46 protein-coding genes and 1 pseudogene (2 of these 47 cut by a window edge) are annotated in these 57,671 nt (G+C 44.6%); 26 read left to right on the top strand and 21 right to left on the bottom strand.

Annotated elements, in window-relative coordinates; translation table 11 throughout:
- Nucleotides 1-274 carry the 5' portion of an arginine decarboxylase gene (gene speA / locus A6D97_RS21100; RefSeq protein WP_065585203.1) on the bottom strand. It extends 1,634 nt beyond the left edge of the window, so only the first 274 of its 1,908 coding nucleotides appear in the window; the start codon lies at nt 272-274; its stop codon lies beyond the left edge, outside the window.
- A gap of 561 nt (nt 275-835) precedes the next feature.
- Between speA and A6D97_RS21095 the strand changes: the two genes are divergently transcribed.
- The 4 genes from A6D97_RS21095 to A6D97_RS21080 all read left to right on the top strand — a co-directional run bounded on the left by A6D97_RS21095 (nt 836) and on the right by A6D97_RS21080 (nt 6,299).
- Nucleotides 836-2,272, top strand: coding sequence for a coniferyl aldehyde dehydrogenase (locus A6D97_RS21095; RefSeq protein WP_017070227.1), 1,437 nt, complete (start codon nt 836-838; stop codon nt 2,270-2,272).
- Complete coding sequence (locus A6D97_RS21090) at nt 2,269-2,847, top strand: TetR/AcrR family transcriptional regulator (protein ID WP_017066051.1); 579 nt, start codon at nt 2,269-2,271, stop codon at nt 2,845-2,847. The genes A6D97_RS21095 and A6D97_RS21090 overlap by 4 nt, the downstream gene beginning before the upstream one ends.
- A gap of 523 nt (nt 2,848-3,370) precedes the next feature.
- Nucleotides 3,371-4,945, top strand: coding sequence for an ATP-binding cassette domain-containing protein (locus A6D97_RS21085; RefSeq protein WP_065585200.1), 1,575 nt, complete (start codon nt 3,371-3,373; stop codon nt 4,943-4,945).
- 115 nt (nt 4,946-5,060) lie between these two features.
- Nucleotides 5,061-6,299 carry a leucine-rich repeat-containing protein kinase family protein gene (locus A6D97_RS21080; RefSeq protein WP_065585199.1) on the top strand — a complete coding sequence of 413 codons (1,239 nt, stop codon included), beginning with the start codon at nt 5,061-5,063 and terminating at the stop codon, nt 6,297-6,299.
- Between the two features lie 81 nt (nt 6,300-6,380).
- Here A6D97_RS21080 and A6D97_RS21075 read toward each other — a convergent pair whose 3' ends face one another.
- The 7 genes from A6D97_RS21075 to A6D97_RS21045 form a co-directional block, all read right to left on the bottom strand.
- On the bottom strand, nt 6,381-6,830 hold the full coding sequence (locus tag A6D97_RS21075; protein WP_065585198.1) for a hypothetical protein: 450 nt from the start codon (nt 6,828-6,830) through the stop codon (nt 6,381-6,383).
- 68 nt (nt 6,831-6,898) lie between these two features.
- Entirely contained in the window at nt 6,899-7,213 is a 315-nt protein-coding gene (gene yqfB / locus A6D97_RS21070; protein WP_017063603.1) for a N(4)-acetylcytidine aminohydrolase, read from the bottom strand.
- Nucleotides 7,214-7,388: 175 nt separating this feature from the next.
- Nucleotides 7,389-7,742 (bottom strand): 50S ribosomal protein L20, encoded by a 354-nt coding sequence (gene rplT / locus A6D97_RS21065; protein ID WP_004733517.1) that lies wholly within the window; start codon nt 7,740-7,742, stop codon nt 7,389-7,391.
- Nucleotides 7,743-7,784: 42 nt separating this feature from the next.
- Nucleotides 7,785-7,979 carry a 50S ribosomal protein L35 gene (rpmI, locus tag A6D97_RS21060; RefSeq protein ID WP_004738430.1) on the bottom strand — a complete coding sequence of 65 codons (195 nt, stop codon included), beginning with the start codon at nt 7,977-7,979 and terminating at the stop codon, nt 7,785-7,787.
- Nucleotides 7,980-8,083: 104 nt separating this feature from the next.
- Nucleotides 8,084-8,635: a translation initiation factor IF-3 gene (gene infC, locus A6D97_RS21055; protein WP_076654893.1), complete on the bottom strand. Its 552-nt coding sequence runs from the start codon at nt 8,633-8,635 to the stop codon at nt 8,084-8,086.
- Between the two features lie 2 nt (nt 8,636-8,637).
- Nucleotides 8,638-10,566 carry a threonine--tRNA ligase gene (gene thrS / locus A6D97_RS21050; RefSeq protein ID WP_017059786.1) on the bottom strand — a complete coding sequence of 643 codons (1,929 nt, stop codon included), beginning with the start codon at nt 10,564-10,566 and terminating at the stop codon, nt 8,638-8,640.
- Between the two features lie 384 nt (nt 10,567-10,950).
- Nucleotides 10,951-11,694: a sporulation protein gene (locus A6D97_RS21045; RefSeq protein WP_065585197.1), complete on the bottom strand. Its 744-nt coding sequence runs from the start codon at nt 11,692-11,694 to the stop codon at nt 10,951-10,953.
- Nucleotides 11,695-11,875: 181 nt separating this feature from the next.
- Between A6D97_RS21045 and hutC the strand changes: the two genes are divergently transcribed.
- The 6 genes from hutC to A6D97_RS21015 all read left to right on the top strand — a co-directional run bounded on the left by hutC (nt 11,876) and on the right by A6D97_RS21015 (nt 19,255).
- Nucleotides 11,876-12,589 (top strand): histidine utilization repressor, encoded by a 714-nt coding sequence (hutC, locus tag A6D97_RS21040; RefSeq protein WP_065585196.1) that lies wholly within the window; start codon nt 11,876-11,878, stop codon nt 12,587-12,589.
- A 113-nt stretch (nt 12,590-12,702) separates the two neighbouring features.
- On the top strand, nt 12,703-13,953 hold the full coding sequence (hutI, locus tag A6D97_RS21035; RefSeq protein WP_065585195.1) for an imidazolonepropionase: 1,251 nt from the start codon (nt 12,703-12,705) through the stop codon (nt 13,951-13,953).
- Entirely contained in the window at nt 13,940-15,004 is a 1,065-nt protein-coding gene (gene hutG / locus A6D97_RS21030; protein ID WP_065585194.1) for a formimidoylglutamase, read from the top strand. The genes hutI and hutG overlap by 14 nt, the downstream gene beginning before the upstream one ends.
- A 72-nt stretch (nt 15,005-15,076) precedes the next feature.
- Entirely contained in the window at nt 15,077-16,771 is a 1,695-nt protein-coding gene (gene hutU / locus A6D97_RS21025) for a urocanate hydratase (protein WP_061021576.1), read from the top strand.
- Nucleotides 16,772-16,785: 14 nt separating this feature from the next.
- Nucleotides 16,786-18,318 carry a histidine ammonia-lyase gene (gene hutH / locus A6D97_RS21020; protein ID WP_065585193.1) on the top strand — a complete coding sequence of 511 codons (1,533 nt, stop codon included), beginning with the start codon at nt 16,786-16,788 and terminating at the stop codon, nt 18,316-18,318.
- A gap of 211 nt (nt 18,319-18,529) precedes the next feature.
- Nucleotides 18,530-19,255, top strand: a complete 726-nt coding sequence (locus A6D97_RS21015) for a DUF3581 domain-containing protein (protein ID WP_017067089.1) — start codon at nt 18,530-18,532, stop codon at nt 19,253-19,255.
- 91 nt (nt 19,256-19,346) lie between these two features.
- Here A6D97_RS21015 and A6D97_RS21010 read toward each other — a convergent pair whose 3' ends face one another.
- On the bottom strand, nt 19,347-19,808 hold the full coding sequence (locus A6D97_RS21010; protein WP_017066183.1) for an isoprenylcysteine carboxylmethyltransferase family protein: 462 nt from the start codon (nt 19,806-19,808) through the stop codon (nt 19,347-19,349).
- Nucleotides 19,809-19,874: 66 nt separating this feature from the next.
- Complete coding sequence (locus tag A6D97_RS21005; RefSeq protein ID WP_065585192.1) at nt 19,875-22,910, bottom strand: FAD-binding and (Fe-S)-binding domain-containing protein; 3,036 nt, start codon at nt 22,908-22,910, stop codon at nt 19,875-19,877.
- 222 nt (nt 22,911-23,132) lie between these two features.
- On the opposite strand from A6D97_RS21005, the gene A6D97_RS21000 reads away from it, so the two are divergent.
- From A6D97_RS21000 to A6D97_RS20970, 7 genes are all read left to right on the top strand, one after another.
- Complete coding sequence (locus A6D97_RS21000; RefSeq protein WP_017059770.1) at nt 23,133-23,816, top strand: DUF3334 family protein; 684 nt, start codon at nt 23,133-23,135, stop codon at nt 23,814-23,816.
- A 209-nt stretch (nt 23,817-24,025) separates the two neighbouring features.
- Nucleotides 24,026-24,715 (top strand): DUF2786 domain-containing protein, encoded by a 690-nt coding sequence (locus A6D97_RS20995; RefSeq protein ID WP_017059769.1) that lies wholly within the window; start codon nt 24,026-24,028, stop codon nt 24,713-24,715.
- Between the two features lie 99 nt (nt 24,716-24,814).
- Nucleotides 24,815-25,483, top strand: coding sequence for an OmpA family protein (locus A6D97_RS20990; protein WP_065585191.1), 669 nt, complete (start codon nt 24,815-24,817; stop codon nt 25,481-25,483).
- A gap of 157 nt (nt 25,484-25,640) precedes the next feature.
- Nucleotides 25,641-26,726 carry a tetratricopeptide repeat protein gene (locus tag A6D97_RS20985; RefSeq protein ID WP_065585190.1) on the top strand — a complete coding sequence of 362 codons (1,086 nt, stop codon included), beginning with the start codon at nt 25,641-25,643 and terminating at the stop codon, nt 26,724-26,726.
- Between the two features lie 165 nt (nt 26,727-26,891).
- On the top strand, nt 26,892-27,080 hold the full coding sequence (locus A6D97_RS20980; protein WP_017059767.1) for a hypothetical protein: 189 nt from the start codon (nt 26,892-26,894) through the stop codon (nt 27,078-27,080).
- A gap of 364 nt (nt 27,081-27,444) precedes the next feature.
- Nucleotides 27,445-27,852 (top strand): SulA-like leucine-rich domain-containing protein, encoded by a 408-nt coding sequence (locus tag A6D97_RS20975; RefSeq protein ID WP_017055178.1) that lies wholly within the window; start codon nt 27,445-27,447, stop codon nt 27,850-27,852.
- Nucleotides 27,853-28,163: 311 nt separating this feature from the next.
- Nucleotides 28,164-29,267 carry a phosphoribosylaminoimidazolesuccinocarboxamide synthase gene (locus A6D97_RS20970; protein ID WP_017055177.1) on the top strand — a complete coding sequence of 368 codons (1,104 nt, stop codon included), beginning with the start codon at nt 28,164-28,166 and terminating at the stop codon, nt 29,265-29,267.
- A gap of 166 nt (nt 29,268-29,433) precedes the next feature.
- Here the strand turns inward: A6D97_RS20970 and A6D97_RS20965 are convergent, their stop codons facing one another.
- Together A6D97_RS20965 and A6D97_RS20960 are read right to left on the bottom strand one after the other, a co-directional pair.
- A complete protein-coding gene (locus A6D97_RS20965; RefSeq protein ID WP_017059766.1) occupies nt 29,434-29,811 on the bottom strand; it encodes a hypothetical protein in 378 nt (125 codons plus the stop codon).
- 203 nt (nt 29,812-30,014) lie between these two features.
- Nucleotides 30,015-32,393, bottom strand: a complete 2,379-nt coding sequence (locus A6D97_RS20960) for a helicase-related protein (protein ID WP_065585189.1) — start codon at nt 32,391-32,393, stop codon at nt 30,015-30,017.
- 183 nt (nt 32,394-32,576) lie between these two features.
- On the opposite strand from A6D97_RS20960, the gene A6D97_RS20955 reads away from it, so the two are divergent.
- From A6D97_RS20955 to A6D97_RS20945, 3 genes are all read left to right on the top strand, one after another.
- The gene (locus A6D97_RS20955) at nt 32,577-34,265 is read left to right on the top strand and encodes an NAD-dependent malic enzyme (protein ID WP_017059764.1); all 1,689 of its coding nucleotides are present in this window, start codon (nt 32,577-32,579) and stop codon (nt 34,263-34,265) included.
- Nucleotides 34,266-34,437: 172 nt separating this feature from the next.
- Nucleotides 34,438-35,238, top strand: a complete 801-nt coding sequence (locus A6D97_RS20950; RefSeq protein WP_065585188.1) for an ElyC/SanA/YdcF family protein — start codon at nt 34,438-34,440, stop codon at nt 35,236-35,238.
- Between the two features lie 197 nt (nt 35,239-35,435).
- Nucleotides 35,436-36,806, top strand: coding sequence for a DASS family sodium-coupled anion symporter (locus tag A6D97_RS20945; RefSeq protein ID WP_065585187.1), 1,371 nt, complete (start codon nt 35,436-35,438; stop codon nt 36,804-36,806).
- A gap of 254 nt (nt 36,807-37,060) precedes the next feature.
- On the opposite strand, the gene A6D97_RS20940 is transcribed toward A6D97_RS20945, so the two are convergent.
- Nucleotides 37,061-38,356: a GGDEF domain-containing protein gene (locus A6D97_RS20940; RefSeq protein WP_065585186.1), complete on the bottom strand. Its 1,296-nt coding sequence runs from the start codon at nt 38,354-38,356 to the stop codon at nt 37,061-37,063.
- Nucleotides 38,357-38,659: 303 nt separating this feature from the next.
- On the opposite strand from A6D97_RS20940, the gene A6D97_RS20935 reads away from it, so the two are divergent.
- Nucleotides 38,660-39,484 (top strand): DUF2797 domain-containing protein, encoded by an 825-nt coding sequence (locus tag A6D97_RS20935; protein WP_017063586.1) that lies wholly within the window; start codon nt 38,660-38,662, stop codon nt 39,482-39,484.
- A gap of 151 nt (nt 39,485-39,635) precedes the next feature.
- Here the strand turns inward: A6D97_RS20935 and A6D97_RS20930 are convergent, their stop codons facing one another.
- Together A6D97_RS20930 and A6D97_RS20925 are read right to left on the bottom strand one after the other, a co-directional pair.
- Nucleotides 39,636-40,886, bottom strand: a complete 1,251-nt coding sequence (locus A6D97_RS20930; RefSeq protein WP_065585185.1) for a sensor domain-containing diguanylate cyclase — start codon at nt 40,884-40,886, stop codon at nt 39,636-39,638.
- Nucleotides 40,887-41,232: 346 nt separating this feature from the next.
- Nucleotides 41,233-42,117: a LysR family transcriptional regulator gene (locus A6D97_RS20925; protein ID WP_065585184.1), complete on the bottom strand. Its 885-nt coding sequence runs from the start codon at nt 42,115-42,117 to the stop codon at nt 41,233-41,235.
- A 213-nt stretch (nt 42,118-42,330) separates the two neighbouring features.
- Between A6D97_RS20925 and A6D97_RS20920 the strand changes: the two genes are divergently transcribed.
- A complete protein-coding gene (locus tag A6D97_RS20920) occupies nt 42,331-43,002 on the top strand; it encodes a type 1 glutamine amidotransferase domain-containing protein (RefSeq protein WP_017063583.1) in 672 nt (223 codons plus the stop codon).
- A gap of 175 nt (nt 43,003-43,177) precedes the next feature.
- Here A6D97_RS20920 and A6D97_RS20915 read toward each other — a convergent pair whose 3' ends face one another.
- From A6D97_RS20915 to A6D97_RS20905, 3 genes are all read right to left on the bottom strand, one after another.
- The gene (locus A6D97_RS20915) at nt 43,178-44,413 is read right to left on the bottom strand and encodes a cysteine desulfurase-like protein (protein ID WP_017063582.1); all 1,236 of its coding nucleotides are present in this window, start codon (nt 44,411-44,413) and stop codon (nt 43,178-43,180) included.
- Nucleotides 44,397-45,053 (bottom strand): 2OG-Fe dioxygenase family protein, encoded by a 657-nt coding sequence (locus tag A6D97_RS20910; protein ID WP_060982461.1) that lies wholly within the window; start codon nt 45,051-45,053, stop codon nt 44,397-44,399. Before A6D97_RS20910 ends, A6D97_RS20915 begins: the two co-directional genes overlap by 17 nt.
- Nucleotides 45,054-45,836: 783 nt before the next feature.
- Complete coding sequence (locus tag A6D97_RS20905; protein WP_017059753.1) at nt 45,837-47,504, bottom strand: diguanylate cyclase; 1,668 nt, start codon at nt 47,502-47,504, stop codon at nt 45,837-45,839.
- A gap of 529 nt (nt 47,505-48,033) precedes the next feature.
- Between A6D97_RS20905 and trxB the strand changes: the two genes are divergently transcribed.
- The 4 genes from trxB (at nt 48,034) to azu (ending at nt 53,382) form a co-directional block, all read left to right on the top strand.
- The gene (gene trxB / locus A6D97_RS20900; RefSeq protein ID WP_050052961.1) at nt 48,034-48,993 is read left to right on the top strand and encodes a thioredoxin-disulfide reductase; all 960 of its coding nucleotides are present in this window, start codon (nt 48,034-48,036) and stop codon (nt 48,991-48,993) included.
- A 161-nt stretch (nt 48,994-49,154) separates the two neighbouring features.
- Nucleotides 49,155-50,939: a cysteine/glutathione ABC transporter permease/ATP-binding protein CydD gene (gene cydD, locus A6D97_RS20895; RefSeq protein ID WP_065585183.1), complete on the top strand. Its 1,785-nt coding sequence runs from the start codon at nt 49,155-49,157 to the stop codon at nt 50,937-50,939.
- Nucleotides 50,932-52,653, top strand: a complete 1,722-nt coding sequence (cydC, locus tag A6D97_RS20890; protein ID WP_065585182.1) for a cysteine/glutathione ABC transporter ATP-binding protein/permease CydC — start codon at nt 50,932-50,934, stop codon at nt 52,651-52,653. Before cydD ends, cydC begins: the two co-directional genes overlap by 8 nt.
- Nucleotides 52,654-52,929: 276 nt before the next feature.
- Nucleotides 52,930-53,382, top strand: a complete 453-nt coding sequence (azu, locus tag A6D97_RS20885; protein ID WP_017063577.1) for an azurin — start codon at nt 52,930-52,932, stop codon at nt 53,380-53,382.
- Nucleotides 53,383-53,453: 71 nt separating this feature from the next.
- Here azu and A6D97_RS20880 read toward each other — a convergent pair whose 3' ends face one another.
- The 3 genes and pseudogenes from A6D97_RS20880 to A6D97_RS20870 all read right to left on the bottom strand — a co-directional run.
- Nucleotides 53,454-55,337, bottom strand: coding sequence for a methyl-accepting chemotaxis protein (locus A6D97_RS20880; protein WP_017066828.1), 1,884 nt, complete (start codon nt 55,335-55,337; stop codon nt 53,454-53,456).
- A gap of 323 nt (nt 55,338-55,660) precedes the next feature.
- Nucleotides 55,661-57,232: a BCCT family transporter gene (locus A6D97_RS20875; protein WP_017060963.1), complete on the bottom strand. Its 1,572-nt coding sequence runs from the start codon at nt 57,230-57,232 to the stop codon at nt 55,661-55,663.
- Nucleotides 57,233-57,503: 271 nt separating this feature from the next.
- Nucleotides 57,504-57,671 (bottom strand): annotated as a pseudogene (locus tag A6D97_RS20870) (BCCT family transporter); it runs 1,430 nt beyond the window's last position.

The following is a 57,671-nucleotide window of genomic DNA, read 5'->3' as shown; positions in this document are numbered from 1 at the left end:
GATTGTCGTACTGATATTCGTCGATCGCTTGGTTAAATGCGTTACAGATATTGTGCACACGTTGATGCACTATTTGAGGAAAACGCACAAGAGCAGGTAAACCAATATTTCTTTGCTCTAACTGTTTTACGATCTTACTTAGTGGGACTTGATGATCCGTCTCGCTCGGTGAAACATACACCTCACCGTTATCATCAATTCCATAAAAACCTTGGCTCCAGTGCTTTACATTATACTCAGCACGGATGCGTTCCAAATTAACCGAATTTTCCAATTCTAGAGACCTCACACTATAGGGCCATCGACAGAAGATACCTCTTTGGAATAGCGAGGTATAACCCAACAAAAAGCGTTCAAAAACGATTTGTTGGCTGCATTAACCGATATTATTAAGAGCGAGTCCAACCATTGATATTTGTGGTGACGATTACGTTTTTTTATCGACAGATCGACTTAAAATGACAGGTAAGGAATTACAAGGTTTTAGGGTAAAAAACAGGCTGAAGCGCATTAAATATAAAGCAATTTCTCACATTAAATTAGGGAGAAAAAATGTGCAGAAACCAAAAGATTTTTAGTAAATTGAGTGAGGTTAAGTCAGAGTTGTGACAAATATAAGCACTTCACAATCTGAACTCTCGCTATCACCAACACAGCTTGTGTCCCGCGATTCGATGCCGATAAACACTTCATTCTTCCTACTAGAACTCGCTCACTTCAATGTTGTAACCGCTCAATTTTTGAACTTTTCTCGCGCATATCTTGTATTCGGTTCAATCTTCTTGTAATTTTAACTGACCAACCAATCGGTCAGCCTTCGAATTTAGGGGATACTATGAGCCATAATCTAGACCTTGAACCAAACACGTCGAGCACCAACGACATGGATCAAATATTCAACCGACAACAAGATCACTACCGTAACAACGTTAATCCAACACTTGATCAGAGACGAAATGATCTCTCAGTCTTGAAAAAACTATTAATGCGCTACCAAGAGCAGTTAATTGAAGCGGTATCAGAAGATTATGGCCATCGAGCAGAGCACGACAGCTTAATTGCTGACATCACCCCTTCCCTACACCAGATCAATTACAGTGATAAAAACCTGAAGAAGTGGTTGAAGCCTTCACGTCGAAAAGCCGGCTTGATGCTAACACCAGCCAAGATTACTGTGCATTATCAGCCAGTAGGTGTGGTTGGTATCATCGTGCCTTGGAACTTCCCAGTCATGCTCTCTTTAGGCCCTCTGATCACAGCGTTAGCAGCGGGCAACACGGCGATGCTCAAGATGTCGGAGTTTACTCCAGCGACCAACCGAGTTTTAAAAGCGATGTTGGCCGAAGGCTTTAGTGAAGATCAGGTTGCGATTATCGAAGGCGAAGCTGACGTTTCCGCTAAATTTAGCCAACTGCCGTTTGACCATATCCTTTTCACAGGCTCAACCGCTGTGGGTAAACACGTTATGAGAGCAGCGGCTAACAACTTAACACCAGTTACCTTGGAATTAGGCGGCAAATCTCCAACCATCATTGCCCCTGACTTTGATGTAGCTGACGCTGTTGAACGTATCTTGTTTGCCAAGAGTCTAAACGCTGGCCAGATATGTGTAGCGCCTGATTACATCTTATTGCCGCGAGAAAAATCAGACGAGTTCATCACAGCCTATAAGCGTTATTTCAAGAAGCTTTATAAAGCCGGTATTGAGAGCAAAGACTTAACCTCAGTGATCAACATGCGCCAATACAATCGCTTGAAAGGTGTCATTGAAGACGCACAAGCCAAAGGCGCGGTTATTCACACGGTAACCGAACAAGCACAAGACGATGTAAACCACAGAATGACGCCGCACCTTCTCACCGAAGTGAACGATGAGATGCTCGCGATGCAAGAAGAGCTGTTTGGTCCTGTTTTGCCTATCGTGCCTTATGATTCCATCGAAGAAGCAATCAATTACATCACAGAGAGAGAACGCCCACTGGCTCTGTACCTAATGAGCCATAATAAAGAAACCCAAGACAAGCTTTTATCAGACACGCACTCTGGCGGCGTGTGTATTAATGATTCTTTGGTGCATGTGGCTGCAGAAGACGCACCATTCGGTGGCATCGGCCCTTCAGGCATGGGACACTATCACGGCATTGAGGGCTTCAAGACCCTTAGCCATGCCAAAACCGTTCTAAGTAGAGGAAAAATCAACTTCACCAAGTTAATGCATCCTCCTTACAACAACCCAATCAAGAAACTGATGTTCAAAGTACTCAATAGATGATCACCAAAAGACAAAAAATCCTAGATGCTGCACTCCTGCTCTTCTCTCAACAAGGGCTAGAGGGCACATCTACCGGACAAATAGCGAAAACAGCCGGCGTGGCAAAAGCGACGTTGTTCCACCACTTCGAGAATAAATCTCTATTGATTGATGAACTGTTTCGCGAGCTGAAGCTAGAGCTATTCTCGACCCTTCAACCGCACACTGATGTGGCTGTAGAAGATCGCTACCAAACCTTTAAGTTCATGTGGATCACAGGAATTGAGTGGGCATTAGAGAATCCGGTTGCGATGAAGTTCTTCACCAATGTTCATTTCGACCCAACGACTCAAACTCGAGAAGTGATTGTTTCACAGATGTTCGCATCGCTAGACGAGATCATTTTGAAAGGGCAACAAGATGGTGAATTGATGGTGTTGGACATTAACCTTGTTAGACACTTCATTCATAGCCACTTTCTGATTTGTGCAAACTGGCTGATTGAACAAAGCGAGTCTCCACCAGAGCAAACATCGAAGTACATCAACGATAGCTTTGATATGTGTTGGCGCGCCGTTGGTGGGCAAACCAAGTAGCTTTAGCTTTAAGCCCAAGGCTCTAAGCTCTAAGCTCTAAGCTCTAAACCCAAAGATATAAGTTCTAGACTCAACTGATTTCCAATAATGATCACTAAAGCGCCACAAAGGCGCTTTAATTATTTGAACACAATTTAATCACCTCAACATATTGACTCAGAGTACTTTCTTTCAGTACCATCCCACCATCATTTCAAAAGAGAATAACGCCATAATGAAGTACTAACATCCTGACATCCGATTTATTTTTATAAAAATCATTTGGACACTCGGGGTTAGTGGGCGTTACTTCATCATCTATTTTCGCGACAAATCAAGCTCTTAAAGATCCGTTTTTTGACAAACAAACATCTTTAAGATCATTACCTCAAAGACAGGAACCATCTCAATACCGCTTTCTCTCTTTCATTGGTCATCTATCTAAGTAACGCCTTTGGCGATCTGTTGTTAGCATCCAGCAGGAGCTTGCACAGAAAAGCGCCTCACCCCTTTTACTCGTTTACACGTAAAGGGAGGTATTTCTATGCCGACTATATTAGCCAATAATCTCTCATTCCAACTCGATACTGGTGAGTGGTTATTCAAAAACATCACCTTTAATTTGAGCACTCGCCTCACAGGCCTAGTCGGAAGAAATGGGGCTGGAAAGTCATTGTTACTTTCGTTGCTCGTTGGACAAAAACAGCCCACAACGGGCAGTGTTTCGCGCCAAGGTTCAATCGGCTTTTACTCTCAGTTACCATCAACGCTACTGGATACCAACATCACCATCGCTGACTTCTTAGGACTCACCGAAAAGTTAGAAGCGTTAAGCGCCATAGAACAAGGTAGCTGTGAACTGCAGCACTTCAATATCGTTGGCGATGATTGGGATTTAGAGGCGCGTACCCAGCAGTTGCTAGGTACATTAAAGATCACTCGTGATTTGAACACACTTTGTTGCTCTTTGAGTGGTGGGCAACTCGCCCTGTTACAGCTTCATCAGCTATTCGTATCAAATAACGACATACTGATCCTCGATGAGCCTTCGAACCATTTGGATAACGACGGACGCAATTGGCTACTAGAACAATGCCAGTTGTTTGAAGGTAAGGTACTTGTCGTCAGCCATGATCGAAGCTTATTGAGACAAATGGAAGGTATCTACCATCTCAACAGTTTGGGGTTACGTTTCTATAAAGGAAACTACGATGACTACTTCAAACAAATGTCGAATCAGGCCGATGCACTAGATAAACAGATTGCACATCACCAATCCGAAAAGAAACGACTGGAGCGCCAAGCTCAAGCTAATAAGGAAAAAGCACAGCAACGTGAGTCTCAAGGTAATCGACTCAGAAAGTCCGGTAGCCAACCCAAGATATTATTGGATGCGATGAAAGATAAAGCAGGACGAACGCAAGGAGCATCAGCCACTAGTCAAAAGAACTTAAAGGACCAAAACCAACATAAGCTTCAATCTCTTAAAGAACAAAAGGAACAACTAAAACCACAGGCCTTGTATCTACAGCAGAGTAATAGCAAGAAAAAGAACTCGCTATTAACCGTTGAAGATTGCCATCTGAGTTTTGGTTCTGACGCTCGTATCAACTTTTCTATGTCGCAAGGTGAACGGTGTTATCTCACTGGTGCAAACAGCTGCGGAAAGTCGACGCTGTTAAAGGCCATTCATGGGCAACACTCGAACTATACAGGTTCCATTAAACGCTTAGGGTCCACAGTATACTTGGATCAACACTTTGGACTATTAGACACCAACGACACAATGTTCGATAGCCTGGTGACACATAGCGGCAGCATGACAGAAAGTGACGCACGAACCTTGTTAGCTGGTATTGGATTCAGACGAGACTCCGTCTACCGCAAAATAGCTCACCTAAGCGGTGGAGAGAAAATGAAACTGGCGATGTTGATCGTCAGCCATAAACAGGATTCGCCATTACTGCTGCTAGATGAACCAGACAATCACCTAGACATCGACTCGAAGCAAATATTAGCTTCGGCTCTGCGTGAATACCAAGGCGCTATCATCTTGGTCAGTCATGATAGCGATTTTGTTGAGGAGGTCGGCGTTAGCCAAAACCATATCCAGCTTTAACCTTCGTAAATTCGTTCACTTAGTTTAGTTAAGCGAGTATTCTTCCGGATACTCGCCTTTCTTGATTGAGACAAGTAAACTACGCGCCTCGAACATCTATTCATAAGGCTAAGGTTTGCATACTCTAGAACAATTAAAATCAGGGCAACTTAAAGGTATTAAGCGCTTAAAACTGTCGGAAAGTCTCACCGAGTTTCCTCTAGAAATCATAGAGCTTGCAGATTCACTTGAGATCCTTGACCTTTCAGGTAATCAGCTGTCAGACCTACCAGCCGAGTTATCAAAGCTAACTAACCTGCGTATTATCTTCGCGTCGAATAACCTGTTTACGCACCTGCCTGATGTTCTAGGGTCACTTCCTAAGCTCAAAATGGTTGGCTTCAAAACCAACCAAATCAAAACCGTTAGCGAACAATCTCTGCCGACTCAACTACGTTGGTTAATCCTGACCGACAATGAGATTGAGGCCCTGCCTAGCTCACTAGGTGAAAGACCGCGACTACAGAAACTGGCATTGGCGGGTAACAAGATTCGCGTGTTACCAGAAAGCATGGAAAACCTATCCAACCTTGAGCTAGTTCGCCTGTCTGCAAACCAGTTGACTGAATTCCCAGAGTTCCTTATCAAGCTACCAAAACTGGCTTGGTTAGCGTTTGCGGGTAACCCGTTTTGCAAACACCCTAGCAGCTTAGATAGCGTGCCTGCGGTTAGCTCTCAAAGCTATTCACTGAATCAAGTACTTGGCCAAGGCGCATCTGGCGTGATCTCGCATGCAAGCTGGCTAAACAGCGACTTCGATTTTCCACAGGAAGTGGCGGTTAAAGTGTTTAAAGGCGAAGTCACCAGTGACGGCTACCCACATGATGAACTGGAAGCGTGCTTGCAGGCTGGACACCATAACAACTTGGTAAAATCTATCGCCCAAGTAGAGGAACAAGATTACCTAGCTTTGGTGATGGAACTCATTCCAAACAGCTACTACAACCTAGGGCTACCACCAACACTCGAGACTTGCACGCGTGATACTTTCCCAGAAGGTTTCGAACTTTCAATTGCTCAAATCAATAGCATTACAGAGCAGATGATTGATGTGTTTGAACACCTTCATGCCAATAAAGTCTCTCATGGTGATCTATACGCTCACAACACTTTAGTGAACGAACAAGGTCAGATGATCTTTGGTGACTTTGGCGCTGCGACTATCTACGGCTACCTAACTGAAGAACATCAACAAGGTATTCGCCGAATTGAAGCACGTGCATTGAAGTACTTTATTGAAGACCTACTGACGATTTGTGCAAAGCAAGATCAAGACAGCGAGCTTTATACTCGATTGGCGAACTTCGAAGCTTAATAGAAGTATTCAGTCAGATTGAAGACAACAAAGCCAACATCACTGTTGGCTTTTTTATATGCTAATTAAACGAACCAGCGTTTAGCTTTCAACTTGAACAAGCTTCAAGTACGAATGCAGCTCTCCGCTCTTATACTCAACCGCAGAGTGAATATTAAGGTCAGCACGAGCCACAACAGCAAACTGGTAGCAGTTCTCACCCTTCAGAATCTCGACGTGTAACAAACCGTCTTTTAGTTGCCACTGCCCTGTTGTTTCAAATCGGTCGAACAAACGATATTCAATCAAAGAACCGTCAGCATTGAAGTGCACTTCAGTGATGTAACCGCCGGGGCAGCTCTTCACCCAAACTCGATTCTCGATATCACTGACCGTAAAGTTACGCCTTGTGTCACGCCACGCTAGAAAGCCTTCGCTATCATAAAGAGCAATGTCGAGATCAGTTCTAGAAATTAACGGCTGCTCAGTTTGCTCACGACAATAAAGTTGGAGCAAAATTTTCTGAACTGTTTCATTCTGTAATTCATTCATTGTGACTTCTCTTTCTCATTGCTCTGCGTTAGACGCGGTATTGATCAACCAATTCTATTTAAAGCGGGCTACACAAGCTCGTAAGAAACCACATACAGCTGAGAGATACCTGGATAGATATCTTGAATCACGTCTTTCAGTACTTGCAGCGTCATGTTCTCTTGCTGAGCATGGAACTCACCTAAGTCATCAAACAAAATTGGCTCAACGCTGATGATCTTAAGATTACAGAACACACGGTCTTGCTCTAGCGTCGATACTTCCACAACACTGCCTGGCTGGTAGTCTCGCTCAGATTCATCACGAATAGTAATCGTCTTCTTGCCAGATAGGATGTCAGTTTCAAAACGTTCGAAGAACGTCATAGTGGTCGGTGCGGTCATTTATTTCGGTCGCTTTACATTTAAAGGTTAGGTAAATGTTTATATACCAGAATGCGTGTTCAAGCGAATAAAAATTAGGTGCGAGATGCGAGAGAGTATGGCAAAGCCAAATTACAGGCAATAAAAAAGGAGAACCGAAGTTCTCCTTTTCTTAAACCTTTAAGCTAACTCTAAATTATAGAGATGCTTTCGCTTTTTCAACTAGAACAGCAAATGCTGCTTTGTCGAATACTGCGATGTCAGCAAGAATCTTACGGTCGATCTCGATAGATGCTTTCTTTAGGCCATTGATGAAACGGCTGTAAGATAGACCATTTTGACGAGATGCCGCGTTGATACGTGCAATCCAAAGTTGACGGAATTGACGTTTCTTGTTGCGACGGTCACGGTAAGCGTATTGACCAGCTTTGGTAACTGCTTGGAAAGCTACGCGGTAAACACGTGAACGTGCTCCGTAGTAACCTTTAGCTTGTTTTAGAACTTTCTTATGACGTGCACGAGCTTGTACACCACGTTTTACGCGAGGCATTATGCTTCTCCTAAACTAAACGAATTTATAAACTAAAAAGAATTAAGCGTATGGCATCATACGTAGAACTTGAGCAACTTCACATTTAGGAAGGATCGAGTTCGGACGTAGCTGACGCTTGTTCTTAGTAGTACGCTTAGTCAGGATGTGACGTTTACCAGCGTGCTTAAACTTAATACCACCAGCAGTTTTCTGGAAACGCTTAGCAGCACCTTTGTTGGTTTTCATCTTAGGCATGATGAATAACTCCGCATTGTTGAGTTGTTAATAACATAGTAATTAGGGCGAATAAAACCCCGCAACCTGAGGCTGCAGGGTTCAATTACTTGCAAAGCCGTTAATTACTTCTTTTTAGGGGCCAACACCATGATCATCTGGCGACCTTCAATTCTCGTTGGGAAAGATTCGACTACTGCAAATTCTTCAGTATCCGCTTTCAAACGATTAAGAACGTCAACACCGATTTCTTGGTGAGCCATTTCGCGGCCACGGAAGCGAATTGTTACCTTCACTTTGTTGCCGTCTTCTAGGAAACCAGTCAGGTTGCGTAGTTTTACCTGATAGTCTCCAATATCAGTTCCAGGTCGGAATTTAATTTCCTTGATCTGAACCTGCTTTTGCTTCTTCTTCTGCTCTTTCGCAGCTTTGCTCTTCTCGAAGAGGAACTTACCGTAGTCCATCACACGACAAACTGGCGGCTCGGCGTTAGGGCTGATCTCTACAAGATCCATACCAGCTTCATTTGCAGCTTCCATCGCTTCAGCGATTGATACTACACCAACAGCTTCGCCGTCTGCGCCAGTTAGACGCACTTCACGAACGCCACGAATGTCACCGTTTAAACGGTGCTGGTTTTGTTTGGCCGGTTGTTGGCCACGTCTTCCGCCTTTAATAGCTATTCCTCCAGATTGAGCTTACGGCTTGAAACCTCGGCTTGGATGTATGAAATAAAGTCATCCACTTTAAATTTGCCAAGGTCCTTACCTTTACGTGTACGTACTGCAATTTCGCCGGCTTCCATTTCTTGGTCACCACACACAAGCATGAACGGTACACGTTTCAAAGTATGTTCGCGGATTTTAAAGCCAATCTTCTCATTTCTCAAGTCTGCTTTGACTCTAAATCCACTTTTTTGCAGTTTTTTCGTAATTTCTTGCACATATTCAGACTGTTTGTCTGTAATGCCCATTACAACTGCTTGTTCTGGCGCCAACCACGTTGGGAAGAAGCCAGCGTATTCTTCAATAAGAATACCAATGAAGCGTTCTAGTGAACCTAAAATCGCGCGGTGGATCATAACTGGCGTGTGACGCTCGTTATCTTCACCTACGTAAGTAGCACCTAAACGTTCTGGTAATGCAAAATCGAGCTGCACTGTACCACATTGCCAAGCGCGGTCCAAACAATCATGCAAAGTAAATTCAATCTTAGGTCCGTAGAACGCACCCTCGCCTTCTTGAATCTCGTATGCAATGTCCATTGCCTCTAGCGCTTGCTTAAGGTCAGCCTCTGCACGGTCCCACATTTCGTCTGAACCTACACGCTGTTCTGGACGAGTAGATAGCTTAACAACGATGCTTTCGAAGCCGAAAGTTGTGTAAGTATCGTAAACCATTTCAATACAAGCTTTAACTTCTTGTTGAACTTGGTCTTCAGTACAGAATACGTGAGCATCATCTTGAGTGAAGCCACGAACACGCATAATGCCGTGAAGTGCGCCAGACGGCTCGTTACGGTGACATGAGCCGAACTCAGCCATACGTAGCGGTAGATCACGGTAAGATTTCAAACCTTGGTTGAAGATTTGAACGTGACCAGGACAGTTCATTGGCTTGATAGCGTATTCACGGTTCTCTGAAGAAGTAGTGAACATCGCTTCAGCGTACTTATCCCAGTGACCAGAGCGTTCCCAAAGAACACGGTCCATCATTAATGGGCCTTTAACTTCTTGGTAATCGTACTCAGTCAGTTTTTGACGAATAAATACTTCTAGCTCACGGAAGATAGTCCAACCGTTGTGGTGCCAGAACACCATGCCTGGTGCTTCTTGCTGCATGTGGAATAGGTCAAGCGCTTTACCGATTTTACGGTGGTCACGTTTAGCCGCTTCTTCTAGGCGCACAAGGTGAGCTTTAAGTGCCTTCTTGTCGTGGAATGCAGTGCCGTAGATACGTTGAAGCATCTTGTTGTCACTGTTACCACGCCAGTATGCACCCGCTACGTTAAGTAGAGTGAAGTGCTGGCAGAAGCTCATGTTAGGCACGTGTGGACCACGACACATATCGATGTATTCTTCGTGATGGTACAGGCCTGGACGATCGTCTTTAGAAACGTTCTCGTCCAAGATTTCAATCTTGTAAGTCTCGCCGCGAGCTTCGAATGCGTCGCGCGCTTCCTGCCAGCTAACTTTCTTCTTAACAACCTGGTATTTGGTCTTCGCTAGCTCTTTCATGCGCTTTTCGATCTTTTCTAGATCGTCTTGCGTTAGAGAGTGCTCAAGATCGATATCGTAGTAGAAACCGTTATCGATAGTAGGACCGATCGCCATTTTCGCTTCTGGAAAAAGCTGCTTAACCGCGTGGCCTAAAAGGTGAGCACAAGAGTGACGAACGATTTCAAGGCCATCAACTTCATCTTTAGCTGTGATGATTTCTAGGCTTGCATCGTTTTCGATAAGATCACAAGCATCAACACGCTCGCCGTCTACACGACCAGCAATGGTAGCTTTCGCAAGACCAGGACCGATTGATAGGGCAACATCTAGAGTTGATACAGGGTTGTCAAATTGACGCTGACTACCGTCAGGAAGAGTAATAATTGGCATTATTTGTCCTTTACAGTGGTGTTGCACACCAAGCAACACATGAAAATGTTTAATATATGTCTTTCAATCAACGAGTACGCTGATTGGGGATATATGCATAATAAATATACCCACATAGAAGCAAATACAGATGCCACATCTGTGAGTAGCCGAACATTGTAACGAAATAATATGAAATGACAATGTTAGTCCCGCAGCACCACAAAACTATATGACTGAAATGTCTCTTCTATATAGGACCTTCTAACACCCTAAGCTAACGTTCAATGATTGGTTCTTTGTCTTTATTTACAAACAAAAAAACCGAACGGTTAAGTTCGGCTATAGAAATCGTACTGTCTTGTCTCTATTAATAGAAAAAGCGACTACTAACAGAAAGAGCAACTACGCACTTATGATTCTTGAGATGGCGTTGCGAATGTCTGAATCGGCAGCGTTCGCAGGCAAGCTGAATGAGATGTACTGGTCGCCACGGAAGCTCATTGAGCGATCGATTTCTGCGAGGCAGTGAACCATTGAGCCTTCAACGATGAATGACAGCTCGATCTCTTTATTATTCATGAAACCGCCACTACGAAATTCAATCTCTTGGTAACAACCAGAGCGAGAAGCAAAGCTATTGCCTTTTAAGAAGCCCTTCTCTACGTCTGCTTTCACCATTGTCATGCCCGATACTTCGACACCTTGGATAATTTTAGCAACTGTTGGCAATGGGTGTACGGAGATAAAGTCACGGTCTTTAGGGTCAATCGCGAAGCCTATATCTAGGTTGGTTTCAACCCACACATGGCATTGGTTCATTTGTGCGTTCAACGCGGTGACTGGCGTTTCATCATTTAACTTAAGACGGAATGGCACCAGTTTGGTTTCGCCCGGTTGGATAACAAAAGGTTCTACCGCTTGAATACGACCCAGTGAAAAGGTTTCGTAGCTGGTGCTGTCTTCCGTTTCTACTTTTACTTCTGTGTTGAGAACCAAGTTGATCAGGTCGATTTGTTGCTCAACGTCACCACCAACAATGTGAACATTGCCAGACAACTCTCCACCTTGGAAAACTTCAATATTATCTAAGACAGTATCAACCTTTGCTGCACCGATGCCCAACGAGGCCTTTAATTTCTTAAACATATTATTTCCCTTTCTAATTATCTGATTTACGAATAGTTATTGCGTGACAATTTGCGACACTTGCCTCACAGAATCAAGCAATTTGCCCCATCTATGTTGAATAAGGTCACATTGCCCGAGGAAATGTTGAAATCGTGAAAAATTCCGTTACTCTATTTGTATAGTCAAATAAGGTTTCATTATGTCGAAAGCGCCGCTCTACCTTCAGATAAAACAGTTCATAGACGATAATATCAACAGTGGTCACTGGCCAGTGGGTTACCAGATAACCACAGAACTCGAACTCACAGAGCAGTTCAATGTGAGTCGAATGACGGTCAATAAAGCCATTCGAGATCTTGTGTCTGAAGGCAAACTCATCAGGAAGCCAAGGCTAGGTACTTTTGTTTGTGAACCAGACGAAAAAGCGCAATCTCCGCTGCTTGATATCAACAACATAGCGCAAGAGATCAAAGACCGAGGCCAAACGTATACTAGCCAAGTTATCAAGCACGATAGTATCAAGGCTGATGAAAGCACCGCTACACGGTTAGGTGTGATGATTAACGCAGAAGTGTTCTATAGTGAAATCATACACTTTTCGGACAACGCACCGATACAACTGGAAGCACGCTGGGTGAATTCTCAAGCCGCTCCAAAATACCTAGAGCAAGATTTTTCAACCTCTACCCCCAATGAATACCTTTCAAAAAGCTGCCCGTTGAGTGCTATCGAGCATACGGTTGAAGCCATTATTCCTGACTCTCAAATCAGAACGTCACTAAAGCTATCTGAATCAGAGCCTTGCCTTCTTTTGAATAGAAGAACATGGAGCAAAGAGCGCCTCATCAGCTTTGCATTGCTCTACCATCCTGGCTCTAAGTACAAATTAAGCTCCAAGATACTTCTAGATTAAAGAACATCATCCTGATCGCCGATCACATTTTTGCAACATCAACTTGATTCGGGGCAGCGTTTAGCCTATTTATTTGTATATACATTTAATGTTTAGCAAAGATCTAGGTGATTATGAATTTGATCCTCAAAAGCGCACGAGTGGTCTCCATGAGTTCGGGAGTCGACGGTTATCAGCCCTCCTCTCCTCAAGATATCGTTATCGAAAGCGGTAAAATCGTGTCCATCTCTTGTTCAAACCAAGACGTACTTGCTTCTGAGTTAGAACAAGTAAGTATTGATGGTTCTTTGGATTACATCACCTATGATTGCAAAAACAAGTTAGTCACCCCTGGGCTGATTGATTGCCACACTCACCTCGTATTTGCGGGTAATCGTGCCAATGAATTTGAGCAGCGTTTGAATGGTGTGTCTTACACCGACATCGCCAAGCAAGGCGGTGGTATTTTAGCGACAGTAACCGCAACGCGCGCAGCACAAGAATCTGAACTGGTTGAAATGGCACTACCTAGGCTCGATGGCCTACTAAGAAGTGGCGTAACCAGCATCGAAGTAAAATCCGGCTATGGTTTAACTCTTGAAGATGAGCTCAAGATGTTACGTGCAGCCAAAGCGTTAGAGAATCATCGCCGAATTAAGATCACCACCACTCTCCTTGCAGCCCATGCTGTGCCACCCGAATATAAAGAACAACCGGACAGCTATATCGATCTGGTTTGCCAAGAGATCATTCCTAAAGCTGCAGAGCAAGGCCTAGCCGATGCGGTTGACGTGTTCTGTGAATCTATCGGCTTCAACCTTGAACAAACCGAACGTGTCTTTGCAGCAGCCAAAGCCCATGGGCTCGCGATTAAAGGCCATACAGAGCAGCTTTCTAATATGGGTGGCAGTGCGCTTGCAGCTAAATACGGCGCACTCTCTGTTGACCATGTTGAGTACCTTGATGAAACAGGAGTCAAAGCACTGGCTGAATCAGGCACAGTTGCCACCTTGCTACCCGGTGCTTTCTATTTCCTTAAAGAGACTCAACAACCGCCCGTTGCCCTACTTCTTGAACACAACGTTCCAATGGCGATCGCGACCGACCTAAACCCCGGCACTTCTCCCTTTGCTGATTTAACGCTGATGATGAACATGAGCTGCACCCTGTTTGGCACGACGCCTGAAGAAGCGCTGCGCGGTGTAACTTGTAACGCTGCTGCTGCCATTGGCGACTCACAAACCAAAGGCAAAATTGAAATTGGTTATGCCGCTGACTTAGCTATCTGGAATATCGATCACCCTGCTGACCTGAGCTATCAAGTCGGTGTTCCTCATCTGCATAAACGCATTGTTAATGGCGAGGTGTGTCATGACTCAATCTAATTCCAACGGCATTCAAGATAGCGCGGCAACCGTACATAACTTTGTGTGGACAGGGCGCAATGATCTTGAAGATGGCGCACTCGGCACACGCGTACATCACATTACCAAGCAAGTGCAACATAGTGACTTAAGTAACGAGCTTAATGACCGCGCCATCGCCTTGGTAGGCTTTGCCAGCGATGCTGGAGTTGCAAGGAATAAAGGACGCGTGGGCGCGAAACAAGCACCTAACCTGATTCGCCAAGCGTTAGCTAATATGGCTTGGCACAGTGACTCACACATTGCGGATCTTGGTGACATCGAGTGTAACGATGGTCAATTAGAAGTCAGCCAGAAACAGTGTGCTTCTGTGATTGCCAATGCGTTATCAACCAACAAAGTGATTACCCTTGGCGGTGGTCACGAGGTTGCTTGGGCATCGTTTCAAGGTCTTGCGGAACATTTACACCAAACGGAACACCGACATAAAACTAAACACCTTCATAAAGATCAGCCAGAACGCAAACCTAAGATCGGCATCGTTAACTTTGATGCTCACTTTGATCTTCGTGAATTTGAAAGCAACATCGCCGACGTTAAACCCAGTTCAGGTACGCCTTTTAATCAAATCAGCGATTACTGCCACAAGCATCAATGGCCGTTTCATTACGCTTGTCTTGGTGTGAGTGCGGCTAGTAATACCAAAGCGCTGTTTAATAAAGCTGACCAACTGGGCGTTTGGTATGAACACGACCGCAACATGACCCAAGTAAACCAAGTCGCTCAACTGGTTAAGTTGCAAAAATTCATCGCTGAATGTGATTACCTCTATCTCACCATTGATCTCGATGTATTCCCCGCAGCGACTGCGCCGGGCGTAAGTGCACCAGCGGCAAGAGGCGTGAGCTATGAAGCACTCGCTCCGTTTCTAGAACAGATTTTCAAACACAGTGAAAAACTCATTATCGCGGACATTGCGGAATACAACCCAGACTACGACATCGATGGCCAAACGGCTCGATTGGCGGCACGTTTGTGTTGGGATATAGCCAGTGCAATGGCCAGCGACTAATCCAGCTATACCGATAACTACAACTACAACTACAACTACAACGATATAACGTGAAACAGAAGGAATTCCAAAATGACGGAACACCACAACAGTGACCCTCGTCTCGACACGACTCGCGAAATTCGCGCACCTCATGGCACCACTTTGCGCGCTAAATCTTGGTTAACAGAAGCACCACTGCGTATGCTGATGAACAACCTAGACCCTGATGTGGCAGAACATCCACATGCACTGGTTGTGTATGGCGGTATCGGTCGCGCGGCACGTGATTGGAAATGTTATGACAAGATTGTTGAAGTATTAGAGCGTTTAGAAGACGACCAAACGTTGCTTGTTCAATCAGGTAAACCTGTGGGCGTGTTCCCGACACATAAAAACGCACCTCGCGTACTGATCGCTAACTCGAACCTTGTTCCACACTGGGCGAACTGGGAACACTTCAACGAGCTCGATAAAGAAGGCTTGATGATGTACGGCCAGATGACCGCAGGTAGCTGGATTTACATTGGCTCACAAGGCATCGTTCAAGGCACTTATGAAACGTTTGTCGCTATCGCGAAGAAGCACTTTCAAGGAGAAGCAAACGGCAAGTGGGTTCTAACGGGTGGTCTTGGCGGTATGGGCGGTGCTCAACCTCTCGCAGCGACTATGGCTGGCTTCTCGATGATTGCGGTTGAATGTGATGAATCACGAATCGATTACCGCTTGCGTACAGGCTATGTCGACAAAAAAGCCACCAGCATAGATGAAGCGATGGCAATGATTAAAGAATCAGACACACCAATCTCTGTTGGCCTACTCGGTAACGCAGCAGATGTATTCCCAGAGCTTGTTGAACGCAATATCACGCCTGACGTAGTGACTGACCAAACCTCTGCCCACGATCCGCTGAACGGCTACTTGCCGCAAGGTTGGACGATGGAGAAAGCAGCACAAGAACGTTTAATTGATGAAGCGAAAGTAGTGAAAGCCGCTAAGCAATCAATGGCGATTCAAGTTCAAGCTATGTTAGATCTTCAGTACCGTGGCGCTGCGACCGTAGATTACGGCAACAACATTCGCCAAATGGCACTTGAAGAAGGTGTGGAAAACGCGTTTGATTTCCCAGGTTTCGTTCCAGCCTATATACGACCTTTATTTTGTGAAGGCGTCGGTCCGTTCCGTTGGGCTGCCCTATCTGGCGACCCAGAAGACATCTACAAAACAGACCAAAAAGTAAAAGAACTGATTCCAGATAACCCGCATCTACACAACTGGCTAGATATGGCGCGTGAACGCATTCAGTTCCAAGGCTTACCGGCTCGTATTTGTTGGGTTGGCTTGAAAGATCGCGAACGTTTAGGCCAAGCATTCAATGAAATGGTTAAAAATGGCGAACTGAAAGCGCCGGTTGTTATCGGTCGTGACCACCTAGATTCAGGTTCAGTGGCAAGCCCGAACCGCGAAACAGAAGGCATGATGGACGGGTCAGATGCCGTATCAGATTGGCCTCTATTGAACGCTCTGCTAAATACTGCAGGCGGCGCGACATGGGTTTCTCTGCACCATGGTGGTGGCGTTGGTATGGGCTTCTCGCAACACTCAGGAATGGTGATTTGTTGTGACGGCAGTGAAGATGCATCACAGCGTATTGCTCGTGTACTTCACAACGACCCAGCAACAGGCGTTATGCGTCATGCTGATGCGGGTTACGATATTGCCAAGCAGTGTGCTAAAGAACAGAAGCTTGATTTGCCTATGCTAAACGAAGAACTTCGTCGCCTTTAATGTCTGGAGAAAACATGTTGAATTTATTACTTAAACCAGGACTTCTTGGCCTACCTGAACTGCGTGAGATTAGCCGTAGCCCTGTAAACTTATCACTTGACCCTGCAGCGATTCCTGATATTGAAGCGAGCATGCACGTTGTAGAACAAGTGATTGCTGAAGATCGCACTGTGTATGGCATCAATACGGGTTTTGGCTTATTGGCAAATACCAAAATTGCGCCTGAAGATTTAGAAGTATTACAGAAAAGTATCGTACTTTCTCACGCTGCGGGCATTGGCAAGTTCATGTCTGATGAAACCGTACGCTTGATGATGGTATTGAAGATTAACAGCTTGTCTCGCGGTTACTCGGGTATCCGACTCAAGGTCATCAACGCTCTTATCGATCTTGTGAACGCACAGGTTTACCCATGTGTTCCACAAAAAGGATCTGTGGGTGCTTCAGGAGATCTTGCTCCCCTCGCCCACATGAGTACGGTACTTCTAGGTGAAGGCCAAGCGCGCCACAACGGCAAAATCATCACTGGCTTAGAAGCAATGCAGATCGCTGGCTTGGAGCCAATCACACTTGCTCCGAAAGAAGGCTTAGCTCTGTTAAACGGCACACAAGCATCGACTGCCTTTGCATTAGAAGGTCTGTTCGCAGCGGAAGACTTGTTTGCGTCTGCAACCGTATGTGGTGCAATGTCTGTTGAAGCTGCACTGGGTAGTCGTCGTCCGTTTGACCCTCGAATTCATCGCGTTCGTGGTCATCGTGGTCAAATGGATGCCGCGCTTGCTTATCGCCATATGCTTGATCAAAAGAGTGAGATTGGTGAATCACACACTTGCTGTGAAAAGGTTCAAGACCCTTACTCGTTGCGCTGTCAGCCTCAAGTGATGGGTGCCTGTTTACAGCAAATTCGTAATTCAGCAGAAACGTTAAACGTTGAAGCGAACTCGGTATCGGATAACCCACTGGTATTTGCTGAAGACGGCGACATTATTTCAGGTGGTAACTTCCACGCAGAACCTGTGGCAATGGCAGCGGATAACCTAGCACTTGCGATTGCAGAAATTGGTAGCCTTTCTGAACGAAGAATGGCACTGCTGATTGATAGCGCACTAAGCAAACTTCCACCTTTCTTAGTCGATAACGGCGGCGTTAACTCAGGCTTTATGATTGCTCAAGTAACCTCTGCTGCTCTGGCAAGCGAGAATAAAACACTGGCACACCCAGCATCAGTAGACAGCCTTCCAACATCGGCAAACCAAGAAGATCATGTATCTATGGCAACCTTTGCGGGTCGTCGACTGCGTGACATGGCAGAAAACACCCGTGGCATCTTGGCTGTTGAATACTTAGCAGCAGCACAAGGCTTGGATTTTAGAGCACCAAATCTCTCTTCTCCTCGAGTAGAAGAAGCAAAACAGATACTGCGCGAGAAAGTCAGCTTCTACGACAAAGACCGTTACTTCTCACCTGATATCGAGCAAGCAAATCTACTGCTCAAATTATCAGTGCATAACCATCTAATGCCAGAAGGCCTACTGTGTAGCTTCTAAGGTTTGGCGAAATAGCACGTCATATAAACAGGGGCTATTGATTAGCCCTTGTTGCATTGAATCCAAGCCCCTATTCCCCTCAAAATCGTCACATACCATCCAACGTATTTATCTAATCGACTGATATATAAGCAAAGTTAACTGGATAGACCATTAGAACGAAGTTAGTTAGCTATAATCCACCCCAGATTTGATGACTAATAGCGATACTATGTTTCTGACACCTTACTTTTCTACTGAAGACAATCAATTTCAATTCACTCGTGAACAAGCAAGCCACTTTGCTAAAAAAGTAGCTGGCGATTTCAACCCGATTCACGATGAAGACAACAAGCGCTTCTGTGTACCTGGCGATCTTTTATTTGCAGTACTTCTGCAAAAAGAAGGCATCAGCCAAAAAATGCGTTTTGATTTTTCTGGTATGGTTGGTAACGGTATTGCGTTAAGCGTTGACAACAAGTGTGAAAAAGAGAGCTCACTTATCGATGCAAATGGTAAAGAGTACCTACACATGTCTTGTGAAGGTGAGAAGAGCCATGATCAAGCATTCATCGAGCACGTAGTAACAAACTACGTTAAGTTCTCTGGCATGAACTTCCCACACATCATGGTTCCTCTTATGGAAGAACAACAAATGATGATCAACTGCCAACGTCCTCTAGTGATTTACGAGAGCATGGAAGTTGAATTTACTCGCCTAGACCTGTCTCACCCAGAAGTTGAATTCTCTGGCGCGACTTTTGATGTTGAAGGAAAACGTGGCATCGTGACCCTGAACTTCGATTTCAAAGAAGACGGCGAAGTAGTAGGTAAAGGCGTGAAGCGTATGGTAGCAAGTGGCCTTAAGCCATACGACCAAGCTTCTGTAGACGACCTAGTAAACCGCTTCAACGAACGCAAAGAGATGTTTCTAGCTCAGTTCACAGCCGCTGCTTAATCAGCTCAAGAACAAGATCAATAAAGCCCAGCTTGATAATCTCAAGCTGGGCTTTTTTATTTCGATTACTAAGCCAGCACTCAAATCATCACTAAATCCAGCGTCTAACCTTTTGTTTGTAATCAACATATTCTGCGCCGAATAATTGTTCTAGTGCTCGCTCTTCGGGTTTGATTTGGAAGTAATTCATGTAGATTACGAAGCCAAAGCTAAGTAGTACACTGAAGATATTCTGGAAGAAGTAGCCAAAGCAAAATAGCAGGATGAACAACCCTAAGTACATTGGGTTTCGCGTGTAGCCAAAAATTCCACTGTCCACGACGGCTGAAGCGGTTTCTACTTTGATCGGGTTAACGGTGGTTTTCTGTTTTCGAAATTCCAATATGCCGGATATTCCGATCACACCACTCAATGTGACTCCGATTCCTAACACAATCATTCCATAAGGCAATGCCAGTGTCCCTTGGCTCAACTGTTGAGCGCAGAAGTATGATGCTACGAATACAATAATGAACAGTGCAACTGGTGGTACTTTTAATTCTAGAAATTTCATACTTTTCCTTATTAACATTCCTTTGTTAGTTTAGAAAAAAGCCCAGCAATTGCTGGGCTAAATGTATTAGAGAATTTTTGCTAGCGCCTGTAATGGGTGAGCAAGCTTCTCACCTTCAAAACGCTTCACTTGGCTGCGGCAAGAATAGCCCGTCACCAAGCAACGATCTTTTGGTAAGTCCTGCATTTGAGGCTTCCAGCTTAAACCATATATGTCTTTCGACATTTGTAGCTTATCGACTTCGTGGCCGAAAGTTCCCGCCATACCACAACAGCCGACAGGAACGCTGGTTAACGCCGCCCCAAAGTGTTTGAAGATAGTACCCCACTCTTTTTCAGCGTTCGGCATTTTGGTTTTCTCAGTACAGTGAGCAAACAAGTACCACATATCTTCACTTGCTGAGCGTGCTTCGAACTCACCTAGCGATGGCATTAACCATTCATGCACAGTAAGTACATCAAAGTCGCCGCGCTTGTCACCTAAGATCTCGACGTATTCATCGCGGTAACAAAGCACAAGAGCAGGATCAACACCGACCAAAGGAATTCCGATATCCGCCACCATCGACAAGAAATCCGAAGTCGATTTCGCCTCACGTGCAAAACGATTTAAGAAGCCCTTGATGTGCAACGCTTTACCATTAGGTTTGAACGGCAGCAGTACCGGAGTTTTGCCAAGTTTTTGAGCCAGAGTGACAAAGTCTTCAATCACCTCGGCATCATAGAAGCTGGTAAACGGGTCTTGAACGATCAGCACATGCTGTTTCTTCTGTTCAGAAGACAAGCCTTCTAAATACTGTAAATCGAAGAGTTGCAGCTCTTTACTCGCTAGACGATTTTTGAGCGTAGGCACCGACATCAATGGTGCATCAACATAACCGACCGTTTTAGCTGTTGCCGTTTGGATCCACTTTTGACCCAATGCAGCGTTGACTACTTTTGGCGCTTTCGCCATCAGCGGCAGCATGGTTTCAATGTTGGCAACTAGATAATCTTTTGCAGGGCGCTGGTAACGCGAGTAGTAGATGTTCAAGAATCGAGAACGGAAACTTGGTACATCGACTTTGATCGGACATTGACTCGCACACGCTTTACACGCCAAACAACCGTTCATCGCCTCATGAACTTCATGCGAGAAATCGTACTCATGGCGTTTGTTCATCGTATTGCGAACACGCTCAATCATAGTCTTAACGGGTGTGTTGTCTTTCAACGCTTCTTGCTCAAGGTCGAGAATATCAACGCCTTGTTCAGTCAGTTGACGCAACCACTCTCTTACCAAGCCTGCGCGGCCTTTGGGTGAGTGACGTCGGTCAGCCGTAACTTTCATTGAAGGACACATTGGCGAGCTAGTATCGTAGTTGAAACACAAGCCGTTACCGTTACATTCCATTGCTTGTTTGAAGCTGTCACGAACTTGTACGTCGATCTGACGGTCGTAGAAACCACGCTTGGTATCGGTGACTTTCACCAATTCAGCGTCACTTTCTAAAGGCGTACAGATCTTGCCTGGGTTCATCTTGTTGTGCGGGTCGAATGCTGCTTTAATACGTCTTAATTCGGTAAACAGCTCTTCACCAAAGAAGTCTGGGCCATACTCAGAACGGAAACCTTTACCGTGCTCGCCCCACATTAAACCGCCGTATTTCGCCACCAGCTTAACCACTTCATCAGAGACTTCATGCATCAATGCTTCTTGCATCGGGTCACACAGATCCAATGCTGGACGAACGTGTAATACGCCCGCGTCAACGTGACCAAACATGCCGTAATTCAACTCTTTTGAATCGAGTAACACTCTAAATTCAGAGATGAAATCCGCGAGGTTTTCTGGTGGTACACAAGTATCTTCAGCAAAAGCGACTGGCTTAGCTCGGCCTTTCGCCGCACCTAACAGACCCACTGCTTTCTTACGCATGTTGTAGATTCGGCCAATGCTCGCCAAATCGCTACAAACTTGAAAACCAATCACGCCGGCTTCTTCGCTTTCAACCATGGTTTCAAGGCGTGCAGTCAGCGCTTGAACTTGCTGTTCAACTTCCGCTTCATCTTGGCCTGCAAACTCAACCATGTTGATGCCAAGCATCTCTTTGTTCGGAACATCAGTCAGCAAATCGCTCACGGTGTGCCAAACGATGTCTTGCTTCGCTAGGTTCAATACTCTTGAATCTACCGTTTCAACAGACAGTGCTTTCGCTTCCACCATGAACGGCGCATTACGCAGCGCAGAATCAAACGTGTTGTATTTCACGTTAACCAGTGTGCGCGCTTTTGGAATCTTGGTTAGGTTTAACTTTGCTTCCGTGATGAATGCTAAAGAACCTTCAGCGCCACATAGAACGCGAGTTAGGTCAAAGCTGTCATCTTGTTCGTTGATTGCATTCTTTAGGTCATAGCCTGTTAAGAAGCGATTCAGCGGAGGGAATTTATCTAAGATTTGAGCGCGTTTGTCTCGACAAACCGCCTCTGTCACCACAAGTGCATGGTGAGCGAATTCACCCTCTACAGGTAAGCCGTGTGATAAATCAGATTCTAGACATGAACCATCTGCGAACACCGCTTGCAGCGACAATACATGGTCAGACGTTTTGCCGTACTTCAATGACCCTTGGCCCGAAGCATCGGTATTGATCATGCCACCCAAGGTTGCTCGGTTACTGGTAGAAAGGTCTGGAGAGAAAAAGTAACCATAAGGGCGAACAGCGTCGTTCAATTGATCTTTAACGACACCAGACTGAACTCTTACCCAGCCCTCTTTCTCGTTAATCTCAAGAACCTTATTCATGTATCGCGACAGGTCAACCACGACACCTTTTGTTAAAGATTGTCCGTTGGTTCCGGTACCGCCGCCACGAGGGGAAAAAGTCACGCGTTCGTAAGCGGATTTAGAAACCACTTTACCGATAAGCACAACGTCTTGCGTTGTTTTAGGAAGGATGACCGCCTGCGGCAATTGCTGATAGACACTATTATCAGTCGCCACAGCCAAACGGCTAGAATATTGAGATTCAATGTCGCCAGTAAAGCCCGCTGTTTTTAGTTCATCTAAAAAGCGTACGACAACTGGATCGACATCAGCATTGAGTTGAAGTCTTGGTAACATTTGCTTCCTGCCCCTACTTCGCTGATCCTATCAGCATTGGGTTATCTGAGATTTATAATAATTTTCTTTGAATTTCGTCACTTTACTACTATTAAGATCATATAAAAAGGTGATCAAATCAGAATCTCAGTGCAAGAATGGAGAAATAGTCACTTTCGTCTTAATTCAGTAACAATATACTGAATAACATTTTGTTTAAGACATCTCCACGAGCACATCACAATGAAAAAAAACAAAACAGTCACAACTGAAGATATCCTTCTTAAACTATGCCAATCAGTCTCAAGCGTACTGACTTCAGCGACGGCTTCTCAGGTGTCCTATTCAGCCATGGTTCAAAAGATCAACAAGACAAGCCTAAAGCCAGATTTTGGTTGCTTCGTTCTGTTTGACGGCGGCTTTTCTGGTCTCGTTGTTATTAATTTTACGTCCAAAGCAGCGCTAGAGATCTACACCAATTACATGCGCAATATGGGCATGCCTGAAAACGAGCTTGCTGTGCTTCATACTTCAGACGAAGTGGGTGATGTATTGGGTGAGTTGATGAACCAATTAGTTGGCGATTTCACCAATAAAATCCGCAAAGAGCTGCAAACCAACATCACACAAAACCAACCGAAAATGCTGGCTCTGAACAAGCAAGTTAACCTTTCTGTTGATACCAATCTCGACCGTCCACAAGCTCGTCGTGTGACCTTCTCTACCGCTAATAACAACATCTTCTACCTTGAGCTTGCGATGGATAAGACTGAGTTCATTCAATTAGAAGAATTTGAAATCGCAGAAGACGAATGTCCAGATAGCATTCTTGAGGCGACTCAGAAAAAAATGCAAGAAGCGAACAAGCCAGCTCAAAGCTCTGGCAATGATTCTGCGGCAGATCTACTCGATGAACTGGGTATCTAGTTTACGAATGCTCTAGACATATTGAAAAAACGTGTCACTAACGCCATCAATACGCTTGATGGCGTTTTTGTTTTTACCGCCAACTGGGCTCATGCAGTTCAATGTTCACCGCCTTCCTTGTTCATCAAACCAGTTTTGCCTTTCTGTTACCCGCGAAAACATGTAAAATGTTGGACTTTTAAAAATTTGCGGTACTGATTAAATTGTCGATGGATAAGAAAAAAGCCCTAAAGAAAATTGCCAAGTGTCTTGAGCTTGGAAATTCTGCGAACGTCAATGAAGCTGCCAATGCGATAAAAATGGCGCATAACTTGATGCTGAAATATGGTCTCGAAAAAGACGATATTGAATTTATCAAGATGGGGAAAACTCAGTCCAGTCACCTGTTACCTGCAAATATCAGTTCTACACTGCTGCGTGTTATTCGCGGTATCAACACCAAATTTGGCGTAGAAGCCGTATTGCTGAATCATAAAGGCCTAAAGCGTGTTGAGTTCATTGGTGAAGCCGACCGCGCGATCTTCGCAGCGTTCGCTTTCGATATCATTTATCGTGAACTGAATGAACACACCGGCCAATTCAGAAATAGCTTTGCTGGCTCTGGCACAGGGTCCTTAGAAGTGACACGCCGCGTGAACTCGTTTGTTTCAGGCTGGGTTGAAGGTGCGCTTGAAAAGCTACCAACTATTACCCCAGACGACGAATCAAACAACAAGATCAATAATTACATTGATAAAGAATTCAAAAATATCGACCGTGAAACGTTCAAACAGCAACTGAGAGAAGCGATGAAAAACCTCACCGCCGATTATGAAGTTGGTTTGAAGAAAGGTCGTAAATTGTCTGTTAATCGACCAGTTGGCGGTACCCAGGCAGCTAAAAAGATAACTAAATCATAGAGCCACTTTACATTGCTTCGACGTATTGATAAAAACCATCAATAAGATTTACAGGACTATGTTTGTCACTCGGATTCATTCGTTTGACAGAAGTACATGATGGAGAAATACGTTAAAAAAATCACACTAGCCCTAGCGCTTACTATCGCTTTAACGGGTTGTCAGGCAACTCAACGCCAAAACGCGACAACTGGCGAATCTGAGGCTAACTCTGCAACTCAAGGCGCTCTAATTGGTGCACTCGCTGGTGCCGTTGCTGGTGCTGCAACTGGTGACTCTAAAGACCGTGGTAAACGTGCACTTATTGGTGCTGCCGGTGGCGCCGCTGTTGGTGGTGGTATTGGTTACTACTTTGACCGACAAGAAGCTGCCCTTCGTGAAGAGCTAATGAATTCAGGCGTTCAAGTTGAACGTGTCGGTGAAAACCAACTTCTACTTCGCCTAGAAAACGGCATCGGTTTTGATTCTGGCTCTTACGCTTTGGAATCAAGCATTCACAATACCCTTCGCGGCGTTGCTCGCATCCTAGTTGAATACCCAGACACTAGCCTAGTGATTGAAGGTCACACTGACAGCGAATCGACGAACCAAATCCTTTCTGACCGTCGAGCTGAATCTGTTCGTGCATTCTTGATCTCTCAAGACGTTGCTGCAGGTCGTGCTATTGCTCGTGGTAACGGTGAGCGCTACCCTCTATGTGACAATAACACCTCTCAAGGTCGTGCTTGTAACCGTCGCGTAGAAATTCAAATCTTGCCGCTTAAGTAGCACGATTAAAGCCCAGTCCATCTTTATCTATTGAATTAACCTCTATATAGTTGTTTATCAGTTATGTTACTCATTTAACGTGATAATAATAATCAACGACCATAAAGCGTATTCATACTGACATATCGATTCTGGGCTTTTTTACGAGACTTATCTTTTGCTGATCCTATCCAACATTCTGTCATCATCATTTCTTAGAACACTATTTCTAGCCCTCACCTTTTCCACGATTCAACTGTCCACCACACATTTCGTGCACGCAGCAAGCAGTGATGAATTTTCACTAGAATCACAACCTCAAGATCCAGTTTCTCAATACCAATTGGCTCAAGCTTATGAATCGGGTGTCGACGTTCCTGTTAGCACCAGTGATGCATTGTATTGGTACACGCAGTCAGCAGAAAACGGCAACCCAAACGCGCAATTTAGACTGGGTGAATGGTACTTGGCAGGTACAGGTGTTGAACAAAGTAACAAGCTTGCTTTGGAATGGTTTATTAAAGCGGCGTTGCAAGGTAACCAGCGCGCACCTATCGAGGTAGCAAAAATCTACGAATCCTCGCTAGAACAAGACCTCCTTCAACCATTAGATAAAGCGCAGCTATGGTATGAAGCAGCCTTAAAAGATAATCCACAAGCAGAAGAGGGCTACAACCGCATTTTGGAAGCACAATTCAACCAGCAACGTGCAAAACAGATCTCTTCAATAGAACAGCTCGATGACAGCATCGACTCTGAAATAGACACCAGTCAGGGGGTATCTAAGCACGTTCAATCTAACCAAGCATCACGCTCTAACCTCTCCAGTTCTAACCTAACTAGCTCTGACTATATGATTGGTGCTGCGTTGGCCGTGTTGATTTCAATCATCAGCATTATTGCGACGCTCGTTATCTCAAGAAAAAGACAAGCTCTAAAGTCGGGTGATTCGCGACAGCAACAACAATCACTTGAAGCGCAGCTTAGCTCGAAGGACCTTACGATTAAGCAGCAAAAACGCCAGCTGAACACTATGTTCCACGAATTGAAGAAGCAGAAAAACAGCAAAGGTCTGAGTAATTTGCAGGTGGCCTGCGCGCTATTTGGCTACACACCTAGCTCAATCCCCGACCAGAAAAGCATCAAGATCCGATACAAACAGCTATCAAAGATCTACCATCCAGATGGTCACGGATGTGACGAAGAAATGAAACGTTTGAACAATGCGCTAAAAACCATTTTACAAAATGTTACAAAATCGTAAACAAACACACATCTTCATTTTCCTAGATCTCAAAGATATCGATTTTATTGGTGTTGCAATCGATCCCCCTCTCAAAAACGGGTAACAAACTATTAACTAATGGGTCTTACTTGTGTCATAATTTGCGCCGAAAATACACCTGACTTAAACAGGTGAGGAGAGAATATGTTCACAATAGAAGGCGTTTGTGATTGGTGCAAAAAGCCAAGCCTAGTTAAAAAGCACGACTACCTAGATGGTAAGTGTCATCATGCATGTAACGAGTGCAATGATATTGCAACCATTGATGTTCGCCAGTTCAATATTGGTGAAATGGAAATGAGAGCAAAACTCTCCCAAGCGACATTGAGATAAGCAACACCGTGAAATATAAGAAAGCGCCTAAGGCGCTTTTTTTGTGCCTGTGGTTTTAGATCTTCTTTCTTCTTTCTTCTTTCTTCTTTCTTCTTTCTTCTTTGTTCTCTCTTCTATACAGGTATATACAGTACTTTTCTGCAAAAACCAGTGTATACACCTGTATAAAGCTCACATTTATTCAACTTATGATACAAAACAGCAGATTCATTCAAATTTAATTTATCGAATACTTTCAATGATTTAATCATTTACCATCCATAACCTCAGACGAAATCGTCCAATAATCCCGCAAAAAACGCTTGATCTTATAAGCAACTAAAACTACTGTATACACATACAGCATGTATATAAGGACAGCAAAATGATTCAAGCACACGTTAAAGCACAACACTCTAGCCCGCTAGTTCACTGCGCATTTACATCAGTTTCTCGTAAAAGCAAAAATTCAAACGAGGAAGCGTTGTTTGCAAGAATGGCGTTGCTGTCCAATCAACATCAGTGGTTACTGTTTACGGCTCAAACACCAAGACCATCGGCTAAGCAGCTTAAGCAACATAATGTTTGCTGCGACCGCGTTATTCATATGAAAGCCTCTCATCAAATGACTGAGGTAGAGACTGTCGAGAAAGCAATCCGCTCTAAGAATGCGAGCGCGATTGTTGCAAGTGCATCGATTGATCAGTTCAGCCAACAGTACCTAAGAACATTAGGGTTACGCTTTCAATGTGAAGTCTTCTTTATGGATGCAAATTCAGAGCGTATTCACTAAGCCACCTTGCTTAATAACATGTTGGCTCAAAAACATGGTCCACAAACATAGCTTAATCTTTTAGCTAACAAACTTAATTTAACTTAAGAAACAATTCGCCAAAACACAGTCCAAACATACTGCCTTCCCCTGCCCTACAATTCGCCCATTTTTTAGCGGATTGTTAGGCGGGGGTTTTTATTTAAACAACAGATTTAGCAAACGTTTGCTTTTTCTCTGGAAGCAAATAGTAGATTGGGTATAATGCCCGTCTAATCATGTGCACACCGCACTTCTCTGTATGACGTTTGATAAAAGATAGGAATGTCTAAATGAGCCTTGCTGATCAAGTTCTTGCCGTAAATGATGACCTACCAATCCGTACTGATAAACCTGTCCACAGTGGCAAGGTTCGTTCGGTCTACTGGTTAACTGAAGAAGATAGCCAACGACTAATTAAAGAGAAAGGCTACGATGTAGCACCAGATGCGCCTTTAGCAATCATGGTGATCAGTGACCGTATCTCTGCATTTGATTGTATCTGGCGTGGTGAAGGGAATCTTAAAGGTGTTCCAGGTAAGGGAGCGGCTCTGAATGCTATCTCTAACCACTGGTTCAAATTGTTTAAAGACAACGGACTTGCTGACAGTCATATTCTTGATATCCCTCACCCGTTCGTATGGATTGTACAAAAAGCTCGCCCAGTCATGATCGAAGCGATTTGTCGTCAATACATCACTGGTTCAATGTGGCGTGCATACGCAAACGGCGAACGTGAATTCTGTGGTATCGAGATGCCTGAAGGCCTTGAGAAAGACAAGAAGTTGCCTGAGCTACTGATCACGCCTTCAACAAAAGGGATTCTGAAAGGTATTCCTGGCGTTCCAGAAGCTGACGATGTGAACATCACACGCAACAACATCGAAGATAACTTCGCAGCATTCAACTTTACTCAAGCAAGCGACATCGCGCATTACGAAAAACTTCTTAAAGAAGGCTTCAACGTAATCAGCCAAGCGCTAGCAAAAGTAGACCAAACCTTTGTTGATACCAAATTTGAGTTTGGCTACGTCAACGATGCTCAAGGCAAAGAAAAGCTTATCTACATGGACGAAGTCGGTACTCCAGATTCATCTCGCATTTGGGATACTCAGGAATATAACAACGGCAACATCGTTGAGAATTCAAAAGAAGGCTTCCGTCAGTTCTTGCTTAACTACTTCCCTGATGCCGACATTCTTTTGAATAAAGAGCGTATGCCAGAACGTGAAGCATTGGCTCGTGACAATGAACTTCCACTGGATTCTCTAATGTCTCTGTCTCGCACTTACCTTGATATCGCAGCGAAAATCACAGGTGCGGAGATCGTACTGAGCGAAAATCCTAAGCAAGAGATCATCGATGTACTGCGCGCTGACTATGGTCTAATCGACTAGTCGCTTAATTGCTAATTGCTTAATCGCTTAATCTCAAAATAAAAAGCTCGAAAGCTAATAAGCTCGTAGACTCAAGTTTTAGATACTAAAAGGGCCTCAATATTTGAGGCCCTTTTTACGTGTACGTTTTTACTATTCCTCGAGAGAGATTATAGGCGAGCTGAAGTTACAGCTTAATCGTGAACTCTTCTCCAGAATTACCCGCAATCACTAAATGACTGCGCGATTCAATATACTCGATCTGCTCTTCTTCAAGTGAATATGGCATCACCACTTTGAGCTCATTGATCCCTTCCAGCTTAGCGAGCTTGAGTAAGGTAACAATGTTCGACTCATCACTTTTACGCGTCGACATTGATTTCAATGCCATCTGCCATAAACGATCCTCTGGGGTGCCCAACTCTTTAATGCTATCTCGCCAGACGGTACTGAACACTGGCGCAATTGTGGTGAGTGCTTCCAGAAAAGTCCATTTTTTACTGCATGAGGCGCCAAGAAATGTTGTGTAATCGAACTCTACACGCGTCTCTTCCTGTTTATCCATGATGTCCCCCGACACTTTGGCAACACAATATACTCAATATCTATCAACTCTTTCTTTATAGCAATAGGATATAGAAGAATAGTCTTTTATGACCTTTTGATTGGTTAAAAAGGAATATAAAAATCAAACTTGTAACAAAATAAGCACTGAAAAATCATATATGCATCTATTTGATTAATATTTTAGAGATAAAACTTATCCATCTATTTGATATCAATTATTCGACTCGCTTTTTTGAACTGAATACGCCAACCAGACCATGTCGGTAGCTCCCAACGTTTTGGCGATAACTTTCGGCTACCCGACTGATAATGGACGTAAATCAGCTTTCTTGCGGGCAAGTATTCAACATCGAGTTGCAAGTCGGCAAGGCTCAATGCAAACGGGTATTTTTCCGAAAATTCTGAGTAGAGCCAAGTTGGAATGCCATCGAACGGTATGTCTGCATGATCGAACATTTCCAATTCGCTGACATCAGTAACACCTAGTACTTCAAGCTGCTCTATAAACCATAGCTCAAAGTTAATGTTCTCAATTTCTGGTGTGTATTTAGTTTGTTCATCGAGACCAAGTTTCACATACAACTGCCAGTGTTTGATTTCTTGAGTGCGAGCCTTTGCAAAACCGGGAAGCTGCTCTCCATTTAACACAAGGTCGACGATAGGTTTTAACGATAGTTGCCCTTCAGCGGCGACGAGTTTGGTTGTAATCGTGCGGCCTGCGTACACCAATGCCATCTCGGTAAAAACACCATCATCATTCACAACGGTTTCGCCTTGCTCCCACTCTCCTAGTTCAGCATCAATGAGAAGCTCAAGAGGAATGGGTGTCGTGACCGTCGCTAAGGTCAGTGTTTGCTTAACGCCTCTTCCCGGCAAGCTGTGAGTATCCAACACCAACATCGCTTGTGCATTATCAGGGAAACGGTTCTGACGACCGAGCACCACTTCTAAAACACCATTGGCAAAGGCTTCTTTCCTTTTCAGTCGGCGCACAAACACCAGTTCAGGATGCAGATTCACAATGGTCTTGAGCAATTCAATGCGTTGGAAACGTGACGCGACTTCTAACTGAGGAAGTTCAAATACCTCCCGCATTTGCTTCGCCAATCCTTGAGCTTCATTCAGAGCCTGTTGGTCGATGTCTAAATGCGGATATTCTCGACCGCGCACAATCTGAATCAACAGGCTTAAATCACACCCTTCCTTCTCTTGTTGCGCGAGCGCTTCAAGATGTTCTGCATTGTTTGGTAACTGATACAAGCGAGCAGGAACGGACAGCGCCGCAGTGAGATCAACCATCGCCTCTTTTAATGCTTTGGTTTTGATTCGAGTAACGATATCGGCATACAAAGCATCAATCGGCAACGGATACAGCTTTTTACCATGCTCGGTAACTTGATGGTCGGCGTTAATCGCTTCCATCGTCAGCAAGGTTTGAGTTGCACTGTTGAGTGATTTCTCTGGAATAGGGTCAAGGAAGGACAAGCTCTCAAGCGGAGATCCACAACATGCTGCGGCCAACATAGGTTCAGTCAGCTCTTCACGCTGCAATTCAGGCGGTGTGACTAACTCTAACGCCGCATGTTCACCATATAGACGCACGCAAACGCCATCCATTACCCTACCCGCGCGGCCAGCTCGCTGTTTGGCACTCGCTCGTGATATGGATTTAAGCATCAGTGTGGTTCTGCCATTACGCTGAACGGTGCGTCTCTCTAATCCTGAATCTATCACCACGCCAATGTCAGGAATGGTTAATGAGGTTTCTGCAACGTTGGTCGCAAGGATGACCTTTCTCAAACCATTACCTTCAGTATTGATATTCCGACCCGATAACGCTGAATCTCGCTCTTTATCACTGACCGACGCATGCAATTTAACAACTTGGATATCTGGATTTTTCGCTAAGGCTTGTTCGCATTGCACGATCTCTTTTTTACCCGGTAGAAAAACCAACATATCGCCAGAAGAAGCGATCAACTGATGATTAACTTCTTCCACGATGCGCTGCCCTAGATGTCGACTATCAGGCAGTGTTCTGGATTCATTCGCTCTGTGTTCAATCTCAACTTGATAAGTTCGCCCCTCGCAGCTAATTCGATTCGCATCCAAGTAATCAGCAAGACGCTCCCCTTCAATGGTTGCTGAAGTGATCACCAAGCGATGGCTCTCTTTTTGTTTCAGAATCGCCACCAGCAGATCAATGTCCCAGCGCCTCTCGTGAAACTCATCCACCACAATCACATCAAAACTGGCTAATCCGTCTTCTGATAACCAACGCAGCGCGATACCGGGCGTCACAAAAACAACGTTAGTTTGCTCGTTATACTCTGACTCAAGCTTAATCGCATAGCCAACCTTGCTACCAAGCTTCTCACCCGATTGCTGTGCGAGGTATTTAGCCAATGACGTACACGCGATACGTCTTGGTTCCACCACCAGCACTCGTCCATGCTGAGAAGCCCAAAGTGGCAGGCGCGTTGATTTACCTGATCCGGTTTCCGCCTCTACGACAAGGTGAGAATTAGCGATTTGTTCGTGGAATACGTTTTGATAAGCATCGATGGGAAGTAATGACATAAAATGGCGAGTAGCGAAAAAGTGTGAGCAAAGTATAACGAATTATCGTGTTGAAATTCGATAAGTGTGGGACAGAGGTAAGAATATCATTTTGTTTGCTCAGATCGCGGAGAAACTATTTACAATTGAATAACTAAACCGTTATCATTTTTTAGTTACCCTTTCTCCCATATTAGGCATCCAATGAACAACGATAAACGCCCTCTATATATCCCTTATGCTGGTCCTGCTCTACTAAGTACACCTCTTCTAAACAAAGGCAGCGCATTCTCTGCTGAAGAGCGCAGTTCTTTCAACCTTGAAGGTTTGTTACCGGAAACAACCGAAACAATCCAAGAGCAAGTAGGACGTGCATACAAACAATATTGTAACTTCGAAAGTGATATGGATAAGCATATCTACCTTCGTAACATCCAAGACACTAATGAAACGCTTTTTTATCGTTTAGTTCAAAACCACATTTCTGAAATGATGCCTATCATTTACACGCCAACGGTTGGCGCAGCATGTGAGAACTTCTCAAATATTTACCGTCGTGGCCGTGGTCTGTTTATCTCATACCCGAACCGCGATCGTATCGATGACCTACTGAATAATGCGACAAACCACAACGTTAAAGTTATCGTGGTTACGGATGGTGAGCGTATTCTTGGTTTGGGAGACCAAGGCATCGGTGGTATGGGTATTCCAATTGGTAAGCTAGCACTTTATACAGCTTGTGGCGGTATCAGCCCAGCTTACATGCTACCAATCGTGCTCGATGTGGGTACTAACAACCCTCAACGTCTTGCTGACCCAATGTACATGGGCTGGCGTCATCCTCGTATTACGGGTGCTGACTACGATGCATTCGTTGAAGAGTTCATCCAAGCGGTTCAACGCCGTTGGCCTGATGCATTAGTTCAGTTCGAAGATTTCGCACAAAAAAACGCAATGCCACTGCTTGAGCGCTACAAAGATCGCATCTGTTGTTTCAACGATGATATCCAAGGCACAGCAGCCGTAACGGTTGGTTCTCTACTTGCAGCATGTAAAGCAGCAAACAGCAAACTTTCAGATCAACGCATCACCTTCTTAGGTGCGGGTTCTGCAGGTTGTGGTATTGCTGAAGCTATCATTGCCCAAATGGTGTCTGAAGGTATCAGCGATGCACAAGCTCGCTCTCAAGTTTACATGGTTGACCGTTGGGGTCTGCTACAAGAAGGCATGCAAAACCTGCTTGATTTCCAACAGCGTCTGGTTCAAACCAACGAAAACACCAAAGACTGGGAAAGCGATGGCACTGGTTTCTCTCTACTAGACGTAGTTCGCCACGCGAAACCAACCGTATTGGTTGGTGTGTCTGGTGCTCCAGGTCTATTCAGCAAAGAAGTCATCAAAGAGATGAACCTACACAGTGAACGCCCTATCGTGTTCCCACTGTCGAACCCAACAAGCCGTGTTGAAGCGACGCCAAACGACATTATTCGTTGGACTGATGGCCAAGCACTTGTTGCGACAGGTAGCCCATTTGAGCCAGTCGTTCACAACGGCACAACTTACCCAATCGCTCAGTGTAACAACAGCTACATCTTCCCAGGTATTGGCCTTGGTGTATTGGCTGTGAATGCTTCACGCATCACTGACGAAATGCTAATGGAATCAAGCCGTGCACTTGCTACGTGTTCTCCACTAGCAATCAATGGCACAGGTGCTCTACTTCCACCATTGGAAGAGATCCACACGGTATCTAAGAAAATTGCTCTTGCGGTAGGTAAAAAGGCGATTGAACAGGGCGTTGCTCTAGAGATCACTGAAGAAGCACTGCAACAAGCGATTGACCAGCACTTCTGGCAGCCAGTTTACCGTCGCTACAAGCGCACGGCATTCTAATAAAGCGTACTGCGCTTGGAATAAAGAGCGTTAACGACTCTTATATGAGCCTCTGCAATTGCAGGGGCTTTTTTCTTTAAACTGTCTTGTCTTTTTAACTGATTTTTCTCATTTTTATTTGGTATTATCGAGCACTCAAAAATTAATGCTCAGTGAAAGGACCATACCGAGAGTGAAATTTGATTCTCACATTATCCGTAGCTACATAAAAAAAGCTTACAAAAAACTGCAAGGTTTTCTGTTTGGCGCTTTCCTCGTGTTCTTAGTAGGCAGCGCTGCGGTTATTGCGATCGATTATTGGGTTTCATGGCAAGCGGAAGATCGCATCATCTACGATATAGATGAAGTGCCCGAGCTTGAGGTCGCCGTTGTGCTTGGCACGAGTAAATATTTGGGTCGAACACTCAACGACTATTATAAGCACCGAATCGAAGCCGCGATTGAGCTGTTCGACCGTGAAAAAGTCGACCAGTTTCTGTTAAGTGGTGATAACGCTCATCGCTCTTACAATGAGCCGTGGACGATGAAACGCGACTTGCTGAAAGCGGGTGTACCCGATGAACGCATTAACCTCGATTACGCAGGCTTTAGAACCTTAGACTCGATTGTTCGCGCCAAAAAGATATTCGATACCGATAACTTTCTGATCATCACTCAAAAATTCCACTGTGAAAGAGCGTTATTCATCGCCAATTCTTACGATATTCATGCACAATGTTTAGCGGTTTCAGGACCAACCCATCACTCGGGAAGCTCAATACGTTTGCGTGAAGTGTTTGCGCGCACCAAAGCATTCCTTGATCTGTATATTATGGGGACAACGCCAAAGTTCCTTGGACCTAAAGAGCCGATTCAACCGAGTCCAAAACCGGAATCATTTCCGATCCCAAACCCTATCACCGACCCCACTGTAACCCCTGTTGTAGACCCTACAAAAAGCCCGATTGCAGACCCAGCAGAGACAGATGTGTAGAAAACTACACATTTTGAATTTGTTGCCTCACACTTCCCCATTGTTAAGCAAAAACACACCAACACTCCTTTATTAACTTGAGTAACATTCTTCCAACAAAGTCTGACCCTACATCAAGCTATATACCTCGACAATAATAAGCATGACTCAATGAAGTCACGCGCCAATACAACGAGGATAAACAAAAGGAGCGTCTTATGACGGCACTTGTTACTACACTGAAACACTGGTTGTTTACCCGCAACAGCATGATATTAATTGGTAATTTCACGCTATTCGCACTCTTGCTCAACACCCTTCCTTTCGAATCACAAGTCAATACTGGTTTGAGTATTCTCGTGTTCGTTGCGGTTCTATGGTTAACCGAAGCTATTCATGTCAGCATCACCGCTCTGCTCGTTCCACTCTTGGCTGTCTTGTTTGGTGTGTTCAATACGCCCGCTGCATTAGCGAACTTCTCGAACCCAATCATCTTCCTATTCATGGGTGGTTTTGCCCTTGCTGCTGCGCTCAACAAGCAAGAGCTCGATAAGGCGATTGCCGACAAAGTTCTGCTGATTGCAAAAGGCAGAATGTCGGTGGCGGTGTTCATGCTATTCGGTGTGAGTGCAGGCTTGTCGATGTGGATTTCGAACACAGCAACGACTGCAATGATGCTTCCCCTTGTTCTTGGCATCATGAACAAAGTTGACCAAAGTGAAGACCGCAACACCTACGTGTTCGTACTGCTGGGTATCGCTTACTGTGCATCGATTGGTGGTATCGCAACCTTAGTGGGTAGCCCACCGAACGCAATCGCCGCTGCAGAAGTTGGCTTGAGCTTTACTGAGTGGATGGCGCTAGGTCTTCCAATCTCAATGATCTTACTGCCAATCGCGATGATTATTCTTTACGTGATGACTAAGCCAAAGCTTGACCACAAATTCGAGCTAGACCATGCCCCAGTTGAGTGGACAAACAGCAAGAAAATCACACTGTCTATCTTCCTTCTAACCGTAACGCTTTGGATATTCGGTAAACCAATCAACGCAATGATTGGCGGATTCTCTAAATTTGATAGCTTAGTAGCGATTGGCGCAATTGTACTGCTTGGCGCTTCTAGAGCGGTGGAATGGAAAGACGTTGAGAAGAAAACGGACTGGGGTGTTCTTATCCTATTCGGTGGTGGTATCTGCTTAAGTAACATTCTAAAAGCGACAGGAACCAGCGTATTCTTAGCACACTCACTAAGCGGATTTTTAGAAACAGCTGGCGTACTGCTTACGATTCTAGCCGTGGTAGCGTTCGTGGTATTCCTAACGGAATTTGCGAGTAACACAGCGAGTGCAGCACTTCTGGTGCCAGTATTCGCAACCATCGCTGAAGCACTTGGTATGTCGCCAGTTATTTTGTCTGCACTGATCGCTGTTGCTGCGTCTTGTGCCTTCATGCTTCCTGTTGCAACACCACCAAACGCAATCGTGTTTGGCTCGGGTCACATCAAGCAGAAAGAGATGATGCGAATCGGTATGGTGTTGAACCTAGTTTGTATCCTAGTTCTGACTCTGTTCGCTTGGATCTTCTGGTAAACACTAACGTTCTATAAGCGCATGCTTACAGGAATGCTCCCCTAAACTGGTTGAACTTCCCCCGGTTCAACCAAGACAAAAATGCCCGTTCAGCGTAAGCAAGCACTGAACGGGCATATAAAAACAAGAAACGCTTTCCCTTTTGGTGGCCCCGCGCCACCTTTTTTGTTTTGGCTTTTGGGAGAAGAACCATAAAAACGCCACACGTCACATATGCACGTGTGGCTTATAAACTCATCAAAACAATTTTCAGATTAGTGACTCAAGATCACCTGGTTTCGACCTGAATGCTTTGCTTGATATAAAGCTTCATCAGCGCGAGCAATGGTCTCTGTCACTCGCTCTTGCTTCATCTCGGCAACACCGATACTGCATGTCAGCGGATCGCCATGAACCCAAAGGTGCTGGCTAACCAATAATCGAATGCGTTCAGCTTTTATCTGCGCCTCTCCGGCTTCGGTCTCAGGGCAAAAAACAATGAACTCTTCACCACCCCATCTCACCAACTTGTCGGTAGCGCTGATCGAACTGCCCACCACCATGCTGAACTCGCGTAAAATATGGTCACCCATTTGATGTCCGTACTTGTCATTTACACTCTTGAAGTAGTCGATATCGAGATACAACATACCCAGCTTGCCATGTCCTTGCTTCACATGTTGTGACTGCATTTTCAACCAATCACGAATCGCGTGGCGGTTTAGTATTCCGGTTAACTCATCACGATGGGCCATCTCTGAAAATTCAAAATTCTGTTCTCTCAGTGCGCGATTGACGTTCTTTAAGTGGTGATGTCTTTTCTCTGCGATCACCATGCGTTTTCTTGAACGGTTTAACTCTGACAGCAAGAATACGGTGCCCGTCCCCACCCACACAAACAGTAGGATCATGAACAAGCTTTCTGCGGTGATATACGAACCTTCGAACTCAATACTGCGGATGACGATTCTGTGGTGACCGAGTTTCGCTCCAGACGCAGTAGCAAACTCAACCATATTCACATTCGAAAATTCAGGGGCCGAATGCTCTAACGCAATGTCGTTGTCAGCCAGCCACCATGTCATCACTTGCAGATTTTTGATCGGGATTTCAATCACACCACCATCGATTCCTGGAGAAAACTCCATCCCATTGTACTTGTGCGTGTACTCGTCATCAGGAACTGAATAAGCAGGGTTGTAGTTACGTAGATAGGTTCTCAAACGGCCACTAGAGTCAGCCTCCGCATGGTAATCAATGTTCACTCTAAAGGTGTGGTACTGAGAAAGGTCAAGGCCCGAGGTGATGTCAGGGTTGATACGAATCGACAGCCCACAGTAAGGCCACGGATACTCAGATTCTTTAAGTTCACAATCGAGAGTGTACTGTCCATTTTCATAGGATAACTGGGACGTACTGACTCCCCTATCAACTTGATCACTGGTCGCGATAAATTCATATTTATCAGGGGTAATTGCCGTTATCACACGATTTCCGCTCACACGGTAATACTGCACAATGGCAAGCGTTGCGATAACTAGAAAGATAACAATCTTATGGATCCACTTCACGTCTAAGCTTCCTGCTTAATATCCCTATAGTTGGGATTTCACGATAAAAAACAAGTTAGATAAATTAGTGATCTTAATACCAATAAATCACTAAAAAACGTTATATCACGCCCGAACAAAATGTCATACTATATTTTAATGCATGTATTTTCTGTTGATTATTCACGGCGAGAATCAAGTAATATTGCGTATAAAAACAGGCTCTATTTGTTATACTCATCGCATAATCATCGTTAACCGTACTGCCTGCTCACAGCGCAATCGAGTCGACGAAATAATAATCAAAATACAACGAGTAATGTCATGTCTTTATTAGCAAAAGGAACACTCAAAAAGATGAGTGCTTCCCTTGATGGCGCGGTTACCTACCGTTTGCCTGTAGGCGAAGAGTTTGTAGAGCTAAACCCTCTGATTGGTAAAACCATCAACCTCACTCACACCGGCAATATTTTTTGCTGCTCATGTGGTAAGAAAACTAAGAAGAGCTACTCTCAAGGCCACTGTTTTGTGTGCATGAAAAAGCTAGCAAGCTGCGACATGTGCATCATGAAGCCAGAGACTTGTCACTACGATGAAGGCACGTGTCGCGAGCCTCAATGGGGTGAAGAGAACTGCATGGTTGATCACTTCGTTTACCTATCGAACACATCAAGCCTAAAAGTAGGTATCACTCGTCACACTCAAATCCCTACCCGTTGGATTGACCAAGGCGCGACTCAAGGTTTGCCTATCTTGAAGGTAAAAACACGTCAGATTTCTGGCCTGATCGAAGTTGAGTTAGCAAAGCACATTGCTGACAAAACCAACTGGCGCACGCTGCTTAAAGGCGACGGCGACGATATGGAATTGGTAGAAAAAGCCAAAGAACTGTTGCCGTTGGTTGAGGATAAAATCCAAGAGATCAGAGCGAAGTTTGGTGATGATGCTATCGAGATTCTGAGCGAAAACATCACTTCATTGAGCTACCCAGTTGAACAGCACCCAGTGAAGATTGTGTCGCATAACTTTGATAAGAACCCTGAAGTGACAGGCGTACTTCAAGGCATTAAAGGCCAATACCTAATCCTAGATACTGGTGTGATTAACATCCGTAAATTTGGTTCTTACGAAGTGGAAGTGTCGGCATAACTTGTAGAACTTAAACGTTTCTTATAGTTAGAGGCGTTTCTTATAGTTAGAAGCGCTTAGTGAATAGCCAAAAAATAAAATGCCCTCAAGTGATGACTTGAGGGCATTTTTCGTTGTCGATCCTATTCGCTTTCGATGACGATTTTAGGCGTTAGAGCGCAACCACATCTCCGTCTACACAATTCTTGCCGTTGGCTTTCGCGCGATAGAGAGATTGATCGGTTAAATTCACGAGTGCATCAATCGTGACACCGTCTTCACAGGCTTGGCTATCACTGATTCCGATACTGACACTCGAATTAAATCGTAACTGTTCATCGATTCTGAATTCAACTTGATTGAACTGTTGGCGAATCTCTTCTGACACTTCGTGTGCTGTTTCAAGAGACGTGTTTGGGATAAATATAATGAACTCTTCGCCACCCCAACGGCCTGCGACTCCGCCGGCTTTCTCGGCACTGCGCTTGGTAATATTAGCCAAAGCACAAATGACCTCATCACCGACCATATGACCGTAAGTGTCATTAATCGACTTAAAATCATCGATATCTAGCAGCATACAAACAAGGTAGTTTTTAGAGGACATGTGCTCTCTCAACCACTCATAAATCGCTCTGCGGTTAAGTAAGTCGGTCATTTCATCGAAGTTCGCTTGGTGTACCAACTGCTTTTCCAGAATCACCTTTTGAGTCACATCTTCGAGCACAACCTGAACGGCTGGCTGACCTTTCCAAGTAATCGCATTGTCGTAAATATTGAAGAACCGATGAACGCCGTCAAAGCCAATGTTTTCAACCACGGTACTAGTACCTGACAACTCCCCTGATACGATCGCGTGATAGTGCTTGCTGATGCCATCGGCATTCTGTTTTGGTACCAGTTCAAGGATAGAGTCCAGCTCTAATACTTGCTCGATGGAAGCCGCGCCTTGCATGTTGACCCAAGATTGATTAACCATCAGCGGCTTGAAATCTCGGTGAACCAAGATGCCCTGCCCAGATTGCATGATCATGTCGTGATACATCTTATCTTGCTCAAGCACCGCATTTTGCAGCTGAATCGCTGGGGAAAGATCGATAACCGTGACTTGCAGTGCAGGTCTTCCCTGCCACTCCGTCACATGGTCGATAGAAAACACAGTGAACTCTCTGCCATTACGATCAATATTGGTATAGGTGTGAACCTGAGGGTCGCGTTGACCACTGACCGTTTCAAGGTAATTTTGATAAGCTAAAACATGGTAATCTTCTGAGATTAAATCTAGAAAGCTATCGATATTAGAAAGTAGTTCTTCGGGCGATTGGTATCCATAGATGCGAGCATAGTTAGCGTCAACACTCACTACATTCATATCTTGAATAGTTATTACACCGTACGTGGATTCGAAATTTATTGAAGACATTGCCAACTCCGCACTCTAGCTACACTTCATAAACTGGAGCATAACAACACATCCTGCCAACGCTTCCACACAATCTATCACGCGCTAGGGACATTAATATGCCATCTAGTATATCGTACTGTTGCGGCCTTCTCTACAACTCAATTGCTAACACGAGTTAGTAAAAGTAGACAAGCATCTCAATCCCATTATTCGCGTCAAAAAACAGAAATAGATAACCTATACCAATGTAACCATTATCTTTTTCTACTTTTGGCCTTGAACTGATGAAAGAATCCGCTCCCAACCACTTCAAATCCTGTTCGCTATTCTTTTAAACCTGCGCACTATTCTTTAAACCTACGAACTATTCATTCCAATCAGAGAAATATGAGACTAAGAAGTCGATAGCTAACCGTGCTCTCTGTGGAAGAAAACGACGGTTCTGATAAACAATCCAACTGCTTGTGCCCGCTCCCCAATACTCTTCTAACACAGGGACGAGTTTTCCATTGCTAAGACTGCCATTGAAACTGCTTTTAGGAAGATAAACGATGCCAAGCCCCTCTTCACATGCTTTCAGTACTGCGCTCGAATTGTTACTGCGCCAGCGTCCATGTATTCGTACTGCATTTAACGATTTTCCCTCTTTCTCAAATAACCACTGATCACTGTTAGCGATAATACAGCTATGCATTTTCAACTGCTCTGGATGAGTAGGCGAACCAAATTGCTCTATATAGTCTTTACTGGCTGCAGCCGCCATTGGACGATCGACCAACTTTCTTGCCACCAGCCCTGAATCGTCTAATCGACCATAACGAATGGCAAAGTCGATACCATCTTCGATGAAGTTCACCATCTTAGTATTGAAGTTCATTTCTATGGTGAGTTCAGGATGATCTTTGGCAAATTCCATCAGCGCTGTCGCAACATGATTTTCTGCAAATGCACCCGCAGCACTAACACGTAATGTACCGCTAAGCTGAGTTTGTTGAGACGTGACTTGTTCATTCGCTTGTTGCAGCCCAATGACCAAGTCTTTGCACTGCTGATAATAGGTATGACCCGATTCGGTCAGGCTCACCATCCGTGTTGAACGCGCAAGCAACGCCACGCCAACTCTCTCTTCCAACCTTGAAACTTGGCGACTGACATGACTAGTACTGCAACCCAACTGTTTTGCTGCTGCAGAAAAGCCGTGACACTCGGCTACCGCAACAAACTCATTAATACCTTCAAAGCTGTCCATACTTAATCTACCCGTATCTTATCTTTGCTATATAGCAACAATGTTTTGCCTGTTTAGTATATTATCACCTAATTGGTTTGGAACTAGTATTAGATACAACAAGACGGCGATAGCTAAGTAACAACACGATACCTAGCGCTTAACGAAAAGCGTCAGCATCTAATTACAGGCATCGTTTCTAAATAAAAAAACAGCAGCTCAAAGGGACGAATCATGAAAAAAATACTAATACCTGTAACTAATCACGCAACATTAGGCGATACAGACCAAGCGAACGGGACTTATGCGCCTGAACTGACTCATGCTCTCAAAGAGATCATTGCTGCGGGTTTTGAGTACGACATCGCTTCTATCAAGGGTGGTAAAGGCCCATTGTACGGAACCGATATTGAAGGGGATTCAGTAAACGCTGAGATCTTGGCTGATGATGACTTCCAAAACCGCATCAACAATACGATTCCTGTAAACCAAATTAATGCAGAAAGCTACGATGCTATCTTCTACCCAGGTGGTTTCGGTTTGCTTTCAGACCTAGCAACCAACGAGCAATTCGCTGCTATTGCGGCTAAGCATTACGAAGATGGTGGTGTGATTGCGTCAGTATGTCACGGCCCTGCGGCGCTGCTTCCGATTGTTTTAAGCAACGGCGAGAAGCTACTAAGCTCTAAATCGGTGACTGGCTTTACACGTGAAGAAGAGATCGACTTTGGCACCATCAACGACATTCCGTTCCTACTGGAAGAGTCTCTTGCTCGCAGCGCAGCGCGTTTCAACAAGGTTCAACCTTGGCAAGAGCTTGTGATTGTTGATGAGCGAGTGATTACTGGCCAAAACCCAACCAGCGCGCACGCTGTAGGTGCAACTCTGGTTAAGCACCTGTCTTAGTTAAATCAAGGGCTTATTCGAATAACTGGCGTTGATCAAATAAGCTCAATCAAATAAAAAGAGCATGCTTCCTACTCAATACTCTTGAGAGAAGCATGCTCTTTTTTCGATCTAAAGGCACAAACAGCAAAGGCAAGTGACTTCTTATTAATTACTTCTTGCTAATGGCTTCTCGCTAATTACTTCGCAAGATCCCTTCAAGCACATTGAACAGCAAGTCGATCTCTTCAATCGAGTTGTAATGCATACAACCAATACGCACCACGCCCTGCTCTTCAATACCCAACTGTTTCACCAAACCTAATGCGTAGAAATGTCCGTTCCACACACAGATATTATGTTCACCCAGCTTCTTGGCGATGAACTCTGGAGAATGGTTTTCAAAGGTAACCGCAAAGGTTGGCGTTCTTAGGTTCGAATCAAACTCTGTTTTCCCGTAAAGCTTTGCCCCTTCAAGATCAGACAAGCGTTTAAGGAAGTACTCACTGAGCTGGCTTTCATGCTTATTATAAAGCGCGTAGCTTTGCTCTAAACGAGAACGCAATGAGTCGGTTGGCTCACCGAATTGCGCCAAGTAATCTACCGCCGCAACCACACCTGCAAGGCCTTCAAAGCTTTGCGTACCTGTTTCAAAACGGCCTGGGCCAATATTGGTTGCAGGCTCAACCTTGTAAGGCTTTAACGTGTGTAGCCATTGAGGTGCAACATAAGCAATGCCCACATGTGGGCCGAAGAATTTATACGCTGAACACGCTAAGAAATCACAATTCAGCTGCTGAACATCGATCAAGTGATGTGGCGCGTAATGAACGGCATCGACATAAACCTGCGCACCATGCTGATGTGCAAGCTCAATAACTTTTGCCATGTCGACAATAGAGCCAGTCGTGTTCGAAGCAAACGTCACCGCGACAAGCTTGGTTTTCTCGTTAAGCAGCGATTCAAAATGCGCCATATCCAAACTGCAATCCGACTCGTCTACACGAACTTGGCGAACAATCGCGCCTTTGTCGTCTGCCGCTTGCTGCCAGCTCGATACATTTGAGTAATGGTCTAACGCCGTGACGATAACTTCATCGCCCTCTTTCCAATCGCGGCTGATCGCTCGGCTAAGTTGGAAGGTCAGAGATGTCATGTTCGCGCCGAACACAACGTTGCCAGAAGACTCCGCATTAAGCAGTGCTTGCGCCGCTTCTCGCGCTTGCTGCATTAAGCTTGTGGTCTTTTGGCTAGAAAAATAGTGGCCGCCTAGGTTTGAATTAAAATGCCCTAGGTATTCGGTCATTGAAGCTAAAACATTCTCAGGTACCTGAGAGCCACCCGGCCCATCAAAAAAGGTCACCGGCTTACCGTTATGGTATTGGCCTAGCGCGCTAAACTGCTGGCGCACATCATTAAGAGTGAAGGACATTGCGCGCATCCTTAGCCGTTAGAACAAACACATCCATGTAGCCCATCTCGCCGTGGTCTATGGTACGAATCGGTTGTGCATTGTGCCAAAGCTTACTATCAGCAAGCATTGCCACTTCACCATCGCCTAACACTTTTCTGAAGAACGGTGCTTCGTGGCTATCTTGATAAAGCATCACTTCACCACCCACAATGTTGTGGCGAGTAACACCAATGATCGCGATGTGGTCAAAACCGTCCTGGTGAACACCTTCTGGTGCAACTTGAGTTTCTTCAAAAATAGCGGCAATGCGGATTTGATGGATTTCGATTTCTTGCCCGTCTTCAAGCCCATTGGTTTCAATAAACAGTTCACACATCTCTTGCATGCCTTCGCTGCTTAGGATTGGTGCTTCAATTGGCTCGAATTGGCGAACAACGTCACCTTGAAAGTGATTAATGTCTTCAGACTGAACAAAGTTATGTTTGTCTAGCTCTACGACTTGTCCATTACTGAATTGAACCACCGAGTACCTTCTCAATCGAAACTGACCATCCGCATGCTCTGTGCTTGGAAGCTTAGAGAATGACGGTGACAACTCCTCAACTGCGTGGTTACTGAGGTGGGTAATATGTAGGGTATTTTCGTGAGCATGTAACATCATCGACTCCTTAATGATTGTTAATAAACTTTCTATATTTAACGTTTTGTTTACATAAAGGATACTTGAAGATCTTGCCAAATCAACATTAAACAATCATTTATCCCGTCAGATTTAATAATTCAGACATTAAATCCAATTTGAAAATCAAAAGCAGTGTATAACACCAGAATAAAAGATGACCAACTCTTAAAACTAGCACACTCCACTAGCTAGTTATAAATCCCTACAAATTAAAATTTAACGATATTATTAACTAGCATGCTATGTTTCATATTGTGTCAGCCCTTTCGCTTCAATACGCCAGCCTCCTTGCATGAGCTCAGGCATCACACTCGCCATCATTCATTTCTATGCTTTTGCACCGCGAAATACGACCTACCTATCAATTGCCAAACTATTGATTATTTACACAACAAACTGAAATTGGTTAATTTATGAGTACGCCAGAAACCAAACGCCTTTGCTTGCGCGTCTGGAACAGGTCGAGTTCGGGGGGAACTCGGCCGCCCTCAAATAGAGTGCTTTCTAATAAAACCTACAATTATAAATGATGCGTTTATTTGGAATATGATGGTCTGCCTTTATGTCCTAACTTAGAATTCGTTAAAAATAGGCGACTATAAAGATTGGGAATGTTCTACACAAAACAGATGAGAGGGTAAGCAAGCTTGAAAGGTTGGTTGCTAAAAGAGCCACCTTTGGTGACATTTACACCAAAAGTCAAAACGAAAATAAGTTAACTAGACTTAAAACGATTCACTTAGAAAATAGGGAATTTAGCTAACACTCAATTTCACTGGACTGATTTTTAAAACCGTTCTTCGAGCGCTTCTGCTGGTACATTCGCTGGTCAGCTAAGCTCAAACACTCAGAAAAATTGACACATTCAAAACTAGATGCGCTTCCAAAACTGAGGCCAGACTGAGGCCAATCAGCACTGCGAATTTGCTCTTCCACCTGAGTCACTCTAAGCTCAATCTGAGAATAGAGAGCCTCAACTTGTTTCTCTTTATCCACTTTCAACAACCAGATAAATTCGTCGCCACCAGCTCGATAAACCATTCCAAGGTCTGTAAATTTTTCTCGCATCATGCGGCTGGTGTATTCTAAAAAGCGATCCCCTTCATCATGACCATAAGTATCATTAATCGATTTAAGGCCATCACAATCGATGAAGACGATACAATAGGAATGATGTACTAATTGTTTACTCGCATCATTAAAATCCAGCCGGTTTCCAAGCCCCGTTAAACTATCCACCCTCGACTGGATATAGGTTTTCTGATGTTGATGTTGTTGAATCCGCAACCATTCAGTCAGTGACAATAAAATGCAGGTACAATCTATTGCTAATGCAACAACAACGATGACTTCTGTCGATCTCTGAGTCGGCAATGGTGCAAAATGCGCAAAAATGTAATATACCAAAGCCGTGCCATAACAAAGACCACCGATCAAATAATATTTAGCGACAAAGTTTCGTTGATAAACCATCAATACGCCAGTCACTATCATTGTCGGCACCCAGATTGCCGCAATTAAATGGGACATAACAAAAGTCAACGAAAACGGGGCAAAGACATTAATAAACCCGATAATGACACACAGCCAACTAAAGGCCTGAAAGGTAAGATTAATACGAATAAAATGCTGCGGAAATCCAAACAATAATCTTGTGTAATAGCAAGAAAAAGCAACCGCAAACGGAAACAATACCATTCCAAAATAAACTGGGTTCCAGCTTTGGCTTGATAATAAGTACCCCCAAGCGCCTGAAGCGGCGAACCATCCCAGGCCATGTAGCCCAACATAACCAGCACAAGCCAGTGTGACTGGATGTTTAGTTTGAAAGTAACAAAAAAGAGCGAAAACTCCCAACGTTAGCATGACAGTAATAGAAGCTAATGTGAGCGTATTGTTGCGGAAAACGTGAATATAAAATGGATATTCAGGTTGAAGAGTGAAGTTAACTGCCTTTGGAAATTTCTTTGCTTCCAAGTAGAGCCAAAGTGTTCCAGATTCCTCCGCATTCAATATTAACGGGAAGCTTTGCCTATGCAGATGCAAGATACTCTTGTTACTTAATTGGCCAAAATCAAGTATTCGCCTTACTTGACCATTTGTTGATTGCCAGTACCCCCAACCTTGATCCAAATAGTTTGCACGGAGTGTAACTATTTGTTGTGACGACTTGATATCGGAGTTGGCCAAATCAACTCTCAACCCAAACGCCCCTTCACCACCAAATATCGTTTCAATCCTTGGAGAGGATTCAATGTGTTTTTTTAATATGGGAAAATCGACTGGATCAGATAACAAAGGCATTTCATACCATCTTACAGCTTCATTAGCTAACACAGATTGTTCCCCGCTGACCTGCAGCGGAGAAGCAAAAACCGAATTCAGGCACACAATAAACACATTGATAAAAAGGATTAGAATCTGCATAGAGTTCAAATGATTCCGCGCAATATATAAATATCAATAATAACACATACAAAAAAATAACAACTGAGAAACACTCAACAGTTCAAGTATTAACCAACATTACACCTGTTTGTAATCATGCCGTTCATACTAAAAGTGCGTCTTGTGGTCGCTTATCTGCACGCTAATTTTGATGAATTCTTGCAGCGTCTTTTAACGCAAACTTTTTAAAATAAAACATAGGATTCAGGTTCTCTTGTTTTTCTACTCATCAATGTATACGCAAAAAAGTAAATACTGCTATAGAAACACCATGATCAAGAAGGCCCTAAAAGTGAGCAATATGCATAGCTGTTTGCAAGAGCACTTTCCTTGACTTATCGCTATTGATCTAATACGCAGGATTACAAGACCATCATTTAGTTCGGTTATGTTCTAACGTATAACGATTAATTACACTTCTGCCCTTGTTTAACCTTTTATTGCCTCCATATTTTCCATACAATCCTAAGCGATTATAAATTAAAACAAATTCAATTTCGGAGTCCTCATGAGCGACGTAAAGCACTGTAATTTATTGATTCTTGGTTCTGGCCCTGCTGGCTATACAGCTGCAGTTTACGCTGCTCGTGCAAACCTAAACCCAGTACTTGTTACGGGTATGCAGCAAGGTGGTCAGCTTACAACCACAACAGAAGTGGAAAACTGGCCGGGAGATGCTGAAGGTTTAACGGGTCCAGCACTGATGGATCGCATGAAAGAGCACGCAGAGCGCTTTGAAACAGAGATCCTGTTCGACCACATTAACGAAGTAGACCTTTCAAACCGCCCTTTCCGTCTTAAAGGCGATTCTGGCGAGTACACGTGTGATGCGTTGATCATCTCAACGGGCGCATCGGCTAAGTACTTAGGTTTAGAGTCTGAAGAAGCATTCAAAGGCCGTGGCGTTTCTGCTTGTGCTACATGTGATGGTTTCTTCTATCGCAACCAGAAAGTCGCGGTTGTGGGTGGTGGTAACACGGCTGTTGAAGAAGCACTTTACCTGTCTAACATCGCGTCTGAAGTTCACCTAGTTCACCGCCGTGACACGTTCCGCGCTGAAAAGATTCTAGTGAAGCGTTTAATGGACAAAGTAGAGAACGGCAACATTGTTCTTCACACTGATCGCACGCTAGACGAGGTTCTGGGCGACGACATGGGCGTAACTGGCGTTCGTATTAAAGATACTCAGTCTGATAAGACAGAAGACATCGAAGTAATGGGCGCATTCATTGCTATCGGTCACCAACCAAACACTGAAATCTTCAAGGGCCAAGTGGATATGAAAGATGACTACATCATCGTTCAGTCAGGTCTTGAAGGTAACGCGACACAAACCAGCATCCCAGGCGTGTTCGCTGCAGGTGATGTAATGGACCACAACTACCGCCAAGCAATTACTTCTGCAGGCACAGGTTGTATGGCTGCATTGGATGCTGAACGCTTCCTAGATGGTCTTAACGATAAGTAAATCTGAGATTGCAGATTTGATTATCTGAACTCTCGCCTCAGTAGATGCAGGGCATCATCACAATTTGTTGTAAATCCCTAGAGCCCAGCGGTATATCCACTGGGCTTTCTTTTGTATACTACCCGCCCTCAACAAATAATAATTATCATTAAGCCTTCATAATGGATAAGAAAAAACAACGCAGCTTGAATAAGTGGCTTAAGCAACAGAGTAAGTTAGCGAAACGCTGGCTTATGATTGCGATTAGCCTTGGCGTACTTTCAAGCGTGTTTTTAATTGCTCAAGCAGCTCTTCTCGCCTCTATTCTTCACCAGCTGATCATCGAGAATGTCGATAAATCTGAACTGGTTGGTCATTTCGCAGGCTTGGCATTATCGGTCGTTGGCCGTGCTGGCTGTACATGGGGACGTGAGATCGCAGGTTATCGCTGTGGTGAACAGATCCGTGTTTACATCAGGCAACTCATCCTTGATAAGTTACGTGAGTTAGGCCCTGCTTATATCAAAGGCAAACCTGCCGGTACGTGGGCAACCCTGTTGCTAGAACAAGTAGAAGACATGCAGGACTTCTTCTCTCGTTACTTACCTCAAATGTCTTTATCGGTAATGATTCCATTCATTATTTTGGTCGTGGTATTCCCTGTAAACTGGGCAGCTGGCCTTATCTTCTTGCTGACTGCGCCACTGGTGCCGATGTTCATGGCATTGGTTGGCATGAAAGCAGCCGATGCAAACCGTAAAAACTTCAAAGCACTGCAACGTCTTTCTGGTCACTTTTACGACCGTTTGCAGTCAATGACAACCATCCGTCTATTTGACCGCACAAACGCTGAAACAGAAGTATTGAAAGGTGCATCTGAGGTGTTCAGAACGCGCACCATGGATGTATTGAAGATCGCTTTCTTGTCTTCTGCAGTACTTGAGTTCTTCACGTCGATCTCTATCGCGATGACGGCGGTTTACTTTGGTTTCACCTACATCGGTGAGCTTAACTTCGGTCACTACGGCGCAGGCATTACGCTATTCGCAGGTTTGTTTATCCTTATCTTGGCGCCAGAGTTTTACCAACCTCTGCGTGACTTAGGTACTTTCTACCATGCGAAACAACAAGCGGTTGGCGCAGCTGAAAGTATTGTCGAGTTCCTAGAAACCGACATCACTAAGGTTAAATCAGGCGACACTCAGCTTGATCCGGCTCAAGGCATCAATATTGAAGCTCAAGATCTCAAAGTGTTAAGCCCTGAAGGTGTTCAACTGGTTGGCCCTATCTCGTTTGCACTGAATACTCGCCAATCGACTGCGTTAGTTGGTCCAAGTGGTGCGGGTAAAACAAGTTTGATCAACGCCATTCTTGGTTTCATGCCTTATGAAGGAAGCTTGAAAATCAATGGCATTGAACTGCGTGACCTAGACTTAGCCTCTTGGCGTAAAACGATTAGTTGGGTTGGTCAAAACCCGTTGCTACTGCACGGCACAATTCGTGACAACGTCACTCTAGGTAAGCACGATATCACTGACCAAGTTGTCGAGAATGCACTTGAGCAGTCTTTTGCTAACGAATTCGTAAATGAGCACGGCTTGGATTACATGATTTCTGATCGCTCTGGCGGTCTGTCTGTGGGTCAATCTCAGCGTTTGGCTCTAGCTCGCGCAATGATTCAAGACGGTCAGTTCTGGTTGCTCGATGAACCCACTGCCAGCCTAGATACTCGTAGCGAACAGTTGGTAATGAAAGGCATCAATAGCAACATCGAAAGCCGCACTGCCCTACTTGTGACGCACCAACTTGCCCCGCTTCAATCGGTCGATAACATTCTGGTTATGCGCGATGGTGGTCTTGTTGAACAAGGTCATTACTCTCAGCTTTCGACTGCGGGTGGTTTATTCGAAGAGATGCTTAACGCGAACTTAGCTCAACAAGATAATAAGGGTAATTTAGATGCGTGATTTACTGCCTTACCTGAAACTCTATAAAAAGCATTGGTTTGGCCTATCGCTAGGCATGCTATTGGCTTTTGCTACTCTATCGGCTTCTATCGGCTTGTTAACGCTATCAGGCTGGTTTATTTCAGCTTCTGCGGTTGCTGGCCTTACGATTGCACGTGAAACCTTCAACTACATGCTACCGGGTGGTGGTGTACGTGGTTTGGCAATGAGCCGTACTGCGGGTCGTTGGGGTGAACGTGTTGTCAGCCACAATGCAACATTCAAATTGTTAACTGATCTGCGTATCTTCTTCTTCAAGAAGCTGGCTCCGCTGATCCCAGGTCGTATTTCAAACCTTCGTGATGCTGATCTTCTGAACCGCTTGGTTGCTGATGTCGACGCCATGGACCACGTGTACTTACGTTTAGTAAGCCCAGTGACGGTGGGTGTGTTCGGGATCTTCTTCCTGACTCTGTTCTTGATGTGGTTCGATAGTTCGCTTGGTTTGATCTTGGGTTCTATCCTTCTGATCATGCTGTTGGTTTGGCCAATCTTGTTCTACAAATTGGGTAAACGTAACGGTGGTGAACTGACACAGAACAAAGCTGATCTTCGTGTGACTACGTTAGATTGGATTGAAGGCTACAGCGAACTGACTCTGTTTGGTGCGGAAGAACGTTACCGTAATGCGATTCTAGAGACACAACAGAAGCTGATGGCGAATCAGTTTGTGAATGCCAACCTAACCGGTATGGCGTCAGCAGCACTGATGCTGTTCAACGGTTTGACACTGGTTCTTATGCTTTGGCTTGCGGCTGACGGTGTGGGTGGTAATGCACCAGACCCGTTCATCGCGCTAATGGCATTCGCAACCATGGCAAGCTTCGAGCTATTAATGCCAATTGCAGGTGCGTTCCAGCATTTAGGTCAAACTCTGTCTTCAGCACGTCGCTTGAACGAAGTTATTTTGTCGGAGCCTGAAGTTCAGTTTGCTGAAGAGAAACTCGACATCAACAAGCCGCTTGATATTACGTTCTCAAACGTGACGTTCAACTACCCTGACTCTGAGCGCAGTGTTCTGAACGCTGTTGACCTAACGATCCCTGCCACGCACAAGGTTGCGATTGTTGGTCAAACGGGTTCTGGTAAATCGACTCTGATCCAGCTTCTGACTCGCTACTGGGATCCTAAAAAGGGCTACATATCAATCGCGGGTATTGAACTGACGCAGTGGAACGAATCGCAGCTTCGTGAATCAATCAGTGTAGTAAGCCAACGTGTCGACATTCTAAATGGTACTTTGCGTGACAACTTGTTGATTGCAAGACCAGAAGCGACCGATGATCACTTAGCGAATATCCTAAAAGACGTTGGTCTAGAAAAGCTGCTTGAGAATAACGCACTTGATAGCTGGTTAGGTGACGGTGGTCGTCAACTATCTGGTGGTGAGAAGCGCCGTATTGGCATCGCACGTGCGATTCTTCATGATGCCCCTATCCTGCTTCTCGATGAGCCAACAGAAGGCTTAGATAAGCAAACAGAACACAGCATCATGGCACTGTTCGAGAAGCACTTTGAAGGCAAGACTGTTATCTTCATTACGCACCGTTTGATTGGTCTGGAATCGATGGACTCCATCGTTCTGATTGAACAAGGCGAGATTGTTGAAAACGGCTCTCACGAGAAGCTATTAAACGAAGAAGGACGTTACTTCCAACTTCGTCAGGCAATATAGCTTCCCCTTAAGCTATAAAGAAAACCATTCAAAGCCCGAGTTTGATGCTCGGGCTTTTTGTTTGTCTGTAATTCTAGTATCGAGCAACCATTCCCCCTTAAACGGTTGTTCATGCGCTGATTAGTTTTGCCCTTTCCTACAAAAACTTACCATTTATAAAGCAACGAGTTGCGCATAATTCAAGTCGTAGCACATTACTATGATCATCTTTCTAGGATAATACGTATCGATCAACCTCATGGAATAACCTCCCCCTAAAATAATGGAGAACAGTGTATGTCTTTACGATTAATCGCAACAACGATAGCGCTTGTAGGTGCTAGCTTTACCGCTCAAGCAAGCTCGGAATGTGAAGTATCGATTGATGCTAGTGATCAAATGAAATTTTCAACTGACACATTAAGCGTTCCAGCGAGCTGTAAAGAAGTGAAGCTGACGCTAAACCATACTGGTTCTATGCCAGCCCAATCAATGGGTCACAACGTCGTTATAACAGACACTGCGTCGCTACAAGCAGTAGGCATCGATGGTATGTCGGCAGGTATCGACAATAACTACGTAAAACCTGACGACAGCCGCGTTTACGCCTTCACTCGTGTTATCGGTGGTGGCGAGTCAACCTCAATCACTTTCAGCACAGAGAAAATGACAGCCGGTGGCGACTACTCTTTCCTATGTTCATTCCCGGGCCACTGGGCAATCATGAAGGGCAAGTTTGAGTTTAAATAACTCGTTAGTCTAGATTGTACAGATACATCAAAGCCCCAACCTAAGTCGGGGCTTTGTTATATTGGCTTCGATTACAGCTTGAAGCGGCTGATTTCGCTTTCTAGCTCGTGAGACAGCTCAGAAAGTTGAGCGGCTTGCTCTGCAGCTTGGTGTGCTTCGTCTGCTAGCTCGTTAGATACGTCACGGATTCCTTCAGTGTTACGAGTAATCTCAGACGTTACTGACGCTTGCTCTTCTGCAGCAGAAGCAATCTGTGTTGCCATGTCACTGATGCGTTCAACAGCAGCATGGATTTGCGTTAGGCTTGCAGCCGCTGAGTTCGCGTCATCAACACTGGTTTCAGCAAGTGTACGGCTATCGTTCATGATGTTAACCGCTTTGCCTGTTGTACCTTGCAGCAACTCAATCGTTTGTTGAATTTCTTGCGTTGAACCGTGTGTACGTTGGCTCAGAACTCGAACTTCATCCGCTACTACTGCGAAACCACGACCTTGCTCACCGGCACGTGCTGCTTCAATAGCGGCGTTAAGTGCAAGTAGGTTTGTTTGTTCTGCAATACCTTGAATGTTAGACAAGATAGCGTTGATGCTGTTGCCGTGCTCTTCAAGTTCTAGAATCACGTTAGTTGCGATTTGAACTTCTTGAGCCAGGTTTTGGATAGAGCTTTGAGTCTGTGTCACTTGACCAGTACCGTGCTCACACGCGCCAACCGCTTCAGATGAGTTCTGTGCAGTATGGTCTGCGTTACCTGCGATCTCTTGTGTTGCTGCAGCCATTTCGTTAACGGCTGTTGCTACCATGTTGATCTCGTCTTGTTGCATTTGGATACGAGCACTACGTTCTTCAGCTTGAGAAGCCGTTTGACGCGCTTGGTTGCCCAGCGCAGCAGATACTTCGCTTAGCTTGATCACCATGGTGTGCATGTTGCCCACAAAACGGTTGAAGTTTGCTGCAAGCTGACCAATTTCGTCGTCGCTCTTAGGCTCAAGGCGTTGAGTAAGATCGCCCTCACCTGAAGCAATTTCTTCAAGTGCTGCTGAAACGCGGTTTAGGTCGCGGAATAGGAAGCTTACTAACCAAGACACAAGTACGATTACGATGAGCGTAATAATGACAGCAGTGATGATCAGCTGAGTAAGTAGCGTTGAGTGGTTCGCTTCTTCTGTTGCTTTGTCCATCTGAACCGCGAAGATCCAGTTAGTGTTAGGCACCTTCGTGAAGTAAAGCAGCTTGTCTGCGCCGCGCTCTTTGATGATCTCGATGCTACCCGTACGCACTGCGTTTTCGATGATAGGCATAGAGATATCGTTTGAAAGTTGGCTTACCGGCTTCAAGCTTAGTGCTGAATCTGGGTGTGCTAGGAATGTGCCGTCAGAGGCATCAATTAGCATTGCGTAAGCGTTGTCACCAACATCAAGGCTGATTACATCGTTAACCAACTGGTCGATCAGTACGTCTGCACCAACAACACCAACAAGTTGGCCGTTGTGGCGAACAGGTTCTGCGATCGTTACTAGAAGTGCTTTGGTGATTGCATCTTGGTAAGCCGTAGTAATGATTTGCTTACCTGCAGCGTTTGCTTCTTGGTACCAAGGACGTTGACGAGGATCGTAATCTGCACGATTACGTTCAGGATGTGAACGGTACATTCCACCTTCTGGAGTACCTAAAAAGATATCGTCAAAGCCACCCGCTACACGAGCTTGTCTAAGGAAAGGAACAACATCATCCTCTCGTGAAAAGTCATTAAATGCTGATGCGATATCAGTACGGATATCAATCCAGTTTTTAATACCTTCAGATGCTGCTTCAGATACGCTTTCAGCTCGTAGGTATACGCCATTACGAGTCTGTTCAAATAATTGGTTTGCTGACAACCAAGTCAACGCTGTAGCCATAACGACAACAGCAGATAGGCTAGCGCCTATCAACTTCTGCTTTAGTGTTAGTTTCATGTCAAAGTTTCACGAGTGGTGGGAAATCTCGCGCATACTACCCAATATTAGTATTAAATTCGAGCGATTTCACAATTTAATATTGGAATATAATTTTAAGCAAACCATAAGCTTAAGTAATGTCAAATCCTTGGCTTATCGCCAAATTTAAGGCGGTGTTGTCTCTACGGTTATTAACATTTTTATCGCACTTCACATGCTTAAAAGAGACAAGAAAACACGGTAAAGAGGAAACAAAAAAGGCAGAAGAGTTTCCTCTTCTGCCTTCATATTATTTACCGTTCTACTGCGTATAAATTGCAGTAGATTTCAGCTTAAAAAGCCTAGCGTTTTTCTGTACGCATACCCATTAGCAAGCTCACACACATCAGTAATAGAATGATGGTAAATGGTAATGCCGTCGAGATTGCACCCGCTTGTAGAGCTTGTACTGCTTCAGTACCACCAACCCACAATAGAGCCACAGCAATCGCACCTTCAAGGAACGCCCAGAACACACGTTGAGGCACAGGCGTATCAACTTTACCACCCGCGGTGATGCTGTCGATTACTAGAGAGCCTGAGTCAGACGATGTAATGAAGAATACTAGAACCAATACAACCGCAATGATTGAAAGCAGAGTCCCGAACGGCAGTGCATCAAACATTTGGAACATTGCTAGTGATACATCCGTTAGGCCGTCTTGACCAAGAATACCAACGTTATTCACGATTTGGTCAATCGCCATGCCACCGAATACTGACATCCAAATGATAGTCACTGTAGTCGGTACAATCAGTACTGCTGTGATGAACTCACGAACGGTACGACCTTTAGAAACACGTGCGATAAACATACCTACGAATGGAGACCATGAGATCCACCAAGCCCAGTAGAATACAGTCCAACCGTGCATCCACGTTTCATCTTCACGACCGTGAGGGTTACTCAACGGAATGATGTTTTCAATGTATGCCATCAATGTCGTTGGGATAGAACCTAAAGTCACCGCGTAGCCGATTAGAGCCACTAAGATAAGCAGTAGGAAAGCCACCAACATGTTGATGTTACTGATAACTTTAACGCCACCATCAATACCACGAAGTACTGATACTACCGCCAATAAAGTCACCGCTGTAATCACAATAACTTGCAGACCTAAGCCCGCTTCAATGCCGAATACATGCTGAATACCACTTGCCGCTTGTTGTGCACCAAGACCTAACGATGTCGCCAGACCAAATAGCGTTGCAAGTACAGCAAGAATATCAACAATGTGACCTGCCCAGCCCCAAGCTCTATCACCTAAAATTGGGTAAAAGATAGAACGGATAGAAAGAGGCAATCCCTTGTTGTAAGAGAAAAACGCAAGTGACAGTGCTACTACGCCATAAATCGCCCAAGGGTGTAGACCCCAGTGATACATGGTTGCGCCCAATGCCAGTTTTGCAGCTTCTGGTGTGTTTGGTTCAACACCTAACGGAGTTTCAAACCAACCCGTGAAGTAAGCCGCTGGCTCTGCCACACTCCAGAACATCAAGCCGATACCCATACCTGCGGCAAACAGCATCGATAGCCAAGAGAAGAATGAGTAATCTGCCGTCGCATCAACACCACCAAGGCGGATTTTGCCGTACGGAGAAACAATCAAACCTAAGCAGAAAATTACGAAAATATTACCCGACCAGATGAAAAGCCAATCAAACGAATTGATAATCTGGCCTTTAACACCATCTAGCGCAGCCTTTGCTGAAGCGGTATCTGTAATAAGAACACCGATCAGGAACAAAGCGATAAGTCCCGCACTAATACCAAATACTGGGTTATGAACATCAAAACCCCATTTTTGGACGTTATCTTGACCGACAGTGTAATCCGTACTGTCGATACTGTATTTATCTATACCTTTAGTCATCATCCCTCTCTACGGAATTCTATTAGGGTCTATTGACCTCGTATTCCTTACTTACCTGCGACTTAATTACAAACTCGAACCTACGATCCAAGTAGTACAAGCTGTTGTCACAATAATTCAAATACTTGGATGTCTGAAGTTTAGCAGGTTAACTTGTTGTTTTCAGTAAACCAGAATCGGTTCGATGGAATTTCAAACAATATTCACGTAATTACTCAAGTTTATGACGAAAAAAAGGTCGACCCTGTCGACCTTTTTATCAAAAATACTTTTAACTCAAAGCATTTTGGTGCTTAACCAATTGATTTTCAGTTCGTAAACCGAGTAATAAGCTTAGGCACATAAGCAATAATATGAACGCAAATGGAAGTGCCATAGAAACGGTACCGGCTTGCAATGCTTGGATAGATTCTGTGCCACCAACCCACAATAGAACCGC

This window comes from Vibrio sp. ZF57, from assembly GCF_001691235.1.
In the GTDB taxonomy this organism is placed as follows: domain Bacteria; phylum Pseudomonadota; class Gammaproteobacteria; order Enterobacterales; family Vibrionaceae; genus Vibrio; species Vibrio crassostreae_C.
The sequence above is the reverse complement of the archived record's forward strand: the minus strand, read 5'-3'. Positions and strand labels throughout refer to the sequence as shown.

What these genes read in the sequence shown, in the direction of transcription:
- A6D97_RS21000 (WP_017059770.1), top strand. Translation starts at nt 23,133, where the DNA reads ATGAAAAAAAACAAAACAGTCACAACTGAAGATATCCTTCTTAAACTA.
- rpmI (WP_004738430.1), bottom strand. Translation starts at nt 7,979, where the DNA reads ATGCCTAAGATGAAAACCAACAAAGGTGCTGCTAAGCGTTTCCAGAAA.
- A6D97_RS21090 (WP_017066051.1), top strand. Translation starts at nt 2,269, where the DNA reads ATGATCACCAAAAGACAAAAAATCCTAGATGCTGCACTCCTGCTCTTC.
- A6D97_RS20925 (WP_065585184.1), bottom strand. Translation starts at nt 42,117, where the DNA reads ATGGACAGCTTTGAAGGTATTAATGAGTTTGTTGCGGTAGCCGAGTGT.
- hutU (WP_061021576.1), top strand. Translation starts at nt 15,077, where the DNA reads ATGACGGAACACCACAACAGTGACCCTCGTCTCGACACGACTCGCGAA.
- A6D97_RS21010 (WP_017066183.1), bottom strand. Translation starts at nt 19,808, where the DNA reads ATGAAATTTCTAGAATTAAAAGTACCACCAGTTGCACTGTTCATTATT.
- A6D97_RS21085 (WP_065585200.1), top strand. Translation starts at nt 3,371, where the DNA reads ATGCCGACTATATTAGCCAATAATCTCTCATTCCAACTCGATACTGGT.
- A6D97_RS20905 (WP_017059753.1), bottom strand. Translation starts at nt 47,504, where the DNA reads ATGCAGATTCTAATCCTTTTTATCAATGTGTTTATTGTGTGCCTGAAT.
- A6D97_RS21075 (WP_065585198.1), bottom strand. Translation starts at nt 6,830, where the DNA reads ATGAATGAATTACAGAATGAAACAGTTCAGAAAATTTTGCTCCAACTT.
- cydC (WP_065585182.1), top strand. Translation starts at nt 50,932, where the DNA reads ATGCGTGATTTACTGCCTTACCTGAAACTCTATAAAAAGCATTGGTTT.
- azu (WP_017063577.1), top strand. Translation starts at nt 52,930, where the DNA reads ATGTCTTTACGATTAATCGCAACAACGATAGCGCTTGTAGGTGCTAGC.
- trxB (WP_050052961.1), top strand. Translation starts at nt 48,034, where the DNA reads ATGAGCGACGTAAAGCACTGTAATTTATTGATTCTTGGTTCTGGCCCT.
- A6D97_RS20910 (WP_060982461.1), bottom strand. Translation starts at nt 45,053, where the DNA reads ATGTTACATGCTCACGAAAATACCCTACATATTACCCACCTCAGTAAC.
- cydD (WP_065585183.1), top strand. Translation starts at nt 49,155, where the DNA reads ATGGATAAGAAAAAACAACGCAGCTTGAATAAGTGGCTTAAGCAACAG.
- hutC (WP_065585196.1), top strand. Translation starts at nt 11,876, where the DNA reads ATGTCGAAAGCGCCGCTCTACCTTCAGATAAAACAGTTCATAGACGAT.
- A6D97_RS20915 (WP_017063582.1), bottom strand. Translation starts at nt 44,413, where the DNA reads ATGTCCTTCACTCTTAATGATGTGCGCCAGCAGTTTAGCGCGCTAGGC.
- A6D97_RS20945 (WP_065585187.1), top strand. Translation starts at nt 35,436, where the DNA reads ATGACGGCACTTGTTACTACACTGAAACACTGGTTGTTTACCCGCAAC.
- A6D97_RS20970 (WP_017055177.1), top strand. Translation starts at nt 28,164, where the DNA reads ATGAGCCTTGCTGATCAAGTTCTTGCCGTAAATGATGACCTACCAATC.
- A6D97_RS20975 (WP_017055178.1), top strand. Translation starts at nt 27,445, where the DNA reads ATGATTCAAGCACACGTTAAAGCACAACACTCTAGCCCGCTAGTTCAC.
- hutH (WP_065585193.1), top strand. Translation starts at nt 16,786, where the DNA reads ATGTTGAATTTATTACTTAAACCAGGACTTCTTGGCCTACCTGAACTG.
- hutI (WP_065585195.1), top strand. Translation starts at nt 12,703, where the DNA reads ATGAATTTGATCCTCAAAAGCGCACGAGTGGTCTCCATGAGTTCGGGA.
- A6D97_RS20930 (WP_065585185.1), bottom strand. Translation starts at nt 40,886, where the DNA reads ATGTCTTCAATAAATTTCGAATCCACGTACGGTGTAATAACTATTCAA.
- A6D97_RS20935 (WP_017063586.1), top strand. Translation starts at nt 38,660, where the DNA reads ATGTCTTTATTAGCAAAAGGAACACTCAAAAAGATGAGTGCTTCCCTT.
- A6D97_RS21005 (WP_065585192.1), bottom strand. Translation starts at nt 22,910, where the DNA reads ATGTTACCAAGACTTCAACTCAATGCTGATGTCGATCCAGTTGTCGTA.
- thrS (WP_017059786.1), bottom strand. Translation starts at nt 10,566, where the DNA reads ATGCCAATTATTACTCTTCCTGACGGTAGTCAGCGTCAATTTGACAAC.
- A6D97_RS20875 (WP_017060963.1), bottom strand. Translation starts at nt 57,232, where the DNA reads ATGACTAAAGGTATAGATAAATACAGTATCGACAGTACGGATTACACT.
- A6D97_RS21015 (WP_017067089.1), top strand. Translation starts at nt 18,530, where the DNA reads ATGTTTCTGACACCTTACTTTTCTACTGAAGACAATCAATTTCAATTC.
- A6D97_RS20990 (WP_065585191.1), top strand. Translation starts at nt 24,815, where the DNA reads ATGGAGAAATACGTTAAAAAAATCACACTAGCCCTAGCGCTTACTATC.
- yqfB (WP_017063603.1), bottom strand. Translation starts at nt 7,213, where the DNA reads ATGACCGCACCGACCACTATGACGTTCTTCGAACGTTTTGAAACTGAC.
- A6D97_RS20995 (WP_017059769.1), top strand. Translation starts at nt 24,026, where the DNA reads ATGGATAAGAAAAAAGCCCTAAAGAAAATTGCCAAGTGTCTTGAGCTT.
- A6D97_RS20955 (WP_017059764.1), top strand. Translation starts at nt 32,577, where the DNA reads ATGAACAACGATAAACGCCCTCTATATATCCCTTATGCTGGTCCTGCT.
- A6D97_RS21045 (WP_065585197.1), bottom strand. Translation starts at nt 11,694, where the DNA reads ATGTTTAAGAAATTAAAGGCCTCGTTGGGCATCGGTGCAGCAAAGGTT.
- hutG (WP_065585194.1), top strand. Translation starts at nt 13,940, where the DNA reads ATGACTCAATCTAATTCCAACGGCATTCAAGATAGCGCGGCAACCGTA.
- A6D97_RS21095 (WP_017070227.1), top strand. Translation starts at nt 836, where the DNA reads ATGAGCCATAATCTAGACCTTGAACCAAACACGTCGAGCACCAACGAC.
- A6D97_RS20980 (WP_017059767.1), top strand. Translation starts at nt 26,892, where the DNA reads ATGTTCACAATAGAAGGCGTTTGTGATTGGTGCAAAAAGCCAAGCCTA.
- A6D97_RS20960 (WP_065585189.1), bottom strand. Translation starts at nt 32,393, where the DNA reads ATGTCATTACTTCCCATCGATGCTTATCAAAACGTATTCCACGAACAA.
- A6D97_RS20920 (WP_017063583.1), top strand. Translation starts at nt 42,331, where the DNA reads ATGAAAAAAATACTAATACCTGTAACTAATCACGCAACATTAGGCGAT.
- A6D97_RS20880 (WP_017066828.1), bottom strand. Translation starts at nt 55,337, where the DNA reads ATGAAACTAACACTAAAGCAGAAGTTGATAGGCGCTAGCCTATCTGCT.
- rplT (WP_004733517.1), bottom strand. Translation starts at nt 7,742, where the DNA reads ATGCCTCGCGTAAAACGTGGTGTACAAGCTCGTGCACGTCATAAGAAA.
- A6D97_RS20965 (WP_017059766.1), bottom strand. Translation starts at nt 29,811, where the DNA reads ATGGATAAACAGGAAGAGACGCGTGTAGAGTTCGATTACACAACATTT.